The 56920-nt window shown below is 53.8% G+C and carries 54 protein-coding genes, 3 tRNA genes and 1 pseudogene (2 of these 58 cut by a window edge); 17 read left to right on the top strand and 41 right to left on the bottom strand.

The window, feature by feature from the left end:
• The 16 genes from rfbD to hpaB all read right to left on the bottom strand — a co-directional run.
• Window positions 1–856: the 5' portion of a dTDP-4-dehydrorhamnose reductase gene (gene rfbD / locus LG383_RS16095; protein ID WP_225759651.1), read on the bottom strand. Its footprint begins 32 nt before the window's first position; only the first 856 of its 888 coding nucleotides appear in the window; the start codon lies at window positions 854–856; its stop codon lies off the left edge, out of view.
• The gene (gene rfbB / locus LG383_RS16090) at window positions 856–1941 is read right to left on the bottom strand and encodes a dTDP-glucose 4,6-dehydratase (RefSeq protein WP_225759650.1); all 1086 of its coding nucleotides are present in this window, start codon (window positions 1939–1941) and stop codon (window positions 856–858) included. Before rfbB ends, rfbD begins: the two co-directional genes overlap by 1 nt.
• A gap of 66 nt (window positions 1942–2007) precedes the next feature.
• Window positions 2008–3033, bottom strand: a complete 1026-nt coding sequence (locus LG383_RS16085; RefSeq protein ID WP_225759649.1) for a glycosyltransferase family 1 protein — start codon at window positions 3031–3033, stop codon at window positions 2008–2010.
• The gene (locus LG383_RS16080; RefSeq protein ID WP_225759648.1) at window positions 3021–5033 is read right to left on the bottom strand and encodes a glycosyltransferase; all 2013 of its coding nucleotides are present in this window, start codon (window positions 5031–5033) and stop codon (window positions 3021–3023) included. Before LG383_RS16080 ends, LG383_RS16085 begins: the two co-directional genes overlap by 13 nt.
• Window positions 5034–5334: 301 nt before the next feature.
• Entirely contained in the window at window positions 5335–6438 is a 1104-nt protein-coding gene (locus LG383_RS16075) for a hypothetical protein (protein WP_225759647.1), read from the bottom strand.
• A 125-nt stretch (window positions 6439–6563) separates the two neighbouring features.
• The gene (locus LG383_RS16070; RefSeq protein ID WP_225759646.1) at window positions 6564–7475 is read right to left on the bottom strand and encodes a glycosyltransferase family 92 protein; all 912 of its coding nucleotides are present in this window, start codon (window positions 7473–7475) and stop codon (window positions 6564–6566) included.
• 226 nt (window positions 7476–7701) lie between these two features.
• Window positions 7702–8757 (bottom strand): DUF563 domain-containing protein, encoded by a 1056-nt coding sequence (locus LG383_RS16065; protein ID WP_225759645.1) that lies wholly within the window; start codon window positions 8755–8757, stop codon window positions 7702–7704.
• Window positions 8750–9298 carry a hypothetical protein gene (locus LG383_RS16060; RefSeq protein WP_225759644.1) on the bottom strand — a complete coding sequence of 183 codons (549 nt, stop codon included), beginning with the start codon at window positions 9296–9298 and terminating at the stop codon, window positions 8750–8752. The genes LG383_RS16065 and LG383_RS16060 overlap by 8 nt, the downstream gene beginning before the upstream one ends.
• Window positions 9295–12603 (bottom strand): glycosyltransferase, encoded by a 3309-nt coding sequence (locus tag LG383_RS16055; RefSeq protein WP_225759643.1) that lies wholly within the window; start codon window positions 12601–12603, stop codon window positions 9295–9297. The genes LG383_RS16060 and LG383_RS16055 overlap by 4 nt, the downstream gene beginning before the upstream one ends.
• 295 nt (window positions 12604–12898) lie before the next feature.
• Window positions 12899–14101 (bottom strand): sugar transporter, encoded by a 1203-nt coding sequence (locus tag LG383_RS16050; protein WP_225759642.1) that lies wholly within the window; start codon window positions 14099–14101, stop codon window positions 12899–12901.
• A gap of 14 nt (window positions 14102–14115) precedes the next feature.
• Window positions 14116–14766: an ABC transporter ATP-binding protein gene (locus tag LG383_RS16045; protein ID WP_225759641.1), complete on the bottom strand. Its 651-nt coding sequence runs from the start codon at window positions 14764–14766 to the stop codon at window positions 14116–14118.
• A 12-nt stretch (window positions 14767–14778) separates the two neighbouring features.
• Window positions 14779–15579, bottom strand: a complete 801-nt coding sequence (locus tag LG383_RS16040) for an ABC transporter permease (protein WP_225759640.1) — start codon at window positions 15577–15579, stop codon at window positions 14779–14781.
• 54 nt (window positions 15580–15633) lie between these two features.
• A complete protein-coding gene (locus tag LG383_RS16035) occupies window positions 15634–17397 on the bottom strand; it encodes a polysaccharide biosynthesis/export family protein (RefSeq protein WP_225759639.1) in 1764 nt (587 codons plus the stop codon).
• A gap of 17 nt (window positions 17398–17414) precedes the next feature.
• Window positions 17415–17789: a hypothetical protein gene (locus tag LG383_RS16030; protein ID WP_225759638.1), complete on the bottom strand. Its 375-nt coding sequence runs from the start codon at window positions 17787–17789 to the stop codon at window positions 17415–17417.
• Between the two features lie 485 nt (window positions 17790–18274).
• Window positions 18275–18787, bottom strand: a complete 513-nt coding sequence (locus LG383_RS16025) for a 4-hydroxyphenylacetate 3-monooxygenase reductase subunit (protein WP_225759637.1) — start codon at window positions 18785–18787, stop codon at window positions 18275–18277.
• 17 nt (window positions 18788–18804) lie between these two features.
• Window positions 18805–20367: a 4-hydroxyphenylacetate 3-monooxygenase, oxygenase component gene (gene hpaB / locus LG383_RS16020; protein WP_106995708.1), complete on the bottom strand. Its 1563-nt coding sequence runs from the start codon at window positions 20365–20367 to the stop codon at window positions 18805–18807.
• A 1142-nt stretch (window positions 20368–21509) separates the two neighbouring features.
• On the opposite strand from hpaB, the gene LG383_RS16015 reads away from it, so the two are divergent.
• Window positions 21510–21965, top strand: a complete 456-nt coding sequence (locus LG383_RS16015) for a hypothetical protein (RefSeq protein WP_225759636.1) — start codon at window positions 21510–21512, stop codon at window positions 21963–21965.
• 90 nt (window positions 21966–22055) lie between these two features.
• Here LG383_RS16015 and hpaA read toward each other — a convergent pair whose 3' ends face one another.
• The 8 genes from hpaA to hpaG form a co-directional block, all read right to left on the bottom strand.
• On the bottom strand, window positions 22056–22946 hold the full coding sequence (hpaA, locus tag LG383_RS16010) for a 4-hydroxyphenylacetate catabolism regulatory protein HpaA (protein ID WP_106995711.1): 891 nt from the start codon (window positions 22944–22946) through the stop codon (window positions 22056–22058).
• Between the two features lie 9 nt (window positions 22947–22955).
• Window positions 22956–24308 (bottom strand): 4-hydroxyphenylacetate permease, encoded by a 1353-nt coding sequence (hpaX, locus tag LG383_RS16005; protein WP_106995712.1) that lies wholly within the window; start codon window positions 24306–24308, stop codon window positions 22956–22958.
• 21 nt (window positions 24309–24329) lie between these two features.
• Complete coding sequence (hpaI, locus tag LG383_RS16000; protein ID WP_225759635.1) at window positions 24330–25127, bottom strand: 4-hydroxy-2-oxoheptanedioate aldolase; 798 nt, start codon at window positions 25125–25127, stop codon at window positions 24330–24332.
• A gap of 9 nt (window positions 25128–25136) precedes the next feature.
• Window positions 25137–25940: a 2-oxo-hept-4-ene-1,7-dioate hydratase gene (hpaH, locus tag LG383_RS15995; protein WP_106995714.1), complete on the bottom strand. Its 804-nt coding sequence runs from the start codon at window positions 25938–25940 to the stop codon at window positions 25137–25139.
• Between the two features lie 131 nt (window positions 25941–26071).
• A complete protein-coding gene (locus tag LG383_RS15990; protein WP_225759634.1) occupies window positions 26072–26452 on the bottom strand; it encodes a 5-carboxymethyl-2-hydroxymuconate Delta-isomerase in 381 nt (126 codons plus the stop codon).
• A gap of 9 nt (window positions 26453–26461) precedes the next feature.
• On the bottom strand, window positions 26462–27313 hold the full coding sequence (gene hpaD, locus LG383_RS15985; RefSeq protein WP_225759633.1) for a 3,4-dihydroxyphenylacetate 2,3-dioxygenase: 852 nt from the start codon (window positions 27311–27313) through the stop codon (window positions 26462–26464).
• A 1-nt stretch (window position 27314) separates the two neighbouring features.
• Window positions 27315–28781 carry a 5-carboxymethyl-2-hydroxymuconate semialdehyde dehydrogenase gene (hpaE, locus tag LG383_RS15980; RefSeq protein WP_225759632.1) on the bottom strand — a complete coding sequence of 489 codons (1467 nt, stop codon included), beginning with the start codon at window positions 28779–28781 and terminating at the stop codon, window positions 27315–27317.
• On the bottom strand, window positions 28778–30067 hold the full coding sequence (gene hpaG, locus LG383_RS15975) for a 4-hydroxyphenylacetate degradation bifunctional isomerase/decarboxylase (RefSeq protein ID WP_225759631.1): 1290 nt from the start codon (window positions 30065–30067) through the stop codon (window positions 28778–28780). The genes hpaE and hpaG overlap by 4 nt, the downstream gene beginning before the upstream one ends.
• Before the next feature lie 272 nt (window positions 30068–30339).
• Between hpaG and hpaR the strand changes: the two genes are divergently transcribed.
• A complete protein-coding gene (gene hpaR / locus LG383_RS15970; RefSeq protein WP_225759630.1) occupies window positions 30340–30780 on the top strand; it encodes a homoprotocatechuate degradation operon regulator HpaR in 441 nt (146 codons plus the stop codon).
• Window positions 30781–30864: 84 nt separating this feature from the next.
• Window positions 30865–32529, top strand: coding sequence for a methyl-accepting chemotaxis protein (gene tsr / locus LG383_RS15965; protein ID WP_225759629.1), 1665 nt, complete (start codon window positions 30865–30867; stop codon window positions 32527–32529).
• Window positions 32530–32647: 118 nt separating this feature from the next.
• Here tsr and LG383_RS15960 read toward each other — a convergent pair whose 3' ends face one another.
• The gene (locus tag LG383_RS15960) at window positions 32648–34009 is read right to left on the bottom strand and encodes an MFS transporter (RefSeq protein ID WP_166181530.1); all 1362 of its coding nucleotides are present in this window, start codon (window positions 34007–34009) and stop codon (window positions 32648–32650) included.
• Between the two features lie 206 nt (window positions 34010–34215).
• Entirely contained in the window at window positions 34216–35130 is a 915-nt protein-coding gene (locus tag LG383_RS15955) for a GntR family transcriptional regulator (protein WP_106995722.1), read from the bottom strand.
• A gap of 202 nt (window positions 35131–35332) precedes the next feature.
• On the opposite strand from LG383_RS15955, the gene LG383_RS15950 reads away from it, so the two are divergent.
• Window positions 35333–36355 (top strand): zinc-binding alcohol dehydrogenase family protein, encoded by a 1023-nt coding sequence (locus LG383_RS15950; RefSeq protein WP_225759628.1) that lies wholly within the window; start codon window positions 35333–35335, stop codon window positions 36353–36355.
• Between the two features lie 52 nt (window positions 36356–36407).
• Here LG383_RS15950 and opgB read toward each other — a convergent pair whose 3' ends face one another.
• From opgB to LG383_RS15910, 8 genes are all read right to left on the bottom strand, one after another.
• Complete coding sequence (opgB, locus tag LG383_RS15945; protein WP_225759627.1) at window positions 36408–38699, bottom strand: phosphatidylglycerol--membrane-oligosaccharide glycerophosphotransferase; 2292 nt, start codon at window positions 38697–38699, stop codon at window positions 36408–36410.
• A 211-nt stretch (window positions 38700–38910) separates the two neighbouring features.
• Window positions 38911–39408 (bottom strand): DUF2501 domain-containing protein, encoded by a 498-nt coding sequence (locus tag LG383_RS15940; protein WP_166181534.1) that lies wholly within the window; start codon window positions 39406–39408, stop codon window positions 38911–38913.
• Window positions 39409–39492: 84 nt separating this feature from the next.
• Entirely contained in the window at window positions 39493–40230 is a 738-nt protein-coding gene (dnaC, locus tag LG383_RS15935; protein ID WP_106994132.1) for a DNA replication protein DnaC, read from the bottom strand.
• Window positions 40227–40772 carry a primosomal protein DnaT gene (dnaT, locus tag LG383_RS15930; protein WP_225759626.1) on the bottom strand — a complete coding sequence of 182 codons (546 nt, stop codon included), beginning with the start codon at window positions 40770–40772 and terminating at the stop codon, window positions 40227–40229. Before dnaT ends, dnaC begins: the two co-directional genes overlap by 4 nt.
• A gap of 106 nt (window positions 40773–40878) precedes the next feature.
• Window positions 40879–41307, bottom strand: a complete 429-nt coding sequence (locus tag LG383_RS15925) for an organic hydroperoxide resistance protein (RefSeq protein WP_106994134.1) — start codon at window positions 41305–41307, stop codon at window positions 40879–40881.
• A gap of 32 nt (window positions 41308–41339) precedes the next feature.
• Window positions 41340–41981, bottom strand: coding sequence for a TetR family transcriptional regulator (locus LG383_RS15920; protein ID WP_225759625.1), 642 nt, complete (start codon window positions 41979–41981; stop codon window positions 41340–41342).
• A gap of 66 nt (window positions 41982–42047) precedes the next feature.
• Entirely contained in the window at window positions 42048–42521 is a 474-nt protein-coding gene (locus LG383_RS15915) for a threonine/serine exporter (RefSeq protein WP_225759624.1), read from the bottom strand.
• Window positions 42512–43288 carry a threonine/serine exporter ThrE family protein gene (locus LG383_RS15910; protein ID WP_225759623.1) on the bottom strand — a complete coding sequence of 259 codons (777 nt, stop codon included), beginning with the start codon at window positions 43286–43288 and terminating at the stop codon, window positions 42512–42514. Before LG383_RS15910 ends, LG383_RS15915 begins: the two co-directional genes overlap by 10 nt.
• A 210-nt stretch (window positions 43289–43498) precedes the next feature.
• Between LG383_RS15910 and LG383_RS15905 the strand changes: the two genes are divergently transcribed.
• The 3 genes from LG383_RS15905 to bglJ all read left to right on the top strand — a co-directional run bounded on the left by LG383_RS15905 (window position 43499) and on the right by bglJ (window position 45092).
• Window positions 43499–43660 (top strand): hypothetical protein, encoded by a 162-nt coding sequence (locus LG383_RS15905; protein ID WP_225759622.1) that lies wholly within the window; start codon window positions 43499–43501, stop codon window positions 43658–43660.
• A gap of 65 nt (window positions 43661–43725) precedes the next feature.
• A complete protein-coding gene (locus LG383_RS15900; protein WP_225760156.1) occupies window positions 43726–44457 on the top strand; it encodes a response regulator transcription factor in 732 nt (243 codons plus the stop codon).
• Window positions 44457–45092, top strand: coding sequence for a DNA-binding transcriptional activator BglJ (bglJ, locus tag LG383_RS15895; protein WP_225760155.1), 636 nt, complete (start codon window positions 44457–44459; stop codon window positions 45090–45092). The genes LG383_RS15900 and bglJ overlap by 1 nt, the downstream gene beginning before the upstream one ends.
• 44 nt (window positions 45093–45136) lie before the next feature.
• Here bglJ and LG383_RS15890 read toward each other — a convergent pair whose 3' ends face one another.
• The gene (locus LG383_RS15890; RefSeq protein ID WP_225759621.1) at window positions 45137–45595 is read right to left on the bottom strand and encodes a YbaK/EbsC family protein; all 459 of its coding nucleotides are present in this window, start codon (window positions 45593–45595) and stop codon (window positions 45137–45139) included.
• A 332-nt stretch (window positions 45596–45927) separates the two neighbouring features.
• Here LG383_RS15890 and LG383_RS15885 point away from each other — a divergent pair, with 332 nt between their 5' ends.
• A complete protein-coding gene (locus LG383_RS15885; RefSeq protein WP_225759620.1) occupies window positions 45928–47271 on the top strand; it encodes a PTS sugar transporter subunit IIC in 1344 nt (447 codons plus the stop codon).
• Between the two features lie 107 nt (window positions 47272–47378).
• On the opposite strand, the gene fhuF is transcribed toward LG383_RS15885, so the two are convergent.
• Window positions 47379–48167, bottom strand: a complete 789-nt coding sequence (fhuF, locus tag LG383_RS15880) for a siderophore-iron reductase FhuF (RefSeq protein ID WP_225759619.1) — start codon at window positions 48165–48167, stop codon at window positions 47379–47381.
• Between the two features lie 156 nt (window positions 48168–48323).
• On the opposite strand from fhuF, the gene LG383_RS15875 reads away from it, so the two are divergent.
• The gene (locus LG383_RS15875) at window positions 48324–48554 is read left to right on the top strand and encodes a DUF1435 domain-containing protein (protein ID WP_106994142.1); all 231 of its coding nucleotides are present in this window, start codon (window positions 48324–48326) and stop codon (window positions 48552–48554) included.
• A 41-nt stretch (window positions 48555–48595) separates the two neighbouring features.
• Here LG383_RS15875 and LG383_RS15870 read toward each other — a convergent pair.
• The 4 genes from LG383_RS15870 to rsmC form a co-directional block, all read right to left on the bottom strand.
• Window positions 48596–48681 (bottom strand) — tRNA-Leu (locus LG383_RS15870).
• 32 nt (window positions 48682–48713) lie between these two features.
• Window positions 48714–48799, bottom strand: a tRNA-Leu gene (locus LG383_RS15865).
• A gap of 29 nt (window positions 48800–48828) precedes the next feature.
• Window positions 48829–48914, bottom strand: a tRNA-Leu gene (locus tag LG383_RS15860).
• A 140-nt stretch (window positions 48915–49054) separates the two neighbouring features.
• A complete protein-coding gene (gene rsmC, locus LG383_RS15855; protein WP_106994143.1) occupies window positions 49055–50083 on the bottom strand; it encodes a 16S rRNA (guanine(1207)-N(2))-methyltransferase RsmC in 1029 nt (342 codons plus the stop codon).
• Between the two features lie 102 nt (window positions 50084–50185).
• Here rsmC and LG383_RS15850 point away from each other — a divergent pair, with 102 nt between their 5' ends.
• From LG383_RS15850 to LG383_RS15815, 8 genes and pseudogenes are all read left to right on the top strand, one after another.
• On the top strand, window positions 50186–50599 hold the full coding sequence (locus LG383_RS15850) for a DNA polymerase III subunit psi (protein WP_225759618.1): 414 nt from the start codon (window positions 50186–50188) through the stop codon (window positions 50597–50599).
• Window positions 50568–51011 carry a ribosomal protein S18-alanine N-acetyltransferase gene (gene rimI / locus LG383_RS15845; RefSeq protein WP_106994145.1) on the top strand — a complete coding sequence of 148 codons (444 nt, stop codon included), beginning with the start codon at window positions 50568–50570 and terminating at the stop codon, window positions 51009–51011. Before LG383_RS15850 ends, rimI begins: the two co-directional genes overlap by 32 nt.
• A gap of 17 nt (window positions 51012–51028) precedes the next feature.
• A complete protein-coding gene (gene yjjG / locus LG383_RS15840; RefSeq protein ID WP_106994146.1) occupies window positions 51029–51706 on the top strand; it encodes a pyrimidine 5'-nucleotidase in 678 nt (225 codons plus the stop codon).
• Window positions 51707–51796: 90 nt separating this feature from the next.
• Window positions 51797–53386 (top strand): peptide chain release factor 3, encoded by a 1590-nt coding sequence (gene prfC / locus LG383_RS15835; protein ID WP_166181543.1) that lies wholly within the window; start codon window positions 51797–51799, stop codon window positions 53384–53386.
• 304 nt (window positions 53387–53690) lie between these two features.
• The gene (gene osmY, locus LG383_RS15830) at window positions 53691–54308 is read left to right on the top strand and encodes a molecular chaperone OsmY (RefSeq protein ID WP_225759617.1); all 618 of its coding nucleotides are present in this window, start codon (window positions 53691–53693) and stop codon (window positions 54306–54308) included.
• A 124-nt stretch (window positions 54309–54432) separates the two neighbouring features.
• Window positions 54433–54594 carry a DUF1328 domain-containing protein gene (locus LG383_RS15825; protein ID WP_002887716.1) on the top strand — a complete coding sequence of 54 codons (162 nt, stop codon included), beginning with the start codon at window positions 54433–54435 and terminating at the stop codon, window positions 54592–54594.
• Between the two features lie 148 nt (window positions 54595–54742).
• Window positions 54743–55803 (top strand): annotated as a pseudogene (locus LG383_RS15820) (patatin family protein).
• A complete protein-coding gene (locus LG383_RS15815) occupies window positions 55800–56582 on the top strand; it encodes a metal-dependent hydrolase (protein ID WP_106994150.1) in 783 nt (260 codons plus the stop codon). Before LG383_RS15820 ends, LG383_RS15815 begins: the two are co-directional and overlap by 4 nt.
• Here the strand turns inward: LG383_RS15815 and LG383_RS15810 are convergent.
• Window positions 56577–56920, bottom strand: partial view of a YjjW family glycine radical enzyme activase gene (locus tag LG383_RS15810; protein ID WP_225759616.1) — the 3' end only. Its footprint extends 517 nt past the window's final position; 344 of the gene's 861 nt are visible here — the last part of the coding sequence; its start codon lies off the right edge, out of view — the gene reads right to left on this strand; its stop codon occupies window positions 56577–56579. The genes LG383_RS15815 and LG383_RS15810 overlap by 6 nt on opposite strands.

The following is a 56920-nucleotide window of genomic DNA, read 5'->3' as shown; positions in this document are numbered from 1 at the left end:
CCACGCCGATAGTCCAGTCCGGCAGCGTCATCCCGAAGGTGCGCTGGAACTTGCTGGTATCGAGGCGTGAGTTATGCGGACGTTTTGCCGGGGTCGGGAAGGCGCTGGTCGGAACGGCGTTCACCTGGGTTACGGCCAGCTCAACGCCTGCCGCACGAGCGGTGGCGAATACGCGCTGGGCATAGTCGAACCAGGTGGTGGTACCGGAGGCGATCAGATGATAAAGCCCGGCAACCTCAGGTTTATCCTGCGCGATACGGATTGCATGTGCGGTGCAGTCGGCCAGCAGTTCTGCTCCGGTCGGGGCACCAAACTGATCGTTAATGACTGACATCTCGCTACGCTCTTTACCAAAACGCAGCATGGTTTTAGCGAAGTTGGCGCCGCGGGCGGCATATACCCAGCTGGTGCGGAAGATCAGATGACGGGAGCAGAGCGCAGCGGCCTGTTCGCCCGCCAGCTTGGTTTCGCCGTAGACGTTCAGCGGGGCGGTCTGGTCTGTCTCGACCCACGGCTTTTCGCCGCTGCCGTTAAAGACATAGTCGGTGGAGTAGTGCACCAGCCACGCGCCCAGCGCTTCGGCTTCTTTGGCGATGGCGGCAACGCTGGTGGCGTTGAGCAGCTCGGCAAAGTCACGCTCGCTCTCGGCTTTATCCACCGCGGTATGGGCGGCGGCGTTGACGATCACGTCCGGCTTCAGCAGACGCACGGTCTCGGCCACGCCTTCCGGGTTGCTGAAGTCACCGCAGTACTCGGTAGAGTCAAAATCTACCGCCGTAATACGTCCCAGCGGCAGCAGCGCGCGCTGCAGCTCCCAGCCCACCTGGCCATTTTTGCCGAACAGCAGAATATGCATCAGTTGCGCTCCTGGTAGTTCTTCGCGATCCAGTCCTGATAACTGCCGCTTTTCACGTTGTTGACCCACTGCTGGTTATCCAGATACCACTGCACGGTTTTGCGGATACCGGACTCGAAGGTCTCCTGTGGCTGCCAGTTCAGCTCGTGGCTCATTTTGCTGGCGTCGATGGCGTAGCGACGGTCGTGGCCCGGGCGGTCAGTCACGTAGGTGATCTGGTCGCGGTAGGAGCCGGTTTTCGGCACTATCTCGTCGAGCAGGTCGCAGATGGTGTGGACCACGTCCAGGTTCTGCTTCTCGTTGTGGCCGCCGATGTTGTAGGTCTCGCCCACCACGCCGGTAGTGACCACGGTGTAGAGCGCACGGGCGTGATCTTCGACGTACAGCCAGTCGCGGATCTGATCGCCTTTGCCGTAGATTGGCAGCGCCTTGCCGTCCAGCGCGTTGAGGATCACCAGCGGGATCAGCTTCTCAGGGAAGTGATACGGACCGTAGTTGTTGGAGCAATTGGTGACGATGGTCGGCAGGCCATAGGTACGACGCCATGCGCGCACCAGATGATCGCTGGAAGCTTTCGACGCCGAGTACGGGCTGCTTGGCGCGTACGGGGTGGTCTCGGTGAACAGCGGTAACTCAGTGCCTGCGCTCACTTCATCCGGGTGCGGCAGATCGCCATACACTTCGTCGGTAGAAATGTGGTGGAAACGAAACGCCTGCTTGCGGGTTTTATCCAGCTCGCTCCAGTAGGCGCGGGCTGCTTCGAGCAGCGTGTAGGTGCCGACGATATTGGTTTCGATAAAATCGGCCGGGCCGGTGATGGAGCGATCCACGTGGCTCTCGGCGGCCAGATGCATCACCGCATCTGGCTGGTGAGTGGCAAAGACCCGGTCCAGCTCCGCACGGTTACAGATATCTACCTGCTCAAAGGCGTAGCGGTCACTTGCGGCCACGTCGGCGAGGGATTCGAGGTTGCCTGCATAGGTAAGCTTATCAAGGTTGATCACCGCATCCTGAGTGTCACGGATGATATGGCGAACAACAGCAGAACCGATAAAACCGGCTCCACCGGTTACAAGAATTTTCATAAGCGTTTTTTACTTTTTCTATTAGATGAAATGGTCACCAGAAGGCAGTCTCTGCTCTGTCCTGTGTTAATGCATTAACGAATACGTATATTCCTTCGCATTATTCGCCAGCGCCTGACGCTTTTGCCCGGAATTAACCAGCAGCGATAAGGTGTCGATCCACTTTTGCGGATCGTTGTTCAGCAGCACGCCGTTGATATTTTGCTCGATAAAGTCGCTGTACGGGGCGCAATTACTGTAAACCCCTACCGCGCCCATGCGCACGAAATCATAAAATTTTACTGGCCCGCGCGCCATATTAAATTCCGACTTCAGTAACGGGGCCAGACCAATATCAACCCGGTGATGCTGGGTGTAATCCAGATAGTTCTGCCAGCTCATCGGGTGTAAAACCGTCACACGCGGTAAGTCACGGTAAAGCTTATAGATTTCATGCTCGCCAAAAATTTCGAAGCTGGCCTGTGGGCACTGGCTCAGCACGCCTTCGACCACTTCCCGCAGCCAGTATTTTTCTGCCTGATGCGAGCTGGAGCCGTGATAAGCAATTTTAACCGGCCGGGTGACGGCCAGCAGCTGCGGCGTGGGCTGGGCGGGCACCACATCGGGATTCAGATGCGCATATTTGTTGGCCAGATACGGCGTCGAGACCCAGATAGTGTCGCAGTGGGTGGTGATCCAGCGGTGCTGCGCCGCAGAGCGCCGGATGATTTTGGTCCGGTAGGCTTTGGGCAACGCCGTTAAGGCTGACGGATCGAACAGATCGTCATCCATGAAATAGACCACCTGGGAAAGGTCGTCGATATTGCGCGCTATCTCGCGCTGCCACTCTGTGGAGATAAAGCGAATGACCACGATGGCAGTTCCTTTATCCACTTCGATAGACGGTGTGGTCAACGTATCCACCAGCCGACAGACGGCGTCGGGAAAACGACTTCTGATTGCCGCTTCAAAATAGGCCAGCGTCGGTGAATTCCCCTCATGCAAAATCAACAGTGAGCGGCACTCGGGCCAGCTCTCCGGCTGCGTCTCGCTGCTTTGCTTATTCAACTTCAGGTAAGGTTTAAAGAGTGCCTTTCTGATTAATTCGTCCATGGCAGCACCACATTAGGAGCATGACTTAACGAGAAATCGGGTCGGTCATAGCTCAGGTTGGGATTGTATGCGGGATCGTGCTGGAGCCGCTGCGCCCAGCGTTTTTTCATGTAGCGCAGCTCACCCTGGGAGCGCGCCAGCTGTTCTGGCGTGACATCTTTGCCGCGGGAGACCGACTCATGATGGTACAGCTCGGCAAAGGGGGTCCAGACGATCCGCCAGCCAGCCTCGCCGACCCGCAGACAGTAATCCACGTCGTTGAAGGCCACCGGCAGATTCACTTCATCTAAGCCGTTCAGGGACAAAAAGAGCTGGCGAGGGGTGAGCAGACAGGCCGCCGTCACCGCCGACAGCTCCTGGGCGCTCACCGCCCTGCGCTGATAGCCAGGTTCATCGGCGGCCAGCCCACTGTGAAAGTGATCGGCACAGCCGCCCGGCCCGACCGCGTCGCCCGCATGCTGCACCCGGCCATCGCCGTAAAAGAGCCTTGCCCCGACTATCCCGACGCCCGGACGCAGCAGGTGAGAGACCATCTCATCCAGCCACAGCGGGTTGATCACCTCGGTGTCGTTGTTGAGCAGGCAGATCAGCTCGCCTGTCGCTTCGCGCACTCCGGCATTGTTAATAGCGGAGTAGTTAAACGGACGATCCCAGGCGATAACCCGGACCCCGTACGCCTGGGTGATATGTTCAAAATAAGCCAGGGTTTCAGGGTCGTCGCTCTGGTTATCCATCACCATGATTTCGATATTTGGATAACGGGTGTGCTGCACCAGGCTTTCAATACAGGGCTTGAGATGCGCCAGGCCATTGCGGGTGGGAATAATCACCGATACCCGCGGCAGCTCTGCCGGGAGCGGCCAGCGCCAGCGGCAGATGCCGTGCGGAGCCGACTCCAGCGTCACCCCGACGGGCAGGTCCTGCAGCAGGCTGGCCAGCGTTTCATACCCATCCTGCTGCGGGAGCGTGTCCGGGACGTGCATCAGCAGAGCAGGGATATGCGCGATATCCTTCGGGGCGAGCTGGTGGGCCAGCTGCAACCATCCGCGATAGCTGTCGGCCCCATCCTGCGGGATGACGGCAGTGCCCTGTTCCCGCCAGAGACCACACCAGCCGATATAGTTCTGACTGTGCAGCAGGGTTTCGTTCCAGTCCGGCTTGAAGTCCGGCGAGTGGCGCTTACCTTTTTCATCCAGCAGATCGTGATCGCCGTAGATCCATTTTGCGTCCGGAGTCTGACGCAACTGGTGCGCCAGCCACACTAACGCGGCCGGAGCCAGTTCAGCCCCCACGGGGATGGCCCACTGCCATTCGCCCTCAGGTCTGTCTGCGGCAGGCGGCTGTTCCAGCACGGTGATATGCGTTGTCGGATAACAGAGTGCTGCGATGCTGGCCAGCGTGCGCTGGCGTGCCGCCTCATCGCCGCCGTTCACCAGATGCAGACAGACGCGGGGCAGGTTGCCCCAGCGGGTCAGCAGACGATCGATCAACCGGCGCTCACCGGGCTGCACGATATCGAAATTAGCCAGCCAGTGTTCGTAGGCGTGCAGCGGCCTGTCGTCGCGGATCTTGCCAACCAGCTCGTAAGCCTGCTGTAAATCGGTAAACCACAGGTGCCACGACAGCCCCAGACGTTTGCGCTTTTGCGCATTCAGGCGCTGATAGAAAGGCCACACCCGGCGCAACCGGCGCCAGAGACTGTTGCCCGCCGACACCTGCGCAAAGCGGGTAATATTCAGTTCGCATTCCGCCCCTTCGCTGCTGGCGAGCAGACCCACCTGGCAGGCACCCACCGGCAGCCAGACCAGCTCCTGCAGGGTGCCGCGACGGGTAATAGGCAGGATCTGTTCATGCCAGAGCCCCTGGCTGCACTGCCAGCGCAGACGGGTTTCACCCCGCGGCTGGCGGGCACGCAGGGTGCCCTGGATCAGGAACCAGCCCGCGCGGGATAAAGAGGTGTCTGGCAGCGCCAGAGGGTGCCAGTGGTAATCGCTATGCATTAGGGATTCACAACCCGGAAGTGGGGAAGGCCACTTCTGACTCCTGTCGAATATGGAAATAAGAAATATAAAAAGCCAAGCTTAAACTATTAATTTTTTTGGTTTGAAAAACTAGACTGGAGTTGCACTTCAGTAAGTTTCCCATAAAAAATAATATCCAATTTTATAAGTTATGCTGCTTTTCCGCTTTGAAGTGTCTATTCAGATACAGTATATAAATCGAAGTTAACCGGCAGCACTAAAAGATGTCATGATGTCCTGAAGAAATACTGAAAATGATGTTTAGTTTGTTTTTGCACAGTTAAATCGAAGATAAATTTTTACAATTTTTTCTAAATAGATTGTTTAAGCGTTCTTTATAAAAATCTATATCCATTTCTTGTATTGATCTTCCATTAAAAGATGAATGTAAAATGGAGAATATAAATAAAAAACTAGGGCGGCCATCAGTGATTTCTACCATGGCCTCATGACTTAATTTCTCTTTAAGTAATAGCAGTTCCACATGAATATTTTTAGCCCAGTTTGAATTTTCTACATACTTTAAACATTTTTGAACACCATCTTCATTTTGAGATTCTGAAAAGAAAAACAAAGTTCTGGTTTCTTTCCGCTTTGCAAATAAAGCATCATCAGCTCTTGATAACAAAACGTTTGGAAATGCGGAAATAATTCCTTTTGTTATATGTAATTGTACGGTTCTGAAAAATGAACCATTACCAATAATGGTGGATGGATGAGCATAATACAAATCCTTATCTATTTCTCCTTTGAGTCTCAGAGATGACAAGTAACTATCAATAACGGATTGATCGCTAAATAAGTTATAAAGGAAACAATAGCCTAGTATAGAGGGATGGAGGCTTGAATCAACAAAAAGCAAGTCAATATTAAGGTCATCAAGTGAACTTAACTCAACAGTCTTTTGGGAATATCTATTTTGGAAAAAACAATAATTCCATAACGGATGTTGATAGATATTGTTTTCAGTATAATTACCAGCTCTTTTATTTATAAACTCTCGGAGATATAAATCCCAAAAAATAAACCTCACGTTTTTTATTTTGTATATTTCATCAAGTGCTTCTAGAGCCTTGATTAATAGTTCTTTGTCATTTTGGTTATTGATATTTTCTTTTTTAATTGCAAGGTGTCGCTTTTTATGTGGAGCACTAAATATTTCATTGCCAAATCGGAAATCACCTACAAGGACATATATTTGTTCGTACTCATTTTCAGCTGCTTTTAAAAATGAGATAAGTTCAGGATCCCAAATAGGTAGGCCAGGCAAAGCATAACTATCAACTTTAGGTAAACCGGTGAGAGTGGTTTTGGCTAAATATTGCCATCTTACAATATGTGATGGGCCTAAAATGCATGTTGTAGCATTATTGCTTTCTTTCATTTACACTTTCTCTTTTATAGGTGCCATTTTTTATAATTATTTTATTTTTATTCAAGCATTTATCATTATTTTAAATGAAAAAAGATTTATATTCATTGTTAAAATAAAAATATAGAACTATTTCATTAATCTTTTCGTTTTCTCAACCAACGGTGCAATCTCTTTATTAAGCTATGAGGAGAAGATGATGATATCTGAATTGAATCAAGTTGCGTGGTAAGTCGCTCCATCTCTATCTTTATGGCAGGAACCATTTCAGCAGCAAGATGGCACTCCTCATCATTACGATCATGAGCTATAAAATAGGCTTTGTGCTTGACCCGTTTAGCGGTGGCAGCACTACCTCTGAGATGCTTGCCAAGTAAAAACTCTTCGAGGGATTTCACGGCGTAATGATTGACACGTGCTCCTTCCCATAAGATTTCTGCACTTACGCCATTTCCGTGCTTAGGGTGTGAAACAAGGTCACGTCCCAATGCATCAACATAACGGCCAGATCGTAGTTCTGCGAAGTGGGGATTAAGGAAGTGCTGAACTTGGGCTGGACGAACGATACTTTTGAAATTGCGATGAACATTGAACCGTTGAGGTGCTCGGCGTGTAAAGCGTTCAGTCACTAATTTATCTTCGGCAAACATTTGGTTATTAGAACCGAAATTTGCCCAATTTAGAGCGACGGCGCTGACACTGTCATCTGCAAAGCGCTGGGCGACAAATTCCTTCATTGACAATCCGGAACCTAGCGGCATAAGGAATTCATCAGCATCAATAAATGCAAGTAAATCAACTTCAGAAGGGCAAATATTTAATATTTTAGAATAGGCAGGTAATTGTGGTTTTTGCCCAGTAATCGTAGGGTAATCAATTACAATTATATTTTCAATATGTGACAAAGCATTTAAGAGTTCACGACTACCGTCTTTGCTGTCATTGTCAGCTATTATAAAACCATCTGCACCTAGCACCTTGTGATAGGCGATCCATTCTAGAAGCGATTTTACTTCATCCTTAATAATTGCAGCGATATATAATTTCAAGTTCGGCTCTCATCAATAATTCCATGAATAATTCGTTAATTTTTACGAGAGTTATAAATCATTGGAAGTAAAAATTAAATATTCTAAATGCACTCAAGAATTTAAATTTAAATTTTCAATCAATTGGTAAATAATCAAGGAAATAACATGTTGCATTTTGCACTATCAAATTAAAATAGTAATTATATTTTAATTTTTAATGCATTACTTAAAATTATATTTTATATTAAGTCTGATTTTCTTTGTTTTTATAAAAAAGAGTGATGTCTTTTATTATCTCATCATTGAGTTCAGATTGCGAAAAATAATCGTCTGTAATAAATGAAAATTCTTTTAATCTATGTATGAGGTTATTTAATGAAAACGAAACAGATAAAGCATTAGCTTCTCTAAGTTCAGTATCTACAATTTGAACATCATCAAAAGTATAGATTTCAGGAGTGACTCTTTTAATTAAATCTATAAAGGTTGGGTAATTTTTTCTCCTTGATATTAGAAATATTTTTGCTTTGATTTCAGGGATAAGATCTAAAGTATGTAATGCACTGCCTTCTTCAGCTACGATATGTGTTGCGTTGTAAAAAAGTTTAATCTGTTGCTCAAGAGGTAACTTTTCTGGGAAAATCTCAGTGTAATTATTTTTTTTAAGAAGTTCGGCAACAACATCTAATCCAGCTAGTCTTCCTTTTAGTTTGAAGTAGCGGCGCGAAATGAATATTTTTTTTGGTGAATTGTCGTCAGTATATTGACCCTTATTATAAAAGGATGAGAATTCTTTCTTATGCCAAGATTCTCTGAATCCGATGCCATGACTTTGTGCTGGAGCTATTAGTTTCTCTATCTGAACAGCATCAGTAATAAAATGTATTTTATCTCGTTCTAGATTGAAAAAATCGAATAAGTCCAAAACATATTTCGGTAACTTTTCAATGGTATCATTAGTACTTCTGCCCAGAATTATGATTTTATCAACTATATCTCTGTATTCATTATAAGCCCAAGCTCGGCTGAGTGTCTGAGTAATTAAATGGCCGAATTGATTAATGAATGGGCCAATGTAAAAGCATGTCCCAGATTCTTGTTTATAAGTTAATGTTTTATGGACTTCAATTAGACGACTTTCATTAATAAGGAGCTTCTTATTCTCTCCGCGAACTAATCCGCGTACAGGGCTAGTTAAATCGTCGTGAACGATACCATGTATATAATTTTCATAAATTTCTCGACAATCTAGTGAGTAAGGAACGATTTTTGCATTTTTAAGAAAATATACATTATTCATTCCATATGCCTTTCAGGATTGTATTAAATTCATTAATGGTGCCATCTAAATTTTCTGAAGATGTATCAATAGTGTACGTCGCAGAATTGTAGACTTCAATTCTGGTTGGAGAGTATTCTATAGAACAATGAGTAAATAAGTCCCTGGGATCTTTAGGTCTATTGGTTATGTACCGTTCATGTGCTATTTTCGGTTTGGCATCGATACATATTACATTGTATATGCGTGAATAATGTTTTAATAGATCTATGTTCTGAAATGCAGCACCAACATCAACGATATATCGCTCAGTTGCATTTCTACCTATAACTTCAAATAAATAATTCATTCCCAGAATGAAGAAAGCCTGAGTACCTAGCTCTTGCATTACACGATAAGCACCGCCTGAATCGATCAAATTGTGCTTACATGCAGCTTCGTAAACAATTTTGTCCAGTTCAAAGACATTCACTTTCTCGTTTAAATGTATATTTTTAATCAGGGAAGATTTGCCAATTCCTGATGGACCAATAACAAAAATGACATTTTTAATGAAGCTCATCGATATGTTTCCATCAACTCGGTAACTTGTTCATGCGCTGTTCTTATTTGTTGTGCGCCAATAGCTTGTTTGAATATTTGGGCATTTTGATCGATCTTTTGAACAGCGTCACAGATGCTCATTAAATCAGGATTGATGATTATACCTGTTTCTCCATCAATGACATCTTCTCCAATCCCGCCAAGATTACTTGCTACTACCCAACATCCACAAGCTGCAGCTTCCCTGGTTACCAGTCCATAACTTTCAGGCCATATAGAAGGTGCGAACAGAACGTCAAGTTGACGGTAAAGTTCGACAACGCGATCTTGTGGTACACGTCCAATGATAGTTACAGGCACATCTCCCCAAAGTGTTTTTTCAACATAGCTTTCATCTTTGCTGTGATCTACCAGCATCATGCTAATGTGGGTAGGCTGTATCTGTTCAATAGCTTTTTTAAGTAAGAAAAATCCTTTATGAGCTGACATGCCACCAATATGCCCGCAAATAACACGGGTACTGTCGCTTGTATCTTTAGAAGCCCAAGGTTGAGTCGAACTAATACCATTACGATTAACCCGGATTTGACTGAATCCATTTTTACGATAAATTTCTGCAAATGCTTCTGAAACCGTCAATACTTCTTCTGCTCCTAACAATAAATCAGATAAGTATTCGATACGTTCAATAGACTGAGAAAAACTAACGTTATTTGGTAATAAACGCGGAGCGAAGCGGTCCGGATGACCTTCTGGGTATAATTTACCTTCTGAATCTACAAGGAATTGGAAGTCTGAAATCCACCATGCATCATGCGCTGTAACAATATACGGGATGCCCATATCCCGGGTCGCCTCTACGACTGAACCAGTAAGTCTTTGTACGCAATGGAAGTGAACTAGATCAGGTTGTTCAAGTTCTAAAAAACGTTCGAAGAGATCGTACATTTTCGGATCTTGAGGATGCCAATCCATATTCTCGCGATGAAGAATAGTCGAACGATAAACAGTAATACCATCTTGTTGATAGATATCTAGCTGATAAGGGGTAGTACAGCGCTCATCAGAAGTGAAAACTACCAACTCTATCTCATCTCCATAATGAGACTGTAAAATTGCTACGTTGTCGGCCACGACACGTGTAGCACCACCTATAGCTTGCGGCGGATAAAAGACGTTAACCAGCGCGACTTTACGTTTTTTTGTCTTAGTCGGGGAAAGTGCCTCTAACTGAGCAACAAGATTTTTTCCAAGCGAAACTACACTGTAGTTCTGTTCAACTTTAGTTAAAGCTTTATCTGCTATCTGTTTGCGTAGAGATGCATCTTCAATCAAGTGACTTAATGCAATGACCCATTCTTCTTCATTGGTGGCAAGGAATGCATCTTCTCCATGAACGAGCACATCTCTGTAGTTCTGTGTAGTACTGACTACAGAAGGAATACCAAAGCAGGCAGCTTCAAACCATTTTAACTCGCTTTTACATGCGTTAATGACATCATCCTGTAACACAGCCAGGTTAATATCAGCCTGTTGCAACAAACTCCAGTAAGCCTTGATACTCGAAAGAGGCGGTACTTGCTTGAGTTGACTGGAAAAACGTTCAGTAAAGCTGGTTGGTAATTTTAAATATCCTGCGATGACTAAGCGTACATGAGGATATTTTACTAAAATTTGCGTCAGTGCCGGGAGAGCTTGTTCAATGAAATCGCTGTTATGTGCCTGTGTGCCGCTTCCGTAGAAAATGTCTATAAAATCACGATTATCACGATCAACGGGCTTGATAATACTGTGCTTATCTAAGCCATTACGATGCAGCAGGCAGATACCTGTTGTGACTAATGTCTTAAGCTTTTCACAGAGAGGCAGCGTTGAGGCAAGCCCATAACTGCATAAACGAGCCGCTGAATGAAACAGCGCCATGCCCTTGCGAAGCTCAATATGAGTATCGAGAGAAAGATACCCACCGTAGGTATCAAGATTTGCAGGATAAATAGTATCGAATATTAAATCATCAATTTCATAAATTGATATTCTGCCTGATGCATTTATTTGTGCAATTGACTTTATTACTTCCGGGACCGCAGGTACTCGATAAAAAATGACAATGTCATGTAAGGCCAATTCGTTTGCGTTATCAGCCAGACTAGTCCAATCAACACAAGTTACAACCTTACCTTGACTTTCAAGCTGTTCCGCTTTTTGTTCTATGCGGTACCGTACACATTGAGGTACATGATAATCACCAACAATTAAGATTTTATCATGGTTAATTTGTGACTTGGGTTTAATACCTTCGCTAGCACCGTTAGCAGTGAGATATGCATTATATATAGTTTGTGTATAAAGCCAGGTCTGATCTTGTAAATCACTTCGCTTATCTAACGAGGATAAAAGTTGTAATTTTCCGGCAAAAGAAAGGTAGTATTTATTTATGTATTGATCTAATTGCTCTCTCTGACCGGTAAACTCAGGATGTGCATGTAAACCTTTAGTAATAGCAGTTAGTGCTTCAAAATGTAAGTTGTTAGCACTTTCGGCTTGAGCTAATAACAGAAATAGCCAACGACTTGGATTATCATTAGGATTTAAAGATTGCAGATTGATTGCTTCGTAATAAATTTCAGCAGCAGTTTTGTAATCGCCTGCATCTAAATATGTATTGCCTAACAGTTCCAGAACTCGAGCTGTTGGGTAAAAATACAAAGCCAGACGATATGCAGAACGAGTGGCCTGACGATCATGTTCTGATCCATTACCTTTATGCTTAAGATAAAATGATTTGCCAAGGCGTTCATAGAACGCTGCATTATCAGCAGGGCTATCGGCGAATTTGATAGGTTGAGAAATATTACCGCTTAGCACATCTTGAATGAGTTGGATTGTGACATCTTGTCCATTATTTTTGTTACGTTCAAAGACTGCAATAATATCATTTTCATTTAAATCAAGCGTACTGTACCCTCCATGTATCTTCATCCATTCAACTAATGTTCTGGCTCGACCTTCTTTTTTACCATGAATTAACCAATGAACTTTTGCTTGAGTATTATTCATTTTTCCGTTTTGGCTAACATCAGGATAATTTCTGCAGTAAAAATCGGGGTCTATATCAAACTCAGTTTCTTGAAAATCATGTATATCATGATTTTTGAGTAATTGTTGCAAGTTAGGACAGCGCTGTTCTTTTTGACCAAAATTCTGCCAATGCCGATGTAACCCCTCCTCTGTTATTGCAGAGAGATCGCTATAATACTGACCATAGAAATGAGTATCTAACTCAGGAGAAAAAACAATTTTCTTTTTACGCTTGAACTTAAACATGCACTTATCTTTTCAATGAAAGTTTTTATTTGCGATAAAGATATTTTATGGGATGTAAATCTTTTCTCTCGATCCCAAACTATAACTTTTAACGCTACGTGTAATCTAATTAACATCGCATAGGGCAGATTTGCCTATGTGAATTAAAGTACGGCTATACACACTTCTATCTTTTTCATGGGTTTCAACCTCCTTGTTTTATTTATAGTATATGGTCATAAAAGAATGATGATATTTTTCTTTATGCATATATTTATAATTGTGCAAATTAGCTTTTAATAATAACTTAGTATTGTTAGTCCTGATGCTCACGTAAGGTTGCAATACCCATCACTATAAGACCATATAACAGGCATAGCAGAACGCCTGTAGTAAGGAGGTTATAGAGACGACGTGGATACTCCGCGTCTTCTGCCAGCGTTGGCTGGCTGATGACCAGAAGGTGCTTAAGTTTGCGATATGCCTCTACGCGAGCCTGTTCCAAGCTAATCAGCCCTGTTTTATAGAGATCCGCTGCCAGGGTCGCCTGCGTTTGCACATCCATATAGCGAGCCGTCACTTCGTTCATCGCATCTTTATCAGCACCGGTAAGTCTTGATTGCTCCTGAGCCAGTTGCTGCGTTAATGCATCAACCCTGGCCTGAACGGAAACAACAGCCGGTGCGGTTTCTTTCATGTAGCTTTGCAACTGTTTTAACTGGGCCTGTTGCTGTGCCAGTTGAGCTTCAATTTGACTCACAACACCAAGGCGGGCACTACTGGTCGATTCCGGGCTGATCAGGTGATGATTGTTCTGGAAATCGAGAACTTTGGCTTTTTCTGTCTGTACACGCTGATAGGCGCGATCGACTTCTTTTTCGACGAAAGCAAGCTGTTCCAGCGCGACCTGATGCCCCAGTTTATTAATAAAACGGTCAGACTCCTGAAGCATCAATGCCACTACACGTTTACCATACGCAGGATCAAACGCTTGTAACTCAATCGTGAGTACGCCAGATAACTCATCCAGGTGTAATGACAGGTGTTGACGATAATATTTGATAAATTCTTCCCGGCTGACATTGTCCGGCAAGCGGGAAAAGTAATCGACGCTGTGGCTCTGATAATGAGCTTTCAGGCCCAGTTCTTTGTCCAGCTTGTCGAGCAGATCCGGGGATTTAAGGTAATCCTGAATGATGAGTATATCTTCATGATTACTGCCGCCAATTCCCAGCATCGACAGGGCATCAGGCAGCATTTTGATCTGGTCTGCCTGCTTAACAACCAGCTGTGCCCGGCTCACATAGCGATCGGAAACAATGACGCAGAAATAAAGCGCAGCAATGGCAAAGCAGGCGACTACCCACAAAAAACTACCGAGTTTAAGGCTCTTTTTCCAGGAGCGGTGGGCAAGCTTAAAACTGCTGGAGTCAACAATGAAATGTTTTGGTTTAGTTTTTAATTTGTGCAGTTTGCGCATCAAACCAGTAGATTTGTTAGAGCGGGTTGGCTGAATCATGATTTTTGGGCTTGTTATAGTTTCTGGTAAATACGGATGGCATCTTCGATATCATCGAACATTTCAAGGGTGCTATTGCGCAGTAAAATACCCATATCGCACTGCTGGCGTAAGTTCTTCATATCGTGCGAAACCATGATCAGGCTGGCGGTCTCGCGTTTCTGATTAAAAACATCAATGCATTTCTGTTTAAAGCGAGCGTCCCCGACAGACATAATTTCATCGGTCAGGTAGATATCAAAATCAAAGGCCATACTGACAGCAAAGGAGAATTTTGATCTCATCCCGCTGGAATAGCCTTTAATCGGCAGCTCGTAATGTTGACCAATTTCTGAGAACTCTTTCACCCACTCTTCAATAGCCTGCGTATCACGCACACCATGAATACGGCAGACAAAACGGGTGTTTTCACGTCCGGTCATACTGCCCTGAAACCCACCATTGAGCGCAAGGGGCCAGGAGACGCGACAGTGACGTGTCAGTTTTCCCTTACTGGGCATATCCATTCCGCCCAACAATCGCAGCAGAGTTGATTTACCTGCTCCGTTAACACCTAAAATACCGATATTGCGGTCACGGGGTAACGTAATGCTCACATCACGTAAAACATAGTTACGACCAAATTTGGTAGGGTAATACTTCGATACGTTATCCAGAATGATCATGCTTATTCTACTTTAGCTGGCAATCAGGCGACGATGGCTCAGGCGATAGCAGCTCATCGCAAACGTCAGCAGTACCAGAGTCACACAAGATAAATATGCCCCACTGACATTCGGGCTGGCATAGCCTGAAATCCAGCTGCTTCGGATTAGCTCAACGGCGTGTACTAATGGGTTCCACAAGAACCAGTGTTGATATTGTGGCGGGATGGTCGCAAGGGGGTACATTACGCAGGAGATAAACATCAGTGGCATCATCAGCAAGCCCAGGAATTTATCAGCTTCTTTAAATAAATTACCCAACACACAAAAGATGATGCCCAGTGAAAACGAAAAGATCATTAACAGGAAATAGATAAGAACGACTTCTAAAGGATCGCTGGGGATTGCATCAAAACCAAACCACAGTAACCCCAATACCAATACGCAGCCCACTACCATCCCAATAACCGTTTCGAGAATAAATCGGGAAACAAAGGTAGCGAAGGGCGTGACCTGCCGGTAGCAAAACAGTCCTTTATTCGCATTAACAGCCGATTGCAGCTTACTCACCACGTTCCTGAAAAAGAGAAAGGGCAGGTAACTCGCAGTAATAAACAATGGCGCAGGTGCACCACCAAATCCGCTATGCCCGCGCATGCCAAAAATCAGGCTGAACGCACCTATCATCAACAACGGATCCAGCAGCGCCCAGGCATACCCCAGCCGGTAACTCCCAAATCGTGTTTTCAGTTCACGGATAAGCAGGCCAAAGGTGACATCTCGCAGCACCTGAAACGAGCTGCGGGGTGTTTGATTGAGAACAGGTTTAAGCATGAGAAGGCCGATATAACAGAACGGGCCCGCCGTTAAGCGAGCCCGCTATGAGGGTTAGTTCAGGACCACGTTGGCCGCCACGGCAACCTGATAGATGACCTGGGTAATGTCTTTGATGGACTGCATCATTTTGCTGTCCACTTTCGGCATGACCAGAATCTGATCGCCCGGCATGACATTGCCCCCGTCTTTAAACTCCATCAGCCCGTTGGCATGCACCACGGCAATACGCTGGTCGTTCGCACGGTCGGTAAAGCCGCCCGCCCAGGCAACGTAGTCTTCAAGTTTCGCACCTTCGTTGTAGACCACCGCCTGCGGCATCATCACTTCGCCGCCAATCTGAATCAGGTCGGTCTTGTTCGGGATCACAATCTGATCGCCCTGTTCCAGCAGGATGTTGGCAATCACGCCTTTATCCGACACCACCACTTTCCCCAGCGGCTGGATCTTGCGGGCTTTTTCCACGAAGCGCATCACCAGCTCGGCTTCTTTGGTCCGGATAGACGCTTCACCGTCGGAACTGGCTGGCGCGGTAAACACGCTGCGCTCCAGGCGGTTGAGGGAGTCTTCCAGCATCTCTTTCTGCCGCGCCGCCACGCTCTTACGCATGATGTAGATCGAGCCGTAATCCGCCATGTTTGGGTCAATCGGGATGTGGTTCAGCAGATCGTGCAGACGGGTCTCTTTACGTACGGTGAAGTAAGATGGCCCACGATAGCTGCCCATCACCTGCACGTCGTATACCTGCGCATGCATGTCGTCGTTAAACAGCACTTTGTCGCCGTCGCTCAGCTGAATGCGGTCAAAATCTTTATACGGCATATAAACCGAGAACGGGCCATTGGAGCGATCGCCAATCACGCCCACGTGGCTCACCTTGGCGAGCGGCAGGGCATAGTCGATCAGCTCCGAGCCGAGCGCGGTGCTGTTTTTTAACTCGAAGCGGAACGGGTTACGCACTTTACCGGCCACGTTGATCATCGGGCCCTGCGGCTCAACCAGAATGACATCCTGATCCTTCAGGGACAGCTTCGGCATTTTGCCCTGCTGCATAAATTCGTACAGATCGATTTGCTGGACGACCCGGTTCTGACGTAACACCTTAATATGACGGTAGCTGCCGCGATCGGAGTCGATGCCGCCTGCGCGTTTCAGGAAATATAAAACGCTATCGGAGGATTGTCCGGCATATTGTCCCGGACGGATCACCGGGCCGGTAACAAATACGCTGACCGGAGTCGCGGTAAGCAGATTAACGTAAACATTAACGTTATTGGTGAATACTTCGCTTATGTGGCTGGTGACTAAGTTATTGACTTTACTTGCCGCCACGTTTTTGACATTAATCGGGCCGACGTCAGGAATGAAAATATTGCCCTGATTGTCAACGGTGACCACGTTGGAGAAATTGACTGCGCCCCAGATCCAGATATTCAGCTTATCGCCGGGAGCGATCAGGTAATTATCGTTTAAGCCGTCGCTGCGCTCGGTTTCATAGCCACCGGCAAACAGGTTGGCACCGTATGGAGGGGGCAGGCCGGACTCGGACTGCGGCAGGAGTTTACGCACATCGGACTCGCCCGGAAGTAACATGCCCTGGCGGTTTTGCTGCGCAAAGGTACCGGTGGTGGAGGAGGTGTTTGCCTGGCCGCTCATCGCCTGTTCACCACCGAGCTGCAGTCGGCCATCGCCGGTATCTGCCGGGGTATTCATGCCAAAGGCCTGGGCATCTTCCTTAGTGGGTGCAGCAAAGGCCGCGCAAGAGGCGCAGGCCAGCAGCAGAATGGCACTCAATTGCCGAAATTTCGTTATTTTCACAACATTTCTCTTCAAAATTATTGCACGGCAAGCAGGTTGCTGGCGGATGCCTGTTCCAGTTGCGGTACCAGATACCAGGTATCACCGTTCTTGCAGGTCACGCCATGCTGCGACTGGTTGTAGTTGCGGTTACGCAGCAGTTCAATACATTCCAGACCCAGGGCGGAGACATAACGCTGGCCCAGGATATAGGTATTGCCATTGGCGCTCAGAGCCGCGCCCTGAGGCAGGCTATTCAAAGGTTGTTGCAGATTGGCTGACATGGGCTGGAGTGTGGTTGAAGCGGCCGGATTGACAAGCGGTCGGGAGGCTTCAACCTGCTTCGGGGAATATGCACAGCCGCTCAGAATGAGGGCGAGCGAAATCACCAGAAGGCGAGTTGCGTTCTTCATTTGTAAATATTTTCCATATATTCGGAACCTGGCGTGTAAATATAAAAATTCGTCGGTACCCGACTGTTTATATTGCCCAAATAGTTGACCTGAAGGTCAGGAAGCAGAGGCGGCATAGCTGAGGAAGTGGAGCAAAAAAGGGCAAAAAAAAGGTAGGCTACCGCACGGAAATGACGATTCCGGTCAAGAAGTGTCCAGTTTGCTTTAGGGTGCTGCCATAAAAAAACTATTCAGTAAACAACTAAAACGTTTTTTTATTATTCATGAAAGTGTTTTTGTGTCGCGAAGATTACATAATTTTGCAGTTTGTGTCATTTCAAATTTAAGAAATCTGCCCTGAAAAAGGGGAAAAGTCCGAAACAACTATTAACTCTGGTGGGGGGAGTAGAAACTTATATTGTCATTAGTTTCAGATTGTGATTGTTTCATTTTGAGCAAGTGGAAAACTAATAAGCGCCAGCCGAAAATTCGGCTGGCGCAGGGGATTAAACGGTCATTTCTTGTTCAATTAACACCGGGTGAAATCTGCGCTTAAAGTAAATCAGCCCGTGTCCCTCCTGGCTCAGGAGGATATTTTTGATCTCCACCAGGTACACCAGATGGGTGCCGATGGTCTGGACCTGGCTTATCTCTCCCTCCAGGCTGGCCAGCGCCTCTTTCAATACCGGCTGGGCCAGCTGGCCTTTTTGCCAGCAGGAGAGGGTAAATCGCTCTTCCATTGCCATGCCGGTCATCCCGGCAAAATGGCGCGCCATTAGCTCCTGCTCGTGATTGAGCACATTAATACACAGCTTGCCGTTACCCTGAAATACCGGGTTCATGGCGCTGTTGGCGTTCAGGCACACCATCACCGACGGCGGCGTATCCGTCACCGAGCAGACCGCCGTGGCGGTAATGCCGCAGCGTCCGGCGTCGCCATCGGTGGTAATCACATTGACCGCCGCCGAGAGGCTGGCCATCGCGTCGCGAAAACGCAGGCGTTGTTCATCATGTTGCATCTTGACCTCCCGCTGCGTTATTTCAGCAGCTTGTCCAGCAGGTTTATATCGGTGTTGTTATGCAGGTGCGGAACCGTCCAGCCGTTCTGGTCGTACTCAGACAGGCAGCGGTCAACCATCGCCATCATCTTGTCCATATTGCCGGAGCTCTGCGCCTGGCGCAGACACTGCAGGCGGATTTCATCCTGGCTACCGGAGTAGTTGATCTCATACAGCTCGTGACGACCGCCGAACTCGCTGCCGATGGCATCCCACATCAGTTTCAAAATTTTGATGCGCTCCACGTGGTCCATGCCGTTGGAGCCGCGCACGTACTTCGCCAGGTATTTGTCGATCTGCGGATTGTTCAGATCCCTGGCGCTGGACGGGAGGTAAATCAGGCCGCTGGTAACGTTACGCTCGATGATGTTTTTGATTTTGGCGTAGGCCATCGGGGCCATCACGCGGTAGGTTTGCAGCGCCGCGTGGTCCGGCAGATAAGCGCCGTTGACCCACGGGGTGGCTTCCGAGCACATGGAGTCGCTCAGCGCCCAGAACATGTTGCGCCAGGCCACCACTTCACCGAGATCGGCCTGTACCCCGCGGAACTCAGAGGTGCCTGTACACTCCAGCGATTTTTTCAGCAGGGCGGTGATGAAGTCGAGCTTCACCGCCAGACGCACGCACGCCTGCAGCGGATACATGCGGGCGAAACCACCCTCCATGGTCCAGCGACGGCAGCGGTCGAAATCGCGGTAGATCAGCACGTTCTCCCACGGGATCAGCACCTTATCCATCACCAGGATCGCGTCGTTCTCGTCGAAGCGGCTGGTGAGCGGGTAGTCGTAAGGGGAGCCGGTCGCGCCGGCCACCAGCTCGTAGGAGGCGCGGGAGATCAGCTTCACCCCTTCGGCATCCATTGGAGCGACGAACATCAGGGCGAAGTCCGGGTTGTCGCCCATCACCTGCGCCGAGCCAAAGCCGATCATGTTGTAGTGAGTCAGCGCCGAGTTGGTGGCGACCACTTTCGCGCCGCTGACGATGATCCCGGCGTCGGTCTCTTTTTCCAGCTTGATGTAGACGTCTTTCACCTCATCGGCGGGTTTGTGGCGATCGATCGGCGGGTTGACGATAGCGTGGTTAAAGTAGAGGCCACTTTCCTGAATGCGGGTGTACCAGTTGCGGGCGTTCTGCTCGAACTGACCATAAAAGGCCGGGTTAGCACCCAGTGCACAGCCGAAGGCGGCTTTGTAATCCGGGGTGCGACCCATCCAGCCGTAGCTCAGGCGTGACCACTCGGCGATGGCATCCCGCTGCTGGCGCAGGTCATTGGCACTTTTCGCCACGCGGAAGAATTTATGGGTGTAGCCGCCGCTGCCGGTATCGGTGTTCCAGCACAGCGCGTCCTGCATGTCGGGTTTGTGCAGCGCGTCGTACAGTTGTGCGACCGAGGCCGCCGCATTGCGAAACGCCGGATGGGTGGTCACATCTTTTACGCGTTCGCCATAAATGTAGATCTCCCGGCCATCCTGCAGGCTCTTCAGATACTCTTCACCGGTTAACGGACGGGTAGTGCTGGCACGGAAATCTTCGGGTTTCATATGGACCTCGTATCGGTACGGAGTTGTTAAATTTGTGTTTTGTTTTTGTTGTTTAATTGAAGCGTCATGCAGGGGTTTCGTGAAGGGACGAATAGGTCAACGACGGGTACTTTTCAGGCGGGAGTGAGAATTGTGATCGGGGTGGGTTTTGCCGGGTGGCGCTGCGCTTACCCGGCCTACGGTCCGTAGCGCCACCGGGGGAGAGTGTGCACCGGGTCAGTAAACGGGGGCACTGACATAAATTCAGAAATTAACCATACGATTTAGCATGATATTTTTTTGGAGGAGGATTAATAAGGATTAACCATAAAATACATAAGGAAATCATTATGGCAGTTCCTGCTTATCTCTGGCTTTATAATCAGTCCGGTAAGCTTATATCTGGCGGAAGCGATGTTGTAAACCGTGAGGGTGCCATTGAAATGCAGAGCTTAAACCAAGGCGTACATCGTTGTGGCAATACGAATAGGGTGTGTAATGTTAAGACCTTTTAAATGGTCGCTGCGCATTACTCTATTTCTGGCAATCACGTATCTGTTCCTGATAAGCGGCATTTTTGATTCCCTGGCTGAAAGTCTGAGAGTACCCATTGCAAGGTTTATGACTCGGTTTACTCATGATGATTTCGCACTCTATGCTGATTACTATTCGGCAAACCTGGAAAATGCCTGGCTGTATATTTATGTGTTCTTGAATATCATCGTCGGCATAGTATCTGTCGCTACATTCGAGTATTTGGCTAAATTAGCCAAAAAGAGTAATTAGCTTCCTGATGATGGCCCGCATATCGCGGGCTTTTTTATTCGACCTTATCGTGTTTCCAGCGTGGCGGTCAGCCTGTCTGGGCGGTGCGGTCTGTCTGCCGGGTGGCGCTGCGCTTACCCGGCCTACATGAGTGCGCCGGACGGTTCCCTCTCCCTTTGGGAGAGGGTTAGGGTGAGGGGAACAGGCCGCACACCGCGTAACCGCCTGCTTCTGGAAGCATGCTCGCAAAGTCTAAAGTAACCTGATGAAACACAGGGATTTGTCTTTTTTTTGTGTTCGTTGAGTCGTAAGGTGCCTGTGTTGCGGCGATAACCGCAGCCGGGCGTGAGAACCTGAAAACACGAGGTAACTTCCATTCATAATTTAAGGAGTGCCTTATGGCTACTATCCCAACCCCGTCTTACTCCCACTTCGAAGAAGACATTATCCACCAAATTATTACCCAGCCCCTCCCGGCCTCGGCAGATCTCTTCGACGTCGCAGACGCGTGCGCCGCATTTGTCTGCGTCCTCATCGACACTCACGACGATCAAGCAAGCAATGCTTTATGTGGGCGCTTATTGCAGGCGTTAAACCAGTTCCGCCATCTGTGCGATGAAGATTTACCGCCGCATCTCATCGAGCAGCTGATTGCAGGTGAAAACGTAACCTCGTGCATCCCCGATTGCTGGCAGGAGACCGCCACCCTGGTGGAGTATGCCCAGACGCTGACCCAGGCACTACTGAGCAATACGCTGCCGCCGCCATTGGCAACATCCTTAACGGGGTTACTGCATGACGTGGTGTATCTGTTAGCGGAATTTGTGAAGGAGCCGTACCTGACCGTGCATTAATCCTGTGCACGCTGGTTGCCGGGTGGCGCTAACGCTTACCCGGCCTACGGTTGCGTAGCCCCGGTAAGCGAAGCGCCACCGGGGTAAAATTCACGACACCGGCACCTTCTGCGTCCGATACCTGCTCGGCGAGCAGCCCACCAGTCGGTTAAAAAAGCGCGCAAAATAGGCCGGATCTTTAAACCCCAACTGCCAGGCAATCTCGTTTACTGCGCTATCGGAGAAGACCAGCAGCCGTTTGGCTTCGCGCAACTGCCTGTCGAAGATTAGCCGTTTCGGCGGGCGGTTGGCGAAGCGGCGGCAGATGTCGGTCAGGCGCGATTCGGTAAGGTGCAGCGCGCTGGCGTAATCCGGCACCGTCCAGTGCTGGTGGAAGTGGCCGTCGACCATCTGGTTAAAACGCTGGAACAGTTTCAGCTCGCCGCGCATGCCGTTGGCCGCGTGATCGTCAAGACTGGCGTTGCGCAGCAGCAGGGTAAACACCGCCTGGGCCAGCAGCACCAGGGTATGCTCCCGCCCGGGAAGCTGAGCGGTGGATTCCCGTTGAATCAACCGCCAGTAGTGAGAAAGCGCCGCCAGCTCATCCGGTTTATCCGCTAACGACAGGCAGATCCCCGGCAGGCCGAAGGTCTCCCGGGTGCCGGGATAGAGCACCTCGAGTAACGGCCAGATCAGATCTTCATGCACCGTCAGCACATGGCCGTCGCTGTCCGATTCGGTAAAAAAGGCGTGTGGCACCGACGGCGGCGTTAAGACGAACAGCGGTGCCTGCACCGAGTAGCGGTGATCGTCCAGCTGGAGTTCAATCTGCCCGGTATCCAGAAAGTGCATCTGAAAATAGTGGTCGTGGCGATGGGCCTGCATATCGCGGCCAAAAAAGGCCGCCATCCGGCTAAAGGACTGATAATGCACATCGTCCGTCCCCAGACTCTCGTCGTACTCTTTGCTGATGTCGATATTGGCAATCGGGCTCTGGCACATAACTGCTCCTCAATGGATCTTCTGCGCCGCCATCCCCGGCGCGCTGTCACGGCTCTCCTGGCGGGTCATCGGGATCCGGGTCAGCACCAGCGCACCCACCACCAGCAGCCCGGCGACAAACCATAGCCCGGAGCTGAAGCTGCCGGTCGCATCACGCAGAATGCCGATCAGCAGCGGGCTGACGGCAGAGCCGACGTTGCCGATGGCGTTGATCACCGCCAGCGCTACCGCCCGGGACTGCAGGCTAATCACCTGATCCGGGGTGGTCCAGAAGATCGCCATGGCGGTAAAGGATCCGGTTGAGGCCATAATGATGCCAAGCAGCTGGATCAGGCTGTGATCGGTTGCCGACGCCAGCAGCCATCCCGCCGCGGCGAAGAGATAGGGCAGGATGGTGTGCTTTTTTCGCTCTTTCAGCCTGTCGGAGCGGCGGCTCCACCACAGCATCCCGAGGATGGTGCAAAACTGCGGGATCGCCGCCAGCAGGCCGATCACGATATTGCTGCTGCCGGTGTTGAAGCTCTGCAGGATCTGCGGTGTCCAGATGTTGATGGCGCTCAGGGTGTTGGTCAGACAGAAATAGGCCAGGGTATAGAGCAGCACCGCCGGGGTCAGCACTTCGCGCAGCGTCGAGCGCGGCGTGGCGGCGTGTGCCACGGCATTCTCCTGCTCACGGGCGATCATCGTTTTGAGGGTCTGCTTCTCTTCGTCGTCCAGCCAGGTGGCCTGATCTGGCGTGTCGTTGAGGAAGAACCAGGTCACCACCCCGAGCACCACCGACGGCAGCCCCTCCAGCAGGAACAGCCACTGCCAGCCCTTCAGGTTCCACACCCCATCCAGGGCCAGAATATAACCCGAGAGGATCGAGCCCAGCATCATGGTCACCGGCATGGCGATCATAAACAGCGCGTTGGCGCGGGCGCGATGATAAGCGGGGAACCACCAGGTGAGATAGACCAGGATCCCCGGCAGGAAACCGGCTTCGGCGATGCCCACCAGCATGCGCAGGATGTAGAGCGTCTGCGGGCTGGTGGCGAACATGGTGCAGGTCGAGGCGATGCCCCACACCACCATGATCCCGGCGATCCAGCGGCGTGCGCCGATCTTCGCCAGCATGATGTTGCTGGGGATCCCGCACAGCACGTAGGTGACGTAAAACAGCGTCGCCGCCAGGCCAAACATCGTCGAGGTGAGGCCCAGATCTTTGCCCATCGTCAGCCCGGCAAAGCCGATGTTGATCCGGTCAAGGAACGAGAAGACAAACAGAATAAAGAGAAAGACGATCAAACGACGGAACAGCTTATTTATAACGCGATGTTCTACAGCTTTTTTATTATCAGGGTGCAGGGTAGAGGTCGTCATGTTGCGCTCCAGATCTTACCTTTAGTAGACGGATTTATTGTTATTCACAGACGTAACCGGTTTATCGATAAAGCGAGCCGCCAGCGCTTCGGCGCTGCGGGCGAGCAGGGTGGTGTCGACGCCGACGGCGACAAACAGCGCCCCGAGTTCGAGATAGCGTTTAGCCAGCTGCTCGTTGGCCATCAGAATGCCCGGTGCTTTCCCCGCAGCGCGGATCTGCGCGATGGCCTGCTCGATAGCGGACTGCACTTCCGGGTGAGTCGGATTACCGGCAAAGCCCATGTCGGCGCTGAGATCCGCCGGGCCGATAAACACCCCATCCACCCCGTCCACATCGAGGATCTGCGGCAGGTTTTTCAGCGCCTCGCGGGTTTCGATTTGCACCAGCACGCACATGGCGTCGTTGGCCTGATGCAGGTAATCCGGAATGCGGTTCCAGCGCGATGCGCGGGCCAGGGCGCTGCCAACGCCGCGAATACCCGCCGGTGGATAGCGTGTCGAGCGCACCGCCAGCCGGGCTTCGTCGGCGTTTTGCACCATCGGCACCAGCAGGGTCTGCGCCCCCACGTCCAGCAGCTGTTTGATCTGCACCGGATCGTTCCACGACGGACGTACCACCGGCTGGCTGGGGTAGGGGGCTATCGCCTGCAGCTGGGTTAAGACGGTCTGCACGCTGTTCGGCGCGTGTTCCCCGTCGATCAGCAGCCAGTCGAAGCCTGCCCCCGCCAGCAGCTCGGCGCTGTAGCTGCTGGTGAGCCCCAGCCATAAGCCGATCTGCGGTTTCCCGGCCCTCAGCGCGTCTTTAAAGGCATTATTCATGCGGTCTCCTTATACAAAGCGGCAGCTGATGGAGCCCATGTTGCCGTAGTCAACATGGAAGGTGTCGCCCTTGCTGGCGGTGACCGGGCGGGTAAAGGAGCCGCCGAGGATGATCTGCCCGGGCTCCAGCTGTACGTCGTAGGGCGCCAGCTTGTTCGCCAGCCAGGCCACGCCGTTGGCCGGGTGGTTGAGCACGCCCGCGGCAACGCCGGTCTCTTCTATCACCCCGTTGCGATAGAGCAGGGCGGAGATCCAGCGCAGATCCAGCTCGTCAGGGCGGATCGGACGACCCCCGAGGATAACCCCGGCGTTGGCGGCGTTGTCGGAGATGGTGTCGAACACTTTGCGTGGGCGCTGGGTTTCAGGATCGATGTTGTGGCAGCGGGCGTCGATCAGCTCCAGGGCCGGGATCACGTAGTCGGTGGCGTTATAGACGTCGAACATCGTGCAGTTCGGGCCGCGGAGCGGTTTCGCCAGCACGAAGGCCAGCTCCACTTCGATGCGCGGGACGATAAAGCGGTCGGTGGGGATGTCGCTGCCGTCGTGAAAGAACATGTCGTCGAGCAGGGCGCCGTAGTCCGGCTCGCTGATCTGCGAGCTGGCCTGCATTGCTTTCGAGGTCAGGCCGATCTTGTGGCCCTTCAGGGTGCGACCTTCGGCGATTTTCAGGCTCACCCATTCGCGCTGCACGGCGTAGGCGTCTTCAATGGTGATCGTCGGGTAATCCAGCGAGATCGCGCGGATCTGCTCCCGGGTCTGTTCCGCCTGATGCAGGCGATGGGCGATCAGGGTATGGGTGTGTTTATCGAGCATGGCGATATCCTGTTTTATATTTGTTTTCTCCCTCTCCCTGTGGGAGAGGGCCGGGGTGAGGGCATCAGGCCGCAGAGATTTCCCCTCACCCTAACCCTCTCCCAAAGGGAGAGGGGACTGCCGTGCCGGTATTACTTAAATAAGGCGTGCACGTTGTTCTGTTTGAAGTTCAGCGTCGGGTGCAGCTCTTCGATTTCAAACGACAGCGCCAGGTAACGGGCGTCCATCAACCCGGCGAAATGGTCTTTAATCAACGTAAACAGCATCTCGCCCACCTGCTGACGGCTCTCCAGACTGCGCCCGGCGCCGATCTTCAGCGTCATGTGCACAAAGGCGTAATCGTGCTTGCCGTCGGCCATCTGCCAGGTGTCCACCCAGTGCGCGCGGCTGCGGATCCCGCCGAGGGGGAAGATCCCGGTGGCGGCCAGCGCCTCGTTAACGCGGGCAAACAGGCCCGGCAGGTCGGCCTGCTCACGGATGTTCCCGGTACATTCGACAATAAAGTGCGGCATGGGGCGTCCTTAAGCGGGCAGAGGGAAAACGGCGTTAACCTGGCCGGTGCCAGAGCTGGGGAACAGCTCGGTGAGAAACTCCACCTTGCCGTCGTAGTTGTCCCAGCCGAGTACGCCCAGCAGCATCACCGTGTCGTGCATATTGCCTTCGCCGTAGCAGTAGTCGGCGTACTCCGGCAGCATGCTGCAGAACGCTTTGAACTGGCCTTCGCGCCACAGCTTCACCACCCGCTCGTCCATCTGACGGTCGAACTCGCGGGTGTAGCTGTTCATTCCCTCTTCGGCACGCTGATCGTCGATAAAGCGGTGCGACAGCGAGCCGCTGGCCAGCACCGCCACGGTGCCGTCATATTTTTCAATGGCGCTGACGATCGCCTCGCCCAGCCTGCGGCTGTCGGCAAAGTCATGCACGGTGCAGAACGCCGAGATGGAGACCACTTTGAAGTGCTTATCCGCGTTCATGTAGCGCATCGGCACCAGGGTGCCGTACTCCAGCTTCAGGCTCGGGATGTTGTGCGCTTTGGCACGCACGCCCTTCGCCACCGCTTCGTCGGCGATCAGTTGGCCCAGCTCCGGATTGCCGTTGTAGTCGTAGGTCATGTCGCGGATAAAGTGCGGCAGCTCGTTGCTGGTGTAGACCCCGGCAAAATGGTCCGCACAGTTGATGTGATACGCGCTGTTCACCAGCCAGTGGGTATCGAAGACGATGATGGTATCGACCCCCAGCTCGCGGCAGCGTCTGCTGATCTCTTTATGCCCGTCGATGGCCCCCTGACGGCAGCCAAAGTTTTTGCCCGGTATCTCCGAGAGATACATCGACGGCACGTGGGTGATTTTTGCGGCTAACGCTAACTTGCCCATCTCATACCCCCCATTTCGGGATGGGGTGGTCGCCCATGGAGATACAGACGTTTTTCATCTCCGCGAACACCTCGAAGCTGTATTCCCCGCCTTCACGGCCGGTGCCGGAAGCCTTCACGCCGCCAAACGGCTGGCGCAGATCGCGCACGTTCTGGGTGTTTACAAACACCATCCCCGCTTCGATGTTGCGCGCCAGTCGCAGCACCTTGCTGATGTCCTGGGTCCAGATGTAGGAGGCCAGGCCGTACTCCACGTCGTTCGCCAGCCGCAGCCCTTCGGCTTCATCTTTGAACGGCAGCAGGCAGGCCACCGGGCCGAAGATCTCCTCCTGGGCCACGCGCATCCGGTTGTCGACATCCGCCAGCACCGTCGGGCGCAGGAAGTTGCCACCTTTCAGGTGGGCAGGCAGATCGGTCGGTTTGTCCGGGCCGCCCGCCAGCAGGGTCGCCCCTTCCTCAATGCCGAGGCGGATATAGCCGGAGACTTTCTCCCAGTGCTGAGCGCTTATCAGCGCCCCGATCTGGGTATTCGGATCGGTCGGATCGCCCACCCGCAGGCGGTTAGCGCGTTCGGCGAAGCGCTTGACGAATTCCGGGTAGATGCTCTGCTGGATAAAGATGCGCGAGCCGGCGGTGCAGCGTTCGCCGTTGATCGAGAAGATGGTGAACAGAGCGGCGTCCAGGGCGCGTTCGATATCGGCGTCTTCAAAGATCAGTACCGGTGACTTGCCGCCCAGCTCCATGGAGTATTTTTTCAGGCCACCGGCCTGCATGATGCGGCGTCCGGTGGCGGTGCCGCCGGTGAACGACACGGCGCGGATATCCTGATGGCGCACCAGGGCGTCACCCGCCGTCGCACCGTAACCCTGCACCACGTTGAGCACCCCGGCCGGAATACCCGCCTCCAGCGCCAGCTCGCCCAGGCGATCGGCGGTGAGTGGGGAGAGTTCAGACATCTTCAGCACCGCGGTGTTGCCTAAGGCCAGGCAGGGGGCGACCTTCCAGGTGGCGGTCATAAAGGGCACGTTCCACGGCGACACCAGGGCGCACACCCCCACCGGCTGGACCAGGGTGTAGTTGAGCATCTTGTCATCGACCGGGTAGGTCTTGCCGTTCATCTGCTGGCACACTTCGGCGAAGAACTCGAAGTTGTGGGAGGCACGCGGGATCAGCACGTTTTTGGTCTGGTGGATCGGCAGGCCGGTGTCGGCGGTCTCCATCGCCGCGATCTCCGGCACGTTCTGGTCGATCAGATCTCCCAGACGACGCATCAGGCGTGCGCGCTCTTTCATCGGCAGGTTGGCCCATTTCGGGAAGGCTTCTTTAGCGGCGGCTACGGCCTGGCCGATCTCCGCTTCACCGCCCGAAGCCACCTCCGCCAGCACCTCGCCGGTAGCCGGGTTGGTGGTGTGGAAATAGTCGTTACCCGCCACGTTTTTGCCGTTGATCCAGTGGTTTATCTTCTTCATGAGTTTGCCTCCTCGCTGACAATCCGGTTGACCAGACGGCCAACGCCTTCCACTTCCACCACCACTTCATCGCCCGGGCGCACGTCGGCCAGCCCTTTCGGCGTGCCGGTGGCGATCATGTCCCCCGGCTGCAGGGTCATAAATTCACTCAACCAGGCGATCAGGAACGGGATGCTGAAGATCAGATCCGCGGTGCTGCCCTGCTGGCGCAGCTCGCCGTTGATCCAGGTGCGCAGGGTGAGGTTGTGCGGATCGGCAATCGCCGATTTATCCACGATCTGCGGGCCGATGGGCGTCAGGCCGTCGCGGCTTTTCACCCGCAGGTTCGGGCGGTAGTAGTTTTCCAGGTAGTCGCGGATGGCGTAGTCGTTGCAGACCGTGTAGCCCGCCACGTAGTCCATGGCGTCGGCTTCGGCGACGTGGCGCGCGGTTTTGCCGATCACCACCACCAGCTCGGCTTCGTAGTGCATGTACTCGACGTTATCCGGGCGCACCGAGGTCTGGTTGTGTTCGTTAAAAGTGTTCGGGGCTTTGATAAACACCAGCGGCTCGGTGGGCGGCTTGAAGTCCAGCTCACTGGCGTGATCGGCGTAGTTCAGCCCGAGGGCAAACAGCGTCCCGCTGCTGGAGAGCGGCCAGGCGAAGGTGCGTTCTTTGGCCTGTTCACTGGCGTTGATGACGCTGTTTTCCAGCGTCGGCAACCCTTCAGCCAGCACGCGCACCCGGTCGCCCGGATGCAGGGTCACGCGGGAGTGCGGGGTGCCCAGCAGAATGGCGTCGCCCGGGTTGAGGGTGGCGAAGGCGCTCAGCTCGCTCAGCAGGGTGGCGGCGTTGCGTTGCAGATCGGCGGTGTTCCAGCGATCCACTTCCCGGCCGTTGATCTCGGTGACGATCGTCAGGTTATCGACGCTGGCGATTGCCGCGCGCTCACCCACCGGGCAGAACCCATCCCGGCATTTGGCTTTGATCGCCGGGCGGTAGAAGCTCTCTTCCGGCAGGCTGACTTCGTTGGCCAGCGCGTACCCGGCAATATAGTCGGCGGCCTCGTCCGGGCTGATTTTGCTCGCGGTCTTGCCGACAATCAGCGCCACCGTCGCGCCGCTCAGCACCTGTTCGCCTTCAGGATGCGGGATGGCCTCGCCGGTGCGGATCAGGGTATTACGCGGTTTGATAAACCAGACGGCGGTTTTCGGCGGCGTGTTGTAAGGGGGCTGGTGAAATGCGTCGCGCCAGGCATCAAGCTGGCTGCGGTGATTGAGTGCCACCGCGAAAACAGTACCTTTCATTCCTTTCTCCTCGGGCCCGGGTATCGGGTTTTGAGTTCATTAATATGTTAATGATTAGGTTTTATCCCCTTGCCGGGTGTTTGGCAAATAGAAGTAAATAATTTGTGATAGCAATAACAATAAATTTACATTCACTGTAATTTACTTATCTATATCAATGGCTTAATATTTTTATGTGATATCTGTTAGACTTTTTGTCCGCGCCGCTGGTGCCGGGAAACCGCGTGAGGCATTGATTGTTTCGTTATTAATGAAGTTGAGGTGGGAGCGCCATGCACAATTCGTTAACTATCGCACTACTCCAGGCGCGGGAAACCGCGATGACCTTTTTTCGCCCGATTATCAAGCAGCACAATCTGACGGAGCAGCAGTGGCGGATCGTGCGCGTGCTGGCGGAACATCCATCGATGGATTTTCACGATCTGGCCTTTCGCACCTGCATTCTGCGTCCGAGCCTGACCGGGATCCTCACGCGCATGGAGCGCGACGGGCTGGTGCTGCGCTTAAAGCCGCTTAACGACCAGCGCAAGCTGTATGTGTCGCTCACTAAAGAGGGGAGCGCCCTGTATGAGCGTGCTCAGGCTCAGGTGGAAGAGGCCTATCAGCGCATTGAGGCGGAATATTCGCCGGAGAAAATGCAGCAGCTGACGGCGCTGCTGGAAGCGTTTATTGAACTTGGAAACCGGCACGTCGCAGAGCGAGAAGAAGAGTAAAAACCACAAATTTCAGGATGATTTCCGTAAAGTTTTCGCTTCTCAGGCCGAAAATTCTGTACCTGTCTGGTGGAATGAGAACTCATGTTAAATCGTATAAAGATTGTTACCAGCTTACTGCTGGTCCTGGTTATTTTTGGCCTGTTACAACTCACATCCGGTGGTCTTTTCTTTAATGCTCTGAAGCATGACAAAGAAAACTTCACCGTTCTGCAAACCATTCGTCAGCAACAATCCACGCTTAACGGCAGCTGGGTAGCGTTGCTGCAAACCCGTAACACCCTGAACCGCGCGGGCATCCGCTACATGATGGATCAGAACAATATCGGTAGCGGTGCGACCGTGAACGATCTGATGCAGATTGCGTCGACATCCCTGAAGCAGGCGGAAAAAAACTGGGCGGATTACCAGGCCTTGCCGCGCGACCCGCGTCAGAGCGAAGCTGCCGCGCTGGAAATCAAACGTAACTACGATATCTATCACGGTGCGCTGGCCGAGCTGATCCAGCTCCTGGGTGCGGGCAAGATCAATGAGTTCTTCGATCAGCCGACCCAGGGCTACCAGGACGGCTTTGAGAAGCAGTACGTCAACTATCTGCAGCAGAACGATCATCTGTATCAGACCGCGGTCGATGACAGCAACAGCTCCTACAGCCAGGCGATCTGGATCCTGTTAAGCGTGCTGGTCCTGGTGCTGGCGGTGATTGTCGGCGTCTGGGTCGGTATCCGTCACGCGCTGATCTCTCCGCTGAACCGTCTGACCGACAGCATTCGCCATATCGCCAGCGGCGACCTGGTGAAGCGCATTGAGGTGGACGGGACGAACGAGATGGGTCAGCTGGCTGATAACCTGCGTCATATGCAGGCTGAGCTGATGCGTACCGTGGGCGACGTACGTAATGGTGCCAATGCCATTTACAGCGGCGCGAGCGAAATCTCCATGGGCAACAACGATCTCTCCTCCCGTACCGAGCAGCAGGCCGCTTCCCTGGAAGAGACCGCCGCCAGCATGGAAGAGCTGACCGCTACCGTGAAGCAGAACGCCGAGAACGCCCGTCAGGCAAGCCATCTGGCGCTGAGCGCGTCCGAGACCGCGCAGAAAGGCGGGAAAGTGGTGGATAACGTGGTGCAGACCATGCGTGACATCGCCGGCAGTTCGCAGAAGATTGCTGACATCATCAGCGTGATCGACGGCATTGCCTTCCAGACCAACATCCTGGCGCTGAACGCCGCGGTAGAAGCGGCACGTGCCGGTGAGCAGGGTCGTGGCTTTGCGGTGGTTGCCGGTGAAGTCCGTAACCTGGCGCAGCGCAGCGCCCAGGCTGCACGCGAGATCAAGAGTCTGATTGAAGACTCCGTGGGTCGCGTTGAGCTGGGTTCTACCCTCGTAGAGAGCGCCGGTGAAACCATGGGCGAGATTGTCAGCGCGGTCACCCGCGTGACCGACATTATGGGCGAAATCGCCTCTGCCTCTGACGAGCAGAGCCGCGGTATCGACCAGGTGGGTCTGGCGGTTGCCGAGATGGATCGCGTGACGCAGCAGAACGCCTCGCTGGTGCAGGAATCTGCGGCAGCGGCCGCGGCCCTGGAAGAGCAGGCGAGCCGCCTGACGCAGGCCGTGGCGGTGTTCCGTATTCAGCAGGACCAGCAGAAATCCCGCGCGCACGCGGCGGCGAAAACCGTTGCCACGCCGGTGACGACGCGTAAAGCGGCCGTTACCGACAGCGGTGATAACTGGGAAACCTTCTGATGTAAAAAGCGCCCTGTTCAGGCAGGGCGCTGTTTTGCCGGGTGGCGGCTTCGCCTTACCCGGCCTACAAAACCCGTAGGCCCGTGCAAGCGCAGCGCCGCCGGGCAATTCCACACTATTACTGCTGGCGCGGATCGCTAATCGGCTGACGCACCAGGAAGATATACGCCAGTGCCCCCAATGCCGTGACGCAGCCGCAGATGATCAGCGCCAGGCGGAACGAGTGGGTGGTGTCGACGATAAACCCGGTGACAATCGGCGCAAACGAGGCGCAGATGAAGCTGGCGAAGTTCTGAATGCTGCCCACCGAGGCGGTCATTCGTGATGCCACGGCCACGTGGATCAACCCCCAGCACGACGTTCCCGCAAAGTGGATGCAGAACAGCGCCATCCCAATCAGCAGTACCGCACTCATCGCCGTGGTTGCCTCCGGCACCACAAAGGTAAAGGCCGCCGATAACAGCATCCCGCTGATAATACACAGCTTACGGCTGCGGACCGGTGCCATGCCGCGTTTGACCAGCGCATCGGTGGTGAAGCCGTTCACCAGCATACCCGCCGCACCAAACAGGAACGGGATCGCCGCCATCAGGCCGGTGCTTTTCAGATCGAGGTTATAGGCAGTTTGCAGATACCCCGGCAGCCAGGCCAGGTAGAGCCAGGCGGTATAGTTGATGCCGCTGAAGCCCAGCATCATCCCCCACATGGTGCGGTTGCGGAACAGGCTGCGCCATTCAGCAAAGCTTAACGGATCGCGACGGGCGTTAACGCTCCCGGCATTCAGGTACGCCTGCTCGACGCCGCTCAGGGCAATCTCCTCGCGGTTGCGATAGAGCATGTACCAGCCAATGGCGAGGAAAATGCCCAGTACGCCGATGGTGACAAACATCCCGCGCCAGCCCATCACCAGCATCATCGCCGCCAGCAGTGGCGGGCTGATGGCCACGCCGATGGTTGAGGCGGCGTTAAAAATGCCCATCGGACGACCGCGCTCTTTGATGTTGAACCAGTCGTTGATCACCTTTACGCCGCACGGGTTCATCGGCGCTTCGCCAATCCCCATCCCGATGCGTACCAGCACGAACTGGGTGAAGCTGTGAACCATCCCGGACATCGCCTGGAACAGCGACCAGAAGAACATCCCCAGCCCCAGCATCAGGCGCGGGCCTTTGCGGTCCAGCAGCGGGCCGCAGGGCAGTTGCGCGATGCCATACGCCAGCGAGAAGACCGACAGCAGGGCGCCGATCTCGGTGGCGCTGAGCCCCAGCTCTTCGCGGATGGTTAAATTCGCCACCGACAACGAACTACGATCGAGATAATTAATCACCGCGGCAAAAAATAATAACAGCATCGCCGTGGTCTGGATGCGCTTAATACGCGCGCTACGCTGAATAGCACCCGCTGGCGGCAGAGACATATCGGGTATATTTTCTTTGTCAAAGGTGGTCTGCGGGTCGAGAGTTATATTGCTTTTTTCCACGCCGGACTCCTGAATAAATGTAGGGTTATTTCTCGGGTCTATTTATTGGAGAAATATCTATAGCGACCAGTGATGAAATAAAGGTATTCATCACCACTCACGGAAATAAGTCGACTCCAGGTGAGCATAGGCAGCCGCTAATTTCCCGCGTGCGCCCGATTGCGGAAGCGTGCAGTCCGTATAGATTTGCTGTTTTTAATCGGTACTTAATAAAAAACCGTCGCGCTCTGTTTGATGGAGCGGATCATCGACTGTTTGGCGGTATTCAGGTGGTTGCGCATCGCCAGATTGGCATCGAGATCGCTGCGGCAGATCAGCGCGCTGAGGATGGTCATGTGTTCGTCGATGGCGATGATATTGCGCTGCTTCAGGTCGCTTTCGTCCCACTGGTAGTGGAAATGGAAGATAAACGAGATGATCTCCAGCGACTGGTTGAAGAAGATATTGTTGGCGGCGGAGAGCAGCAGGGAGTGGAAGTCGCGATCCAGCCGGGAGAACTGGCGAAAGCTGTCGCCGATGCTGTCGCGCAGGGCCCGGTGCTCCTCCAACAGGGTGCGGGCCTGCAGCCAGCGCGGGTCGCTGTCGGGCAGGTTGAGAAAATGCTGCAGGGCGTGGGTCTCCAGCATTTCGCGCAGCTCGAACAGCTGCTCGGCCCACGACTGGTCGAACTGCTTCATCCGCCACTGGCCGCGTTTTTCGCTCTCAATCAGGTTGTAGCGACTGAATTTAAGTAAGTACTCCCTAACCACCACAGGACTGACGCCTGCGCTACGCGCCAGCTCCAGCTCCGAAAAGGCCTCCCCGGCACGCAGGATGCGCTGGTTAATCATCGACAAAAAGCTCTGCTCAAACAGCCGGGTCTGCTCCGCCAGCGGGGCGATTTCGCAGGTAAAGCCGTCTCCGGCGTCGGGCTTGCGGGCAATCACATAGTCACTGTTGACCCGCGTCAGAACGCCGCAGTCGCAGAGATGGGTCTGGATATGGCGCACGGTGGTGCGGCTGATGTTGTACATCTCCGCCAGCGCGCTCTGGGAGGGCAGCGGCGACGGGATGTGGCCCCGGGCCATATCGTCGATCACCTGGTTAATCACGTTGTGACGCAAATTTTGTGAACGGCTCATGGGGCTCCTTTTACTCCCTCTCCCTTGAGGGAGAGGGCTGGGGTGAGGGGGGAACATATCGCACTGTCGGTTATTTCGGCGTATTAAAACCCTATTTAAAACGGCTTTATGCGCGGGAATTCACACTTCCTGTTTTTGTCTGCCCGTTATTTCGCGTTTTCATCAATATCTGAAACCACGAAAGAACAGGAGAGCGAAAAAAATGACGACGATGAATACGCTGGTGTGTCAGGAGCCGAAAAAATTACGCTGGGTGCAAAGGGACGTGCCCGCTCCCCGGGATAACGAAGCGCTAATAAAAATAAAAACCGTGGGGATTTGCGGAACGGATATACATGCCTGGGGCGGCAATCAGCCCTTTTTTAATTATCCCCGCGTGCTCGGGCATGAAATATGTGGCGACGTTGTAGCGCTGGGAAAAAATATTCAGACGCTGAATATAGGCCAGCAGGTGGCGGTTATTCCTTACGTGGCCTGCCAGCAGTGCCCGGCCTGCCAGAGCGGCAAAACCAACTGCTGCGAAGCGATCTCGGTGATCGGCGTGCATCAGGACGGTGGTTTCAGCGAGTATCTTTCGGTACCGGTCAGCAATCTGCTGCCCGCCGACGGCATTAATCCGGAGGCGGCGGCCCTGATCGAGCCCTTTGCCATCAGCGCCCATGCGGTGCGCCGGGCAGCCATTCAGCCAGGGGATTGTCTGCTGGTGGTGGGGGCGGGGCCGATTGGTCTGGGGGTAGCAGCGATTGCCCATGCGGAGGGGGCGAACGTGATCGTGGCCGACACCAGTCCGGCCCGGCGCGAGCATGTCCAGGCCTGCCTCGGGGTGCCGACGCTGGATCCGTCCGCGGCTGATTTTACTGACCAGCTGCGGGCGCAGTGCGGCGGCCCGCTGGCGCAGAAGGTGATTGATGCCACCGGCAGTCCGCAGGCGATGAACAATGCCGTCAATCTGATTCGTCACGGGGGAGCGATCGTTTTCGTCGGGCTGCACAAGGGCGATCTGGAGTTTTCCGATCCGGAGTTTCACAAGAAAGAGACCACCATTATGGGCAGCCGTAACGCCACCGGAGAGGATTTTGCCAACGTCGGGCGGTTGATGGCCGAAGGGAAGTTAAGCGCAGAGATGATGCTGACCCACCGCTATGCGTTTCGCGAGCTGGCGGAGGTGTATGAGGCGGAGGTGATTAATAATCGCGGGCTGATTAAGGGTGTGATTGCGTTTTAAGCTTGCCATACAGCGCCCGGGGTCCGTTTGGGCGCTGTATTTTTTTATGCTGTTAACCTTCGGCGTTCACCACTTTGATCTCTACCATGCCGATCCCCAACTGACGCGGGGAGTGGCCGAGGATATTCCCCTCGTTGGTGGATTCCGGCGCAGGCGGCACAATCACCAGGGTGCTGCTGTGCGATGGGTTGTCGAAATGCAGCGTGGTGGTGGTGACGTCGTTGCCGAGGGTCAGGGTCTGTTCAGCGTTGCCAATGCGTACCGGAATCGGTTTATTGGCGTTTGGCCCCCAGGCTTTGGCGGTGATCACCAGGTCAAACTTCGCCGGCAGCGGCTGGTTGTACTCGATCTTCACCTCATCCCCGAGCTGGGCGTTGGACCAGCGGCCCCAGGACTCCGGACGTGAAATACCGCTGAACTGCTTCACCTCTTCCGGCGCGCCAGCGACGTTAAAGACGAAGCTGTCGGCTTTGTAGCGGATGTCGTTGTCGGAGACTTTCAACATATCGACGTTGCGCTGATAGCGGTCGGTGCTGATGACGGTCTCTTTAAAGGCGGTTTTACCCTTCCACTGCGCTTTATCAACGTGCTGTACGGTCTGCTCGCCGCCCAGTTGGCCCTGGGAAACACACCAGTCAGTAGAGAGCGCCAGCGGCTGCGACCACAGCTGACCCATCTTGTAGCAGCGATCGACCCACACGAAGTTATCCCGCGGGGCGAAGTCGGCCAGCTGATAGCGCAGCGGGGCGGAGTATTCGCTTTCCGGCAGCGGTTCGACCCGCTTATCGGAAACGCGCAGCAGCAGCGGCAGACGGAAATGGCTCCCGGAGAAGGCCATCATGTTCTTCTGGCTGTCGATGGTGAACTCTTTCAGCTCTTTCGGGAAATTCCACAGGCGGATCACGTCCGGCTTCCACGCCAGCACTTTATCCTTCATGTTGAGGAACACCTCGGACAGCGACTGCCCGGAGAGGCTGCTGCGGCCGAGGCCGATAAAGTTATCCCCGCCGAGAATATCCAGCACCGTTGCACCGTTATCCATGGTGTTGCGCTTAACGGCCATCACCTCCTGCTGAGGTTTGTCGCCACGCAGGACAAAGAACAGGTTGCTGCGATCCTGCTTGTTCAGCGCCTCCCAGGCGCTGTTTTTCATCGCCAGATGGTCGGACGAGACCACAATCACCGTGTTTTTAAAGTACGGCGAGGCTTTGATTTTTTCGATCAGCGCCGCGATATGTTCCTGGCTGCAGCCCACCGCGCTGAATGACTGATTGGGTTTGCCATCAATCGCATAGCTTTTGCGCTGGCAGGTGCGGGAGATAAAGCCGTCCGGGTGGTGGGTATCCACCGTCAGGGCAAATAGCGAGAAGCGTTTGCCGGACTGCGACAGCTCCTCAAATTTTTTCCAGGTTTCGTCCAGCACCGTGTCGTCGTAAAAGCCCCAGTCGTTGCGGTACGTCGGGTCCGCGACGGTGGTTTTTAACTCTTCCGCGCCGTACAGATGGTCAAAGCCATGAGATTGCAGGAACACGTCTTTCCCGGCGAAGCGCAGGTTGGCGCCCTGCATGAAGTAGTTCTCATAGCCGGAGTTTTTCAGGATATCGCCAAGGCAGATGTTCTGCGGGAAGAAGCTGGAGACCGACGCCGAGGCATTGCCCTCGAACGGCGCAAACAGTGGGATCCCGCACTGGGAGGCGACCATTCCGGCGATGGTGTAGTCGGTGCCGGGCAGCTGCGCGGTATGGCTGAAGTCGATCCCTTCATTTTTGATGGCGCCCAGCTCCGGGGCGAGATCCGGGAAGGCGTTGTTATCAAAATAGGTGCGCTCAAGGCTCTCGCCATAGATATAGACGAGATTGAGTTTCGGGTTCGGGATCGTTTTGCCTGGCTCTTTATAATAGGCTGCGAAATCAGGATCGCCGTCGCGCGATTGCGATTTCACCAGCTCGGTGATCTGATGAAATGCCGGGCTGGCGTCCACCGAGGCGAGCGCCAGCACCAGCGCCAGCAGGCTGTAGCCGAGGTGGTGCGGGTGATGACGGCGGCGGCGTAGGATCCAGCCCAGCAGGGCAAATACGCTCACCAGAGCAACCACCACGCCGACGCCAGGCAGGATGTACTTACTTACTCCTGCGCCGGTCAGGCTGTTGGTCAGGGTATAAAGGACGGCATCGTTAATACCATCCCCGGTAAAATAGTCGCTGGCGTAGAGGGTAATGTTTAAAACGACAAAAAGCCCCAGCACCAGAAGGGTGACGGCAAACCACCAGGTATTACGACCCGCCTTGCGGGAATAAATCACCACCGAGGCGAGAAACAGGGCAACAGAAATAAACTCTGACAACAACTTATCCTCAATAAGGGCAGTCGCTGGTTAGCGGACTAACTGTATAATTTTTGGGTGATACAATGTAATGGCGATGCCATTTAGCTGCAATTGTAGTGTCACGGAATTGTGCTGTTGTTAGGATTTGGTTTAGAAAATGCAATGTTTGACGGGCGTCGCTTTACGCGAAAGGGAGAGACGCCGCGACGTTGATCGCGGCGTAGTGGGATCATGAGATAAAGCTGAGACCCTGTTTCAGGACAAAATCGCAGGCCTGAGCTTTGACCTTCTTCGCCAGCGGAGTGTTGCCGATGGTTTCCAGATTCAGCTGCTGGCCGTTATTCGCATTCAGCAGACCCTGGATCCCTTCCAGATAGTTGGTGTCCTGCTGTTGCTCTTGCGGGGTTTCCAGGCCCAGTTTCCCTAATACCTGATTTTTAATATTGGTGGCATCAGTCATCGAGGCCAGCTTCTCTTTGGCGCAGTATTCGAGGATCCCGGCTGCGTTATTCATGTTGCTGGCGCTGAGGGAGTCGGTGCCGCTGTTGAGCAGGCCGGTCAGTGAAGAGAGAGAAAGACCGCCGGTCTGGGACGAGGTGGTGCTGTTGCCCGCGCTGAGCTGGCTGGCAGCACTGTTGAGCGAATCCTGCCAGGAGGTTGCCGCCTGTGCTGCACCGGTGACCAGCAGGGCGCTTAAGGCGGCGCTGAGAAGAAAATGTGTTTTCATAGGAGCTACTCTGTCGATGGCCCGCCGGGGCGGAGTGGCTGGCAGTATAAACCCCCGCGGCACCGGACTTCCTGGGTAAATATCCTAATACTCTTTGCCGGTCACGCGGCTGCGATAGCTTTCCCAGTCAAAAATCACATACAGGCTATTGCCGAGCTTCATGCGATCCATCACCCGCTCACCCAGCAGGCGGGTCATCTCATCCACGTTGTGGTTGGTGAGCATGCCGGTCGGGCGCTTGGAGGAGGATCGACGATCGACGATCTGGTTGATGATCACTTTTTCGTAGCGCGATTCGGTCTGGACGCCGATCTCGTCGATCACCAGCAGATCCACGTTACTCAGATCGTTCAGGAGCTGCTCTTCGCTGGTTTCCCGGTTGCTGAAGGTATCTTTCATCGCCGACATAATGTCGGCCACGGTGATGATCAGTACCGATTTGCCGCGCAGCAGCAGTTCGTTGCAGATCGCCGCCGCGAGGTGGTTTTTACCGGTGCCCGGCTTGCCGCTAAAGATAAAGCTGGCGATGTTGCCGTCGAACTCTTCCACGTACTGGCGCGCCTGTTGCAGGGCTTTTAGCTGCCCCTGGCTCTCCACGTTGTAGTTATCGAAGGAGCAGTTCTGATGCAGGGGGCGAATACCGGAGCGATTGAAGGTGCGCTGCATCTTCATGGCGCGGTTTTCCCGGGCCAGCGCAGCCGCGCGGATCTCACCCTGCTCTTTCTGCCACGCCAGCAGCTCTTCGCCGGTGGTAAAGGCCGGTTTGACGTTGGCAGGCATCATCTTCTGCAGACGTTTCATCAGTTCGCCGAACTCTTTCATTTGGCACCTCGGAATCCGTGGGGGATCTGTTTATCCGGTTCTGAAAAGGCATTCACGTCGCGTTTTGACTGTGCGCCGCTGCTGGCCCGGTTGATCTGCACGCTGCGGGCCAGCTTTTGCTGCCACTGGATATGGTGGAAGACTTTGCCTTCCGCCTGCCAGTAAGCGGTGAAGGCGGCCAGCTCTTCCGGGGCGACGGGCTGGGTGAGGGCAATGCCCCACAGCGCCGCCTGGCGTTGAAAGTCGGGGTCGGGCTGCCAGCCGTTATACATGGCAAATTTGCCCATCGGCACGGCAACCGGCGCGCTGGTGGGTTCGTCGAAGAATTGCGTATCCAGAGTGACATCGCTGGTCGGGCGCGCCAGGCGCGCTTCCAGCTCCAGCAGCTGAGCCAGACGCTGCGGCGTGATCGCATAAAAAGCCGGTGCATTATCGGCAAAAACGGCGACAGTACCGCCTTCAGCATTGGCCAGCACGGCGCGGGGATCGTGCATAAAGGCATCAATGCCAGTGACGCTGTTGGTCAAAATTCTGGAGGACATAATACTTCTCTACTGGATTACTGCGGACGTGATATGGGCTTATGGTAGCACAGAGAGGAGGGGGGCTGGCAGGGGTCTGATACCCACTCTCTGCCCCCCTGAAAAATCAGGAGATAATGTTCAGCGTCACGTCAATATTGTTGCGGGTGGCGTTGGAGTACGGGCAGACAATATGCGCCGCATCAACCAGTTTTTTCGCCTCGCCGGCGTCCATCCCCGGCAGATGAATATTCAGCTTCGCTTCGATGCCAAACCCGGTTGGCAGCGGGCCGATCCCCACTTCCCCTTCAATAAACGCGTCCTTAGGCAGGGTGATTTTGTCGCGATTAGCCACAAACTTCATCGCGCCGAGGAAACAGGCCGAATAGCCTGCGGCAAACAGCTGTTCCGGGTTGGTCACTTCCCCGCCCGCGCCGCCCATCTCTTTGGGAACACCCAGTTTGACATCCAGAACGCCGTCGGACGAGGTGGCGCGGCCATCACGGCCCCCGGTGGCTTTGGCTTTGGCGGTATAAACAACTTTATCTAAAGACATGTTGAGTTCCTTATTTCAGGGTTGTGTGCAAGCTATGGACAGGTATAACGCAAGGCAACCTGAACCGCCATCTTTCGATAGTGCTGGCGCTGGGCATGCTCATCGGCTCCGTCTTCAAACAGCAGGGTGAAGGTGTAGCTGTTGGCCACATAGTGAAAGCTGAAGCTGCTGATCAGGCGGTGCAGATCCCGGGCGTTGACCGTCTGGTTAAACAGCTGCTTCGCTTTTCCGCGCTCAAGGATGGATTCCAGCAGCTCCAGCGCGCTGCGGTTTACCTGGCGCAGCAGCGCCGATTGCTGCATAAACCGCCCGCGCTGCATGTTCTCCATGCAGATAATCCGGATGTAATCCGGGTGGTCAGCGTGATAATCAAAAGTGGTTTCGACCAGATTCACCAGCGCTTCAACCGGCGGCAGCGCATCCAGACTGAGCTGCTTTTCACTGGCGCGGATCTGGGTGTAGACATACTCCAGCACCAGCAGGTAGAGGTTCTCTTTGGTCTTAAAGTGATACACCACCATGCGTTTGGTGGTGCCTGCTTTTTCGGCAATCTGCTCCATGCGCGCGCCGTTCAGTCCGTACTCGGCAAACAGCGAGAGGGCGCTGAGAAAAATTTTGTCTTTCAGGCGGGATCCGTCACTGTTTTCTGCGTGTTCGCTGTCAGGGGTAGACACATCCGTTCCTTACTTAGCCACATGAGAACACAGGATTATCACCACCACAGCGGGATAACACAACTCTCAAACCCGGGGGCGTTTGCGGTAGAGCCAGAGCCCGGGGATCGACAGCCCGATCGAGAGCGCGCCGACGATCGACGACGCTTTCAGGAAGTTGGTCAGCAGCATGATCATCTGCGCTTCGCTGTAGCCAAAATGGCTAATCTTCACCGCCGAAATCATCGCCGTATAGGCGGAGATGCCCGGAAACATGGGAATAACTGCCGCGACGGTAAACACCTTCGGGTGGGCCAGATACCAGCGCGACCACTGGATCCCGATGCTGCCCACCAGCATCGAGGCCATAAAGGTCGACCACTCGATGTTCAGCCCGGCGGTCATCATCACCATCCGCGAGCCGTGACCGATGGCCCCTAATAACGCACACCAGGGCAGGGCGCGATGGGGAACGTTAAATACCATCGCAAAACCCACCGCCGGAATGGCCGACAGCACCATGTCCTGAGCCAGCGCCCACAGAAAATCGATTATGCCCATCCGCGCAGCCCCCACAAGGTCATGGCCATCACCACCCCGATACAGGTGGCCAGAGTCAGCAGGCTGGCAATCGCCCAGCGCGCCAGACCGGTATTGATGTGCCCTTTAAACATATCAGCCACCGCATTGATCAGCGGAAACCCCGGCACCAGCAGCAGCACGCTGGCGGCCATGGCGACGGTGGGGGTGGTGGCGAAGGCCGGAACCCGCAGCAGCAGGCCGGAGACCGTGGTAGCGACAAAGGCGGTGATGCAGAAGTTAATTTGCGGATGCAAATGCCGGTGGGTCAGCACCTGGCGCACGTACATGGCGAGGGTGCTGGCGATTAAGGTGACAAAGGCCCCATCCCAGCCGCCGTTATTGAGCTTGCAGAAGCAGGCGCAGGAGAGGCCAACCATCAGCACCACCAGCCAGCGCGGATAGCGCAGCGGCTTGATCTGGCTGAAGCGCTTTTCGACCCCCTGCGCATCCAGCAGCTTATGTTCCGCCATGATCACGATGTGCTGCACCTCGGTGACGACGTGCATGTTGATCCCGCGATCCTGGTTTTTGCGCGTGGAGGTCAGGCACTGGCCCGCTTTAATGGTGGTTAGCACAATGGCATTCGAGGAGATCGCGCTCTCCACGCTGTCCATGCCGAGCGCCAGTCCCAGTCGGGTGGAGAGCTCCTCCACCAGGGCGCTCTCTGCCCCGTGTTGCAATAAAAAAAGGCCGCACTGAATACACAGTCGCGTAGCGGCGCGTTGTGATGACTGATCTGCCTGCATCTGTTGCCCTGAGGAGAGAGTGACGGTTGGATGGTTGCAATGGTTACTTTTAGCACACAACCCGGTGACGCTTGCTCTGGGTTAGATCAAGGTTTAGGCAGATTAGCGCCCCATGAAAGTGAAAAGAGCGGAACAACTAATTATTAATTATTATGGGTTTTATATTTACATAGTTATATTTTTTATATTTAGAATATCTAACGTGCTTTTGTGGATAATATCACGGATAAGGGATTAACTTTTAATGCTGATTTTGCGATATTGACGCCGGTTTTGGCGGTGTATAAATTTGTGATGCTGGTTCTTATCGCACTCTCATTTCGCTCAGCTAATGAAAAAGGAAAAACATTACATTTTTACGTCGCCCTGTAAAAGAGACAGGTATTTCAAATGGATGAAAGACGTGGAATGATTGTATGAATGGATTCGGAGCGCCAATGCCGTCTAAAGGTTGTAAAAGCGCAATAATAATTAGTAAATCACCCATAATGCAAACCGGTCTCGGTAGCGTTATGTCTCGTTATTTTCCGGACTATGAGCGCGCATTTAGCCGGTCTCAGGAAGAACTCACGCTTCTTCAACTACGCCGCGCTATTGTAGTTATTACGGATCTTTCTGGCGACCAGCGCAATGCGCGTAGCCTCTGTGAACAGTATTACAGGCTACAAAATCAGTATCGGGACATTCACTGGATTTATCTGGTTCCGCGTACCATTTATCCCCTTGCTGTCGAGCTCTTGATGCGGCCAGAAAGCACGTTGCTTTCCGACATTGAGCCCATTGAAGGCGTGGTGAACGCCATCCAATCCGGGAGCGAGCATGCGGAACGTATTAGTCAGACATTGTTAAAACCCGAGCCGGAAGAGTTTTATGACAATCAGGATGATGTCATGTTGACCTTTTCGGAACGAAAAGTACTGCGCCTGCTTGGCAAAGGATGGGGAATTAATCAGATCGCAACATTACTGAAAAAAAGTAATAAAACGGTAAGCGCGCAAAAGAATAGCGCCATGAGAAGACTCTCCTTAACCAGTAATGCCGAAATGTATGCGTGGATTAACAGCACCAAGGGAATGAAAGAGCTGAGTTTATTCTCTGCCTATGGAGAGCAAGACGAATGGAAAAGAGCGCCGCAAAAAGACATATCGCTATCGTCGAAAAGTGCATGATGAGTGCTATGGGGCTGAAGCACCTTTTTACCAGTCCCGTATTTAGTGGTTATGAAGTACATCTGTTTAATAACATCGCCAGTTTTCAATCCACACTTAATTTTGTCCCGTATTCAACGTTAATTTATTCACTCTCAGATGAGCGTGAAGAACGACGCAATTGTCTGGTATGTATCAAAGAGCTGGCTGCCAGCCACGGTATGATTCAGCGCGTTGTGCTGGCGTCAGACGAGAAAGAAGCCAGCCTGATGAACCAGCTTTCACCTTCACGTCTGCACGGGATTATTCTCAAGTCCGATCCGCTGGCCGCTTTGCAGGAGCAGCTCAGCAAACTGTTGAATGAGAATCGCCGGGTGAATGACAGCATAAACAATCACTGGAATATTCATCGTGGACGGCTGCTGAGCCCGACCGAACGCGCCATTTTACAGTTTATGTCCTGCGGCTATTCTATCCAGGAGATTGCCACCCAGCTGGATCGCAATATCAAAACCATCCGTGCGCATAAATTTAATGCCATGATGAAGCTTGGCGTGCACTCCGACGTGGGGCTTCTGGATGCGGCAGATATTCTGACGCACTTCCCGGTGCCCGATCACCGCGCGCCGCGCTTCCTTCCTGCGCTCCATTCCTGAGCCGCGATACAGCGTCTGTGCCAGTCCCGGGGCTGGCGCAGGGCTTACAGGCAAACGTCCACCCATGTGGCTTTGGTCAGCTCGGCCATTCGTTCCGGTGAAATGCGCACCGCGCTGTGAATGGCGCCTGCTGCAGGCAGGACTTCGGCATACTCCCGCAGCGAAATATCGCAGTAGATCGCCAGCGGATTTTCCAGCCCGAAAGGGCATACACCCCCGACGGGATGGCCGGTCACGGTCACCACCTCGTCGCTGCTCAGCATCCGGGCTTTTGCGCCAAAGGTCTGCTTCAGCTTTTTGTTATCCAGGCGCGCGTCACCTTTGGCAACCACCAGAATTACCTCATCTTTAATTTTCAACGACAGCGTTTTTGCTATCTGACCCGGCGCGACATTATGCGCCTCGGCAGCCAGCGCAACGGTAGCGGTACTTTGACTCAGCTCGATGACTTCTACATCAGGGGCATGGTCAGCAAAAAACTGGCGCACAGACTGCAAACTCATTGTTTCCTCCAGAAAAATACTCTGCGTAATCTGTCATAAGAAATTATGCTCTGTAAATATTCCCTAAGTAACAAAACTCCAACATCAGCGATTTCTGGATCCTCTTCACAATCACGGAAACCGGTTACAGTAACCGGTTGCAGACCGCGAATCAGAGATTAATACTGATTACGTCATTTCCCCTGTATCCCATAAATAATAAGAGTCGATTATGAAACCTATCCGTTTGAGCAGTACCGCTGGTAAGCGAACCAGCAAGGTGGTGAAAGTGGTATATGGAACACCGTGCGGCGTGACTGCGCCCGAAACGATCGTCTGACAGGAGAGCCGTTATGTCTGCCAACCATGCTGCGTTTAACCTGATATTCCGCTTTGTCGAAAACTATGTCAGCCCCATTGCCGGACGCATCTCTTCCCAGCGTCACGTGATGGCGATCCGCGACGGCTTTATCTCCGCCATGCCGTTTATGATTGTCGGCTCATTCTTATTAGTGTTTGCCTACCCGCCGTTTTCACCGGACACCACCTGGGGCTTTGCCCGCGCCTGGCTGGATATGGCGAAACAGTTTGAAGGCCAGATCCTGACCCCGTTCGATATGACCATGGGGGTGATGTCTCTCTATATCTGTGCCGCTATCGCCTATAACCTCGGCAAGCACTACGTCAAATCGCACCAGCTCGACCCCTTCATGTGCGCCATGCTGTCGCTGATGGCCTTCCTGCTGATTGCTGCGCCAAAAACCAAAGGCACGCTGCCGGTGGACAGCCTCGGAGGGACGGGGATCTTCACCGCCATTCTGGTGGCGATCTACTGTGTGGAGATGATGCGTTTCCTGAAGGCGCACAATATCGGTATCCGCCTGCCGGATCAGGTTCCGCCGATGATCAAAAACTCCTTCGATCTGCTGATCCCGGTGCTGGTGGTGGTGTTAACCCTCTATCCGCTGAGCCTGTTCATTCAGTCGGAGTTTGGCATGCTGATCCCGCAGGCCATTATGGCTATCTTTAAGCCACTGGTATCCGCTGCGGATTCGCTGCCGGCAATCCTGCTGGCGGTGCTGATCGGCCATCTGCTGTGGTTTGCTGGCATTCACGGGGCGGCGATTGTCTCCGGGATGCTGCAGATGTTCTGGCTGACCAACCTCGGGCTGAACCAGACCGCGCTGGCGCAGAGCGCGCCGCTGCCGCATATCTTTATGGAAGCGTTCTGGACCTTCTTCATTGTGATTGGTGGCTCCGGGGCGACGATGGGGCTGGTGTTCTGCTACCTGCGTAGCCGTTCGGCGCACCTGCGTTCGATTGGTCGTTTGAGCGTGGTGCCGAGTCTTTTCAACATCAACGAACCGGTGATCTTTGGTACGCCGATCGTCATGAACCCGGTGTTCTTTATTCCGTTCCTGCTGGCCCCGATGGTGAATGCGGTGCTGGCATGGGCGGCGATGAAGCTGGATCTGATTGGGCGCGTGATTTCCGTGGTGCCGTGGACGGCACCTGCGCCTGTGGGGGCCGCCTGGGCGCTGGGCTGGGATTTCCGCGCGGCGGTCCTGGTGGTGCTGTTAGCCCTCGTCTCCGCCATCATCTACTACCCGTTCTTCAAAGTGTATGAGAAGCAGCTGCTGGCGCAGGAAGCCGAAGAGGCTCAGCGTGCCGACGAAGAAAGCCAGCAGGTGGCGTAATAAAAGCAAAACGGCAACCCAGAGGTTGCCGTTTCTAATGTTTGTTCCCTCTCCCGGTGGGAGAGGGCCAGGGTGAGGGCATCAGACCGCACTCACCATCTACAAAACTATTTAAGCGTGCAGTCCCCGCACTGCTGCACATCCGGCAGGCGATAACGCTGGCAGCAGGTGCGACGCACCAGTAACCCGTCGCGCGGAACCACCGTACGATAAAGCGGGTTATCACGCCCATCCGACAGCTGACGGGCAAAGAAGATGGACTGGCGCAGCGCGTCGACCTTCTCATCACCCAGCAGGGTTTTCATTTCGGTCAGATACCAGTGAATTAAATACCCGGTATTGCTCCAGATAAGCTTGCCATTGATCTCACCTGTCTCTTCCAGCGCCTCAACCACCGGGATCAGCGCCCGGGTAATCAGCACTTCAATTCTTTGCTGCGCAGAAAGCGAGGTCGTCTGGCTGTCTTCCTGGACATCGATCCAGAAGCAGGCGGCGCGCCCGGTTTCGTGAAACTCAACGTGAAAGTGCTCAGGGGAGAGATCCATCGCCACGTCCTGAGTGAGCAGGGCCAGCATCATCGGCGGCACCATCAGCCCGATATACCATTGCGCCCACAGCGACAGCAGTGGCTTGTGTTCGCGCGCTAACGTAGGTTGATGGCGATAGATGTGATCCGCATAGGTCGCCAGCAGCGACTGCAGTTCGGCAGGGCGTTGCCACTGTGCCAGCGTCAGGGCGTGATGCGGAGGCGTTTCATCCAGCTTAATGACATCCAGCATATGCGCACGCGTTTCGGCAATAGCATCGCGTACCGCATCCGCAAGCCCTGAAGGCCCGGTCGGAAGGCGGGTTTGCCAGATAACATTCTCAATGACGTGTGCGGAGCGTATGGCCATAAGTGAGCTGGATAAAAATCTAAATGATAATGATTGCCAATCCTAACTATAGATAAAACCGTGCGCAAGATTTTTTACACATTTACGCCCTGCGCTGACAAATGAGAAATTATATCATATGATATTGGTTATCATTATCGAGACGGGAGACGGTTCATGTTGAGCAGAGCGTTAGGGAGTGGATGGGGAGTGATACTGCCGGGGGCGATGATGGCCGGGCTGGCCTTTACCGATCTGTCGCTGGCGGTCTGGAAACTGATTATCGTGTCGGGATTGCTGATCTCATCCGCCATGATCTGGCATAAACAACTGCGGCACTTTGTGCTGCTGCCATCCTGTGTCGCGCTGATTGCGGGCATGTGGGTTCTGGCAATGAATCTGAACTGAGAGGATAACAAGAGAGAATTGCAGGAGAGAGATAAGATAATTGGTGCGAGGGGGGGGACTCGAACCCCCACATCCTAAGGACACTAACACCTGAAGCTAGCGCGTCTACCAATTCCGCCACCTTCGCACAGTCATCTTATTTTATTGATATCGCCTCGTTGGTGCGAGGGGGGGGACTCGAACCCCCACATCCTAAGGACACTAACACCTGAAGCTAGCGCGTCTACCAATTCCGCCACCTTCGCCCAGTGCGAGCAATATCAATCATGGTTGTTGGTGCGAGGGGGGGGACTCGAACCCCCACATCCAAAGGACACTAACACCTGAAGCTAGCGCGTCTACCAATTCCGCCACCTTCGCATACCAACGATACAAAAAAGTATCGCAACCACGGAGGCGCATTCTAGATGTTTTCAGCTATTCGTCAACAGATAATTGTGCCGGATGTTTTGATTGTTGCAAAAATGGCCCGATCGGGGAGATCGGGCCGGATATGGACGTTACTTCTTCGCCTGACGGGTCATGATCGCGCGGTAGATCTTAAAGCGGCCGGTCTGGGCCAGTACTTCGTGGAAGCCGAAGACTTCATCCAGCACTTTCGGATACGGCAGGAAGGCGTTCGCCACGATGCGCAGCTCACCGCCGCTGTTCAGATGGCGTACCGCGGTGCGAATCAGCGTCTGTGCGGCTTCGAGGCTGGTTTCCATCCCGTCATGGAACGGCGGGTTGGAGATGATCATATCGAAACGACCGGTCACGTCGGAGAGCACGTTGGAGGCGAATACCTCGCCCTCAATGCCGTTGGCGGCCAGGGTCGCGCGGCTGGCTTCAATCGCGGATGCGCCGACATCGGTGAGGGTTAAACGCACCTTCGGCGAGTGGCTGGCGAGTACTACGGAGAGCACGCCTGCGCCACAGCCGACATCCAGCACTTTACCTTTGGTGTGCGGCGTGAAGGTGGAGAGCAGCAGCTGGCTACCAACGTCCAGACCGTCACGGCTGAAGACGCCCGGCAGCGTTTTGATGGTCAGGCCATCCAGCTGATATTCGCCCCAGTATTTTTCTGCGTCGAAGGTCGGTTTTTTGTCCAGACGGCCATGGTACAGGCCACAGCGGCGGGCGCTGTCGACTTTGTTCAGCGTGGCGTAATCCGCCAGCATCTGCTCGGCGCTGCGCACGCCGCTGCGGTTTTCACCGACCACGAAAATATCGCAGCCCACTGGCAGCAGGGAGAGCAGGTTCATCAGCTGGAACTGGGCTTCGGGTTTGTTCTTCGGCCAGTAGTAGATCAGCGTATCGCAGTCCGCCACGTCGCTCTGCTCAGCTACCAGACTATAGCGAACGCGTTCGCCCATCTGGCGGCTCAGTAACTGCCAGTGGTGATACTGCTGGGTGTGGGCGCGGCTCTCAGCGCACTCGAAACGGGCAGGCAGGTCATCCTGCATATCTCCGGCAAACAGAATACGGCTTTGTTCGAAATCATCACTGTGGCGCAGCAAGACTTCACTTGCCGGGGTAAATGCAGACATGAATTGTTCCTCAATAAACTCAGGCGGGGATTATAGTAGGTAGATGGCGCAGATTCGACACATTTGGTATATTTGCGCGCCTGACAGACAGGAGTTTTCGCAATGGCATCCCGACGAGACAGGCAATTACAGCAACTGGGCATCACCCAGTGGGCGTTGCGTCGCCCGGCGGCCTTGCAGGGCGAAATCGCCATCTCGCTTCCGGCGCACATTCGCCTGGTGATGGTGGCGCAGGAACCGCCCGCGCTGAACGAGCCGTTGATTGCTGACGTGCTGCGCGCCCTGAAGCTGGACGCCGATCAGGTGCTGCAGCTGACGCCCGAGCGCGTGGCCATGCTGCCGCCAGACGGTCGCTGTAACAGCTGGCAGCTTGGCGTGACGGAAGAGATGGCACTGGAGGGCGGCAACCTGGCCACCCCGGTATTGGACGAACTTAACGCGAACCCGGCGGCACGTCGCGCGCTGTGGCAACAAATCTGCGAACATGAACACAATTTCTTCCCTCACGACGACTGATTTAGCCCAGGCTTTTGAGATCGAAAAACGTGCCCACGCCTTTCCGTGGAGTGAAAAAACGTTTGCCAGCAACCAGGGCGAGCGTTACCTCAACTATCGGCTGGATGTCGATAATACCCTGGCGGCTTTCGCCATTACGCAGGTCGTTCTGGATGAGGCGACGCTGTTTAACATTGCCGTGGATCCTGCCTTTCAGCGCCGTGGGCTGGGCAGAGAGCTGCTGGAACATTTAATTCGCGAGCTGGAAACACGAGACGTTTTCACGCTGTGGCTGGAAGTACGCGCCTCGAACGCCGCCGCCATCGCACTCTATGAAAGCCTGGGCTTCAACGAGGCGACGATCCGCCGTAACTACTACCCCACCGCAGAAGGACGTGAAGACGCCATCATCATGGCTCTGCCGCTTGGATAACTAAAAAGGTTGTAACGATGAACTGGGACTGGATTTTCTTTGATGCTGACGAAACGCTGTTTACGTTTGATTCGTTTGGCGGCTTACAGCGGATGTTTCTCGACTACAGTGTGACCTTTACCGCTGAAGATTTCCAGGATTACCAGCTGGTGAACAAACCGCTGTGGGTGGATTACCAGAACGGAGCCATCACCGCGTTACAGCTGCAGCATCAACGTTTCCAGGGATGGTCTGAGCGTCTGAACGTTCCGCCAGGCGATCTGAACCACGCCTTCCTTAACGCGATGGCCGAGATCTGCGCCCCGCTGCCGGGTGCCGCGTCGCTGCTCGCCTCCCTGAAAGGAAAGGCGAAGCTCGGGATCATCACCAACGGCTTTACCGCCCTGCAACAGATCCGCCTTGAGCGCACCGGTTTCCGTGACTATTTTGATCTGTTAGTGATCTCCGAACAGGTTGGTGTCGCCAAACCGGCCGCGAAAATCTTTGATTATGCGCTGGCCCAGGCCGGAAACCCTGACCGGGCAAAGGTGCTGATGGTAGGGGATACGGCAGAGTCCGATATCCTTGGCGGGATGAACGCCGGGCTGTCCACCTGCTGGCTGAATGCGCACAACCGCCCTCTGCCGGAGGGAATCTATCCGACCTGGACCGTGGCCTCCCTGAGCGAACTGGAGCAACTCCTGTGTAAACATTGATTGCCTGCCCCCTGTTGATGGGTAAAATAGCCGCAAATTCGTATTCCAAATGCGTGGCGTACTGCCGCGCTTATTAAAGAAGATTTTATTATGACGTTGTCTCCTTATCTGCAAGAGGTGGCCAAGCGCCGCACTTTTGCCATTATCTCTCACCCGGATGCCGGTAAAACCACCATCACCGAAAAGGTGCTGCTGTTCGGACAGGCGATCCAGACCGCCGGTACGGTAAAAGGCCGTGGTTCCAGCCAGCATGCAAAATCTGACTGGATGGAGATGGAAAAGCAGCGTGGTATCTCGATCACCACCTCCGTGATGCAGTTCCCGTATCACGATTGCCTGGTGAACCTGCTCGATACCCCGGGGCACGAAGACTTCTCCGAAGATACCTACCGTACCCTGACGGCGGTGGACTGCTGCCTGATGGTCATCGATGCCGCGAAAGGTGTTGAAGATCGTACCCGCAAGCTGATGGAAGTTACCCGTCTGCGCGATACGCCGATCCTCACCTTTATGAACAAACTCGACCGTGACATCCGCGATCCGATGGAAGTGATGGACGAAGTGGAGCGCGAGCTGAAGATCGCCTGCGCACCAATCACCTGGCCAATTGGCTGCGGGAAGCTGTTCAAAGGGGTTTACCACCTCTATAAAGACGAAACTTACCTGTATCAGACCGGTAAGGGTCACACCATTCAGGACGTGCGCGTCGTGAAAGGGCTGGATAACCCGGAGCTGAACGCGGCGGTCGGCGATGAGCTGGCAGAGCAGCTGCGTGACGAGCTGGAGCTGGTGAAAGGTGCGTCCCACGAGTTCGATCAGGATCTGTTCCTCGCGGGCGAAATCACCCCGGTCTTCTTCGGTACCGCGCTGGGTAACTTCGGCGTCGACCATATGCTGGACGGTCTGGTGGAGTGGGCGCCGCAGCCGATGCCGCGTAAAACCGACACCCGTGAAGTGGTCGCCAGCGAAGAGAAGTTCACTGGCTTCGTATTTAAGATTCAGGCCAATATGGACCCGAAACACCGTGACCGCGTAGCCTTTATGCGCGTGGTGTCCGGTAAGTACGAAAAGGGCATGAAGCTGCGCCAGGTGCGTACCGGTAAGGACGTGGTGATCTCCGATGCGCTGACCTTTATGGCCGGTGACCGTTCCCATGTGGAAGAGGCCTACCCGGGCGACATCATTGGTCTGCATAACCACGGTACTATCCAGATTGGTGACACCTTCACCCAGGGTGAGATGATGAAGTTCACCGGTATTCCGAACTTCGCGCCGGAACTGTTCCGTCGTATCCGCCTGCGGGATCCGCTGAAGCAGAAACAGCTGCTGAAAGGGCTGGTTCAGCTGTCGGAAGAGGGTGCCGTGCAGGTGTTCCGCCCCATTTCCAATAACGATCTGATTGTCGGCGCCGTCGGGGTGCTGCAGTTCGACGTGGTGGTTGCCCGTCTGAAGAGCGAATACAACGTTGAAGCGATTTACGAATCGGTCAACGTGGCGACGGCGCGCTGGGTAGAGTGTTCTGACGTGAAGAAATTCGAAGAATTTAAGCGTAAGAACGAGATCCAACTGGCACTGGACGGTGGTGATAACCTCACCTATATCGCCCCAACCATGGTCAACCTGAACCTGGCGCACGATCGTTACCCGGACGTTCAGTTCCGCAAAACCCGCGAGCACTAATCCCTTCTCAGAGCACGGCAGCCGCCGTGCTCTGCTTAAATCCCTGCCTTATTAATCCCTTGCGGAATGTTCTTAATTCATCATCTTTTGTTACTTGTTGCTCATTTTTTAGCCGATTCTGAAAGCAGCGCGCCGAGAGTGATCTATATTTAACTCAGTGTTTAACACCGGGCGCAGATGAAAGCTCCACTCAATGCGTGTTGATAAGGTTCTCATCTCGCCCGAGTGTTGATTGGTAGTATGAAAGACTACTTACGCATGATGATTTACGCTCGAATTCGGAGCAAAACACAGGAATACATCGATGAATACTAAAAAACTGAAGATTTCGAAAACTCTGCTGGCGGTAATGATGGGTAGTGCTCTGGTATGCGGTTCTGCAATGGCGGAAACCACAACCACGGAAAAAGCACAGTCCACAGCGAATACCGCAGGGGAAAAAATCGATAACTCTATGAATAAAGTCGGTAACTTCATGGATGACAGCTCTATCACAGCAAAAGTAAAAGCTGCGCTGGTGGATGCTGATGACATTAAGAGCACCGATATTTCCGTAGAAACCGAGAAAAACGTTGTTACGCTGAACGGCTTTGTTGAAAGCCAGGCGCAGGCTGAAAAAGCCGTTGCCGTGGCGAAAAAGGTAGAGGGTGTGACCTCTGTCAGCGACAAACTGCACGTGCGTGACGGTAAAGAGCAGTCTGCCAAAGGCTATGCGGGCGATACCGCAACGACCAGCGAAATCAAAGCTAAACTGTTAGCGGATGACATCGTGCCATCACGTAAAGTGAAAGTTGAAACCACCGATGGTGTTGTTCAGCTGAGCGGTACCGTTGATTCAAAAGCACAGAGTGACCGTGCTGAGAGCATCGCAAAAGCCATTGATGGCGTGAAAAGTGTTAAAAACGATCTGAAAGTTAAATAAAACATCACAATCGTCCTTCTGGCTGAGGCCAGAAGGCGAGATAAGAATTACACCTTAGATATCGCCGTGAGCAACCTGAGCGCTCACCATGCGGTCGACATTAACTATGGTTAAGGAGAGTCTTATGTTTCGTTGGGGCATCATTTTTCTGGTAATCGCGTTAATTGCCGCCGCTCTGGGTTTTGGTGGTCTGGCTGGTACTGCGGCGGGCGCAGCGAAAATCGTCTTCGTCGTCGGTATTATCCTGTTCCTGGTTAGCCTGTTCACCGGACGCCGTCGTCCATAGCTCAGGTTATAGGTACTTTGTAGAAAAAGGCTCATGCTCAGCATGAGCTTTTTTTATGTCTGACGTTTGTCAGCATCCGATTTGAGTCATACGTCAGGTATAGGCTACTGTGTAGTAACAGAATAAATAAAAAAACAGGAAAGCAGAGGTGGGACAGCGAATTCCGGTCACGCTCGGCAACATTGCGCCGTTGGCGCTGAAACCTTTTCGACCAGGCCAGATAGCCCTGGTGTGTGAGGGCGGCGGCCAGCGAGGGATCTTCACGGCAGGCGTCCTGGACGAATTCATGCGCGCGCAGTTTAATCCGTTCGATCTCTATTTCGGCACCTCCGCCGGGGCGCAGAATCTGTCGGCCTACGTCTGCAATCAGCCGGGCTACGCCCGCAAAGTGATCATGCGTTACACCACCTCCCGCGACTTCTTCGATCCGCTGCGCTTTGTGCGCGGCGGCAATCTGATCGATCTTGACTGGCTGCTGGATGCCACCGCCAGCAAAATGCCGCTGGCGATGGACAACGCCTCGCGGCTGTTCGATACCGGCAAAGCTTTCTGGATGTGCGCCTGTCGCGGCGATGACTACTCGGCCAGCTACTTCTCACCACAAAAAGAGAACTGGCTCGATATCCTTCGCGCCTCCAGTGCCATCCCCGGCTTCTACCGTACCGGCGCGGCGCTGGACGGCATCGCCTATCTGGATGGCGGGGTCAGCGACGCGATCCCGGTGCAGGAGGCGGCCCGACGCGGGGCGCAAACCATCGTGGTGATCCGTACCGTGCCGTCGCAGATGTACTATACGCCGGAGTGGTTTAAGCGGATGGAGCGCTGGCTGGGCGCCAGCAGCCTGCAACCGATGCTGAATCTGGTCTCACATCACGAGGCCAGCTACCACACCATCCAGCGTTTTATCGAGAAGCCGCCGGGCAAGCTGCGGATCTTGAAATTTATCCTCCGCGGCCGCTCAACAGTATGGCGCTGGGCAGTCGCGTGCCCGCCCTGCGCGACGACTACAAAACCGGGCGCCTGTGCGGGCGCTATTTTCTGGCGACGGTGGGCAAGCTGCTGGCCGAGCAGCCGCCGCTGCGTCGGATCATCGCCCCGGCCACGAGGGTGGTGCCCCCGGCAAGCGTCGCCAACGACGTGGTTGCCACACCGCTGGTGATTACGCCCCAGGCCAATGACACCCTGTTTGATAGCGAGGATCTGGCGTGACTTACCGCTTTATCGATACCCATTGCCACTTTGATTTCCCACCTTTCACCGACGATGAGCCCGCCAGCATCCAGCGTGCCGCCGACGCGGGGGTGACGGCGATTGTGGTGCCCGCCATTGATGTGGCGAGCATCGATCGTGTCCTGCGCCTCGGGGCGCGCTATCCGACGCTCTATATGGCCCTGGGCCTGCACCCGATTGTGATCGAATCTCATCGCGATGAGCATCTTGACCAGCTGGAAGCGGTGCTGGCGGCGCGACCGGAAAGGCTGGTGGCGGTGGGGGAGATCGGCCTCGATCTCTACCGGGAGGATCCTCATTTCGATCGTCAGGAGACGATCCTTGATGCGCAGCTGAAGCTGGCGAAACGCTACGATTTGCCGGTGATCCTCCATTCCCGGCGCACCCATGACAAACTGGCGATGCACCTCAAGCGCCAGGATCTGCCCCGGACCGGCGTGGTCCATGGCTTTGCCGGCAGCCTGCAGCAGGCGCAGCGCTTCGTAGAGATGGGCTATAAAATTGGCGTTGGCGGCACCATCACCTACCCGCGGGCCAGTAAAACCCGGGATGTGATGGCGCAATTACCGCTTTCCGCCCTGCTGCTGGAAACGGACGCCCCGGATATGCCCCTCAACGGTTTTCAGGGCCAGCCGAACCGCCCGGAACAGGCGGCGAGAGTATTTGCTACGTTGTGTGAACTGCGTGACGAACCCGCGGATGAGATAGCTGAGGCGCTGCTGAACAACACCCGCACGCTGTTCGATCTGCCGCTATAAGTAGAGCGCCGGGCGGATCACCCTGATCCGTTCCCGCTCAAGTACCTCCGCCAGGGGTTCAACATCCTCTGCCGTGGCGCTCCGCCAGTGCCGGGCTTCACCATAGACGCCGTGCGCATGAAAGGCGTTGATCCTGACGGGCACATCCCCTAACCGACGAATAAACGCGATCAGCTCCCGGCGGTGCGTCAGGTAATCGCAGCGATCCGGGATCACCAGCAGACGCAGCTCGCTCAGCCGGTTGTGCCCCGCCAGCCAGCGGATGCTGTGCTTGATCGGTGCGTTGTCACGCCCGGTCAGGTAGCGGTGATGTTCATTGTCCCAGGCCTTGAGATCCA

Source organism: Leclercia sp. Marseille-Q4284 (genome assembly GCF_916618945.1).
GTDB classification, from domain to species: domain Bacteria; phylum Pseudomonadota; class Gammaproteobacteria; order Enterobacterales; family Enterobacteriaceae; genus Enterobacter; species Enterobacter tamurae.
This window is presented reverse-complemented; position numbering and strand designations above follow the sequence as displayed.

What these genes read in the sequence shown, in the direction of transcription:
- rfbB (WP_225759650.1), bottom strand. Translation starts at nt 1,941, where the DNA reads ATGAAAATTCTTGTAACCGGTGGAGCCGGTTTTATCGGTTCTGCTGTT.
- LG383_RS16085 (WP_225759649.1), bottom strand. Translation starts at nt 3,033, where the DNA reads ATGGACGAATTAATCAGAAAGGCACTCTTTAAACCTTACCTGAAGTTG.
- LG383_RS16080 (WP_225759648.1), bottom strand. Translation starts at nt 5,033, where the DNA reads ATGCATAGCGATTACCACTGGCACCCTCTGGCGCTGCCAGACACCTCT.
- LG383_RS16075 (WP_225759647.1), bottom strand. Translation starts at nt 6,438, where the DNA reads ATGAAAGAAAGCAATAATGCTACAACATGCATTTTAGGCCCATCACAT.
- LG383_RS16065 (WP_225759645.1), bottom strand. Translation starts at nt 8,757, where the DNA reads ATGAATAATGTATATTTTCTTAAAAATGCAAAAATCGTTCCTTACTCA.
- LG383_RS16060 (WP_225759644.1), bottom strand. Translation starts at nt 9,298, where the DNA reads ATGAGCTTCATTAAAAATGTCATTTTTGTTATTGGTCCATCAGGAATT.
- LG383_RS16055 (WP_225759643.1), bottom strand. Translation starts at nt 12,603, where the DNA reads ATGTTTAAGTTCAAGCGTAAAAAGAAAATTGTTTTTTCTCCTGAGTTA.
- LG383_RS16050 (WP_225759642.1), bottom strand. Translation starts at nt 14,101, where the DNA reads ATGATTCAGCCAACCCGCTCTAACAAATCTACTGGTTTGATGCGCAAA.
- LG383_RS16045 (WP_225759641.1), bottom strand. Translation starts at nt 14,766, where the DNA reads ATGATCATTCTGGATAACGTATCGAAGTATTACCCTACCAAATTTGGT.
- LG383_RS16040 (WP_225759640.1), bottom strand. Translation starts at nt 15,579, where the DNA reads ATGCTTAAACCTGTTCTCAATCAAACACCCCGCAGCTCGTTTCAGGTG.
- LG383_RS16030 (WP_225759638.1), bottom strand. Translation starts at nt 17,789, where the DNA reads ATGAAGAACGCAACTCGCCTTCTGGTGATTTCGCTCGCCCTCATTCTG.
- LG383_RS16025 (WP_225759637.1), bottom strand. Translation starts at nt 18,787, where the DNA reads ATGCAACATGATGAACAACGCCTGCGTTTTCGCGACGCGATGGCCAGC.
- hpaB (WP_106995708.1), bottom strand. Translation starts at nt 20,367, where the DNA reads ATGAAACCCGAAGATTTCCGTGCCAGCACTACCCGTCCGTTAACCGGT.
- LG383_RS16015 (WP_225759636.1), top strand. Translation starts at nt 21,510, where the DNA reads ATGGCTACTATCCCAACCCCGTCTTACTCCCACTTCGAAGAAGACATT.
- hpaA (WP_106995711.1), bottom strand. Translation starts at nt 22,946, where the DNA reads ATGTGCCAGAGCCCGATTGCCAATATCGACATCAGCAAAGAGTACGAC.
- hpaX (WP_106995712.1), bottom strand. Translation starts at nt 24,308, where the DNA reads ATGACGACCTCTACCCTGCACCCTGATAATAAAAAAGCTGTAGAACAT.
- hpaI (WP_225759635.1), bottom strand. Translation starts at nt 25,127, where the DNA reads ATGAATAATGCCTTTAAAGACGCGCTGAGGGCCGGGAAACCGCAGATC.
- hpaH (WP_106995714.1), bottom strand. Translation starts at nt 25,940, where the DNA reads ATGCTCGATAAACACACCCATACCCTGATCGCCCATCGCCTGCATCAG.
- LG383_RS15990 (WP_225759634.1), bottom strand. Translation starts at nt 26,452, where the DNA reads ATGCCGCACTTTATTGTCGAATGTACCGGGAACATCCGTGAGCAGGCC.
- hpaD (WP_225759633.1), bottom strand. Translation starts at nt 27,313, where the DNA reads ATGGGCAAGTTAGCGTTAGCCGCAAAAATCACCCACGTGCCGTCGATG.
- hpaE (WP_225759632.1), bottom strand. Translation starts at nt 28,781, where the DNA reads ATGAAGAAGATAAACCACTGGATCAACGGCAAAAACGTGGCGGGTAAC.
- hpaG (WP_225759631.1), bottom strand. Translation starts at nt 30,067, where the DNA reads ATGAAAGGTACTGTTTTCGCGGTGGCACTCAATCACCGCAGCCAGCTT.
- hpaR (WP_225759630.1), top strand. Translation starts at nt 30,340, where the DNA reads ATGCACAATTCGTTAACTATCGCACTACTCCAGGCGCGGGAAACCGCG.
- tsr (WP_225759629.1), top strand. Translation starts at nt 30,865, where the DNA reads ATGTTAAATCGTATAAAGATTGTTACCAGCTTACTGCTGGTCCTGGTT.
- LG383_RS15955 (WP_106995722.1), bottom strand. Translation starts at nt 35,130, where the DNA reads ATGAGCCGTTCACAAAATTTGCGTCACAACGTGATTAACCAGGTGATC.
- LG383_RS15950 (WP_225759628.1), top strand. Translation starts at nt 35,333, where the DNA reads ATGACGACGATGAATACGCTGGTGTGTCAGGAGCCGAAAAAATTACGC.
- LG383_RS15940 (WP_166181534.1), bottom strand. Translation starts at nt 39,408, where the DNA reads ATGAAAACACATTTTCTTCTCAGCGCCGCCTTAAGCGCCCTGCTGGTC.
- dnaC (WP_106994132.1), bottom strand. Translation starts at nt 40,230, where the DNA reads ATGAAAGAGTTCGGCGAACTGATGAAACGTCTGCAGAAGATGATGCCT.
- dnaT (WP_225759626.1), bottom strand. Translation starts at nt 40,772, where the DNA reads ATGTCCTCCAGAATTTTGACCAACAGCGTCACTGGCATTGATGCCTTT.
- LG383_RS15925 (WP_106994134.1), bottom strand. Translation starts at nt 41,307, where the DNA reads ATGTCTTTAGATAAAGTTGTTTATACCGCCAAAGCCAAAGCCACCGGG.
- LG383_RS15915 (WP_225759624.1), bottom strand. Translation starts at nt 42,521, where the DNA reads ATGGGCATAATCGATTTTCTGTGGGCGCTGGCTCAGGACATGGTGCTG.
- LG383_RS15910 (WP_225759623.1), bottom strand. Translation starts at nt 43,288, where the DNA reads ATGCAGGCAGATCAGTCATCACAACGCGCCGCTACGCGACTGTGTATT.
- LG383_RS15900 (WP_225760156.1), top strand. Translation starts at nt 43,726, where the DNA reads ATGCCGTCTAAAGGTTGTAAAAGCGCAATAATAATTAGTAAATCACCC.
- bglJ (WP_225760155.1), top strand. Translation starts at nt 44,457, where the DNA reads ATGAGTGCTATGGGGCTGAAGCACCTTTTTACCAGTCCCGTATTTAGT.
- LG383_RS15890 (WP_225759621.1), bottom strand. Translation starts at nt 45,595, where the DNA reads ATGAGTTTGCAGTCTGTGCGCCAGTTTTTTGCTGACCATGCCCCTGAT.
- LG383_RS15885 (WP_225759620.1), top strand. Translation starts at nt 45,928, where the DNA reads ATGTCTGCCAACCATGCTGCGTTTAACCTGATATTCCGCTTTGTCGAA.
- fhuF (WP_225759619.1), bottom strand. Translation starts at nt 48,167, where the DNA reads ATGGCCATACGCTCCGCACACGTCATTGAGAATGTTATCTGGCAAACC.
- LG383_RS15875 (WP_106994142.1), top strand. Translation starts at nt 48,324, where the DNA reads ATGTTGAGCAGAGCGTTAGGGAGTGGATGGGGAGTGATACTGCCGGGG.
- rsmC (WP_106994143.1), bottom strand. Translation starts at nt 50,083, where the DNA reads ATGTCTGCATTTACCCCGGCAAGTGAAGTCTTGCTGCGCCACAGTGAT.
- LG383_RS15850 (WP_225759618.1), top strand. Translation starts at nt 50,186, where the DNA reads ATGGCATCCCGACGAGACAGGCAATTACAGCAACTGGGCATCACCCAG.
- rimI (WP_106994145.1), top strand. Translation starts at nt 50,568, where the DNA reads ATGAACACAATTTCTTCCCTCACGACGACTGATTTAGCCCAGGCTTTT.
- yjjG (WP_106994146.1), top strand. Translation starts at nt 51,029, where the DNA reads ATGAACTGGGACTGGATTTTCTTTGATGCTGACGAAACGCTGTTTACG.
- prfC (WP_166181543.1), top strand. Translation starts at nt 51,797, where the DNA reads ATGACGTTGTCTCCTTATCTGCAAGAGGTGGCCAAGCGCCGCACTTTT.
- osmY (WP_225759617.1), top strand. Translation starts at nt 53,691, where the DNA reads ATGAATACTAAAAAACTGAAGATTTCGAAAACTCTGCTGGCGGTAATG.
- LG383_RS15825 (WP_002887716.1), top strand. Translation starts at nt 54,433, where the DNA reads ATGTTTCGTTGGGGCATCATTTTTCTGGTAATCGCGTTAATTGCCGCC.